The sequence below is a fragment of the Rhizobium sp. P28RR-XV genome, from assembly GCF_012641385.1.
In the GTDB taxonomy this organism is placed as follows: domain Bacteria; phylum Pseudomonadota; class Alphaproteobacteria; order Rhizobiales; family Rhizobiaceae; genus Rhizobium.
This window is the reverse complement of the sequence record NZ_JABAIG010000001.1, coordinates 571,985-628,925: the sequence shown is the minus strand read 5'-3', so window position 1 is coordinate 628,925 and position 56,941 is coordinate 571,985. Positions and strand designations below refer to the sequence as shown.

The window sequence follows — 56,941 nt, the reverse complement described above, 5'->3', positions numbered from 1 at the left end:
GCGACCTGGCGGGCGAAGCCCATTTCATGGGTCACGCAGAGCATGGTCATGCCTTCTTCGGCAAGGCCTACCATCGTGTCGAGCACTTCCTTGATCATTTCCGGGTCGAGCGCGGAGGTCGGCTCGTCGAACAGCATGATCTTCGGGTTCATGCAAAGCGAGCGGGCGATTGCCACGCGCTGCTGCTGGCCGCCGGAAAGCTGGCCGGGATATTTCTTTGCCTGTTCGGGGATCTTGACGCGCTTGAGGAAGTGCATCGCAATTTCTTCCGCCTGCTTCTTCGGCATCTTGCGCACCCAGATCGGCGCCAGCGTGCAATTTTCCAGAATGGTCAGGTGCGGGAAGAGATTGAAGTGCTGGAACACCATGCCGACTTCGCGGCGCACTTCATCGATCTTCTTCAAATCGTTCGTCAGCTCCACGCCGTCGACGATGATCTGGCCTTTCTGATGCTCTTCCAGGCGGTTGATGCAGCGGATCATCGTCGATTTGCCCGAGCCGGAAGGGCCGGCAATGACGATGCGCTCGCCGCGCATGACCTTCAGGTTGATATCGCGCAGCACGTGGAAATCGCCATACCACTTGTTCATGTTGATCATGTCGACCGCGACTTCAGTCTCGGAAATGGTCAGTTTTTTCGGTTGGGCGTCAGCCATTTTCTATTTCCCTCAATTTTTATCGCTTGTGGCCAGTGTCGAGATGGCGTTCCATGAAACCTGAATAGCGCGACATGCCGAAGCAGAACAGCCAAAATACGAATCCGGCAAATACCAAACCCGTGATTGGGGTCACTGCGCTTGCCCATGTGGCATCCGAGAAATTCTGACGGACGATGCCGAGCAGATCGAACATGCCGATGATCGCCACAAGCGACGTGTCCTTGAACATGCCGATATAAGTGTTGACGATGCCCGGGATGACCAGCTTGATCGCCTGCGGCAGTACGATCAGCCGCATCTTCTGCCAGTAGCCGAGGCCGAGCGAATCGGCCCCTTCGAACTGGCCCTTCGGTATTGCCTGGAGACCGCCGCGAATGACTTCCGCCATATAGGCCGAGGTGAAGATCGCAACGCCGACCACGGCACGCAGCAGCTTGTCCACCGTCCAGCCCTGCGGCATGAACAGCGGCAGCATGTAGCTCGCCATGAACAACACCGTGATCAGCGGCACGCCGCGGATAATTTCGATGAACATCACGCACAGCATGCGAAGGATGGGCAGTTTCGACCGGCGTCCCAGCGCAAGCAGGATGCCGAACGGAAAGGAGACCGCGATTGCGACGAAGGCAATCACCAGCGTCACCAGCAGGCCGCCCCATCTCTCCGTTTCCACGGTCTCGAGGCCGAAGCCGCCATGGAGCAGGAAGAACGAGATAATCGGCAGCACGAAGAAAGCCAGGATCGCATTCAATCCTTTCCTGGGAACCGATGGTATCAGGAGCGGCGCGAAGGCAATGATCGTCAGGATGATGACGAGTATGGGCCGCCAGCGTTCGTCCGGCGGATAGAGACCGAACATGAAGATGACGAATTTCGCGCGGATGAAGGCCCAGCAGGCTGCATTCCACCCATCCGGCTGGGTTCCGCCTTGAACGGTCGTGGCGCAGAATGTGCGGTCGGTTCCGCTCCAGACGGCATTTATGAAAAGCCAATTGACCAGATGCGGTATCGCCCAGGCAAGCAGGGCAATGGCAAGAACAGTCAGAACCACGTCCTTCGGTGAGGCAAAGAGGTTCTTTTTGATCCAATGCCATGCGCCTTTTTCGCCGGCCGGTGCGGGTTGCTGCGACAAAAGGGTCTTGCTGACGAAGCTTTGATTTGGATTCGGCATCTTATCTCTCCACCAGAGCCATCTTGGCGTTGAACCAGTTCATGAACAGCGAGGTTACGATGCTCAGGGCGAGATAGATGATCATCCATATGATGACGACTTCGACCGCGCGGCCGGACTGATTGAGGATCACGCCGCCGACGGCGACGAGATCGGCATAGCCGATGGCGATGGCGAGTGACGAGTTCTTGATCAGGTTGAGATATTGGCTCGTCAGCGGTGGAATGATGATGCGCATGGCTTGCGGGATGACCACAAGCCTGTTGATCGCCGAAGCGCGCAGGCCGAGCGCCCCCGCCGCTTCCGACTGACCTTTCGCTACGCCACGAATGCCTGCGCGCACGATCTCGGCAATATAGGTCGCGGTGTAAAGAGACAGCGCCAGAAGAAGCGCGAGGAACTCCGGTCCCACGACGAAACCGCCCGTCAGATTGAACTTGCCAGCCACGGGATAGTCGAATGAGAGCGGCAGGCCGGCCGCGAGGAAGGCCAATAGCGGCAGACCGATCAATAGGCCGATCGATACCCAGATCGTATGGAATTGCTGGCCCGTCGTCGCCTGGCGCTTATGTGCCCAGCGCGCTACGAAAAACACCACGGCGATGGCGACCAGGAAGGCGACGCCGACGGTCCACATGCCCGTGCCAAAAATCGGGCTGGGGAAGGCGAGACCGCGATTGCTGAGATAGGTGGAGAATGGCAGGTGCACGGCGTCTCGAGCCTGTGGCAGCAGAACCAGAACGCCGCTGTACCAGAAAAAGATGACGAGCAGTGGCGGTATGTTGCGGAAGAGCTCGACATAGGCCTGTGAAAGTTTTGCAATCAGCCAATTGTGCGAAAGCCTGCCAATACCGATGATAAAGCCGACGATCGTTGCGAAGACGATGCCGACGGCTGAAATAAGAAGCGTATTCAGCAGGCCGACGAGGAGCGCCTGGGTATTGGTGGAATCGCTCGAATAGGGAAGCAGCGCCTGTCCCAGATTGAAGCCGGCGCGACCTTCGAGAAAGCCGAAGCCGAAGGAGCGGTTCAATGCGTGCAGATTGTCGATCGTATTCTCAACGATGAACCAGCAGATACCCGCCAGAATGATGATCGTGATGGCCTGATAAAACGCCCCCCTGACTTTGGGGTCGTATAGCGCTGCCGATAGGGATGAGCGCTCGCCTTCAGGCGAATTGGTAGTAATTGCCATACAGAATTTTCCCCAATGTGCCTGTTTCAGGCTTGTTTTCTTGAGGTGAGAAAGGCGGCTTGCCGCCTTTCTCCGAGAGTTGGGCCGTTCGCGTGACTTAGCGAACCGGCGGTGCGTACTGGATGCCGCCCTTGTTCCACAGAGCGTTGAGACCGCGAGCGATCTTCAGCGGGCTGCCTGCGCCGATGTTGCGGTCGAAGACTTCGCCGTAATTGCCGACGCCCTTGATGACATTGTAGGCCCATTCGTTGGTGAGGCCCAGGTCGGTGCCGATCGTGGAGCCCTGTTCGACGCCGAGGAAGCGCTTGATATCAGGATTTGCCGAACCCTTCATCTCGTCGACATTCTTCTGCGTGATGCCGAATTCTTCGGCATTGACAAGCGCATAGGCGGTCCAGCTGACGATGTTGAACCACTGATCGTCACCCTGGCGAACCGCCGGGCCAAGCGGCTCCTTGGAGATGATTTCAGGCAGAACGACGTTGTCGTCCGGGTTCTTCAGCGTCAGACGCAGCGAATAGAGGCCGGACTGGTCGGTGGTGTAGACGTCGCAACGGCCGGAATCGTAGGCGGTGTTGACTTCCTCGAGCTTGTCGAAGACCACCGGATTGTACTGCAGGTTGTTGGTCTTGAAGTAGTCGGCAAGATTGAGTTCCGTCGTCGTGCCGGACTGGACGCATACGGCGGCGCCGGAGAGTTCGAGAGCCGACTTCACGTTCAGTTCCTTGCGAACCATGAAGCCCTGGCCGTCATAATAGGTGACGGGGCGGAACTTGAGACCAAGCGCGGTGTCGCGGTTGATGGTCCAGGTGGTGTTGCGCGACAGCACGTCGATTTCGCCGGACTGCAGAGCCGTGAAGCGGTCCTTGGCGCTGAGAGGGGTGTATTTAACCTTCGTCGCATCTCCGAAGACGGCCGAAGCGACGGCCTTGCAGAAGTCGACGTCGAAACCGGCCCAGTTACCGGATGCGTCAGGCTGTGCAAAGCCGAGAAGGCCGGTATTCACGCCGCATTGAACAAAGCCCTTGGCCTTCACGTCGCTCAGCGTCGAGGCCGAAGCGCCCGATGCGGTGTAGGCCAATGCTGCGACTCCGAAGAATGCGGAGAGAGCAAACTTTTTCATTTTCCCTACCTTTGTCTATTTGTCTTATAGTTAAAATGTAATCGCTTCCGAAGCAGGTTCTTGGAGAACCACGTTCCTTCCCTTCCCGGTGCGAGTGGTCCTATCACAGTCGCAAATGGTGTAACGGTCAAGAGATCGCCTCAATAATTGCGGATTTATTCGGCATTTTTGCCCTTCGAGGCTGAAAAAATGGCGTTTGACGCCAAAATAGGCGGCATTTTGCCGAAAAACTGCGCGAAATTGGAGTTTTTTCAATAGTTTCGTTATTTTAGCCTTCGAATAAAAAGCACTGCGGAAAGGATCGGGGTTGACCCCACCGGACTTGCCCGCCACAAATCCGGTTTCCTACAGCGCCAAAGGCATATCCGGACATGAAAGACAAAGACACATTCCTGCAGAACGCCGGCATCAATACGCGTTTATCCCACATCGGCAATTCGCCCTTCGATTTCCACGGATTCGTCAATCCGCCCGTCGTGCATGCCTCCACGGTGCTGTTCCCCAATGCGCACGTCATGGAGACACACGACCAGAAATACACCTATGGAACGCGCGGCACGCCGACGACGGATGCGCTGTGCGAGGCGATCGATGCGCTGGAAGGGTCGGCTGGAACAATCCTCGTGCCGTCCGGGCTTGCGGCCGTCACCGTGCCGTTTCTCGCTTATTTGTCTGCCGGCGATCACGCCCTGATCGTTGATTCGGTCTACGGTCCAACACGCTTCTTCTGCGACACCATGCTGAAGCGCCTCGGCATCGAGATCGAATACTACGATCCCATGATCGGAGCCGGCATCGAACAATTGATCAGATCGAACACCAAGCTGGTTCACACCGAGGCGCCGGGTTCCAATACTTTCGAGATGCAGGATATTCCCGTGATCTCGGCGGCGGCTCACCGGCATGGCTGCGTGGTGACAATGGACAATACCTGGGCGACGCCGCTCTATTTCAAGCCGCTCGATCACGGCGTCGACGTTTCCATTCATGCCGTCACGAAATATCCGGCCGGCCATTCCGATATTCTGATGGGAACCGTTTCCGCCAATGCGGCGCACTGGAAGCAGTTGCTGGACGCGCACGGACAGCTCGGCATCTGCGGCGCGCCTGACGACGCGTATCAGGTGCTGCGCGGCTTGCGCACCATGGGCGTGCGCCTGGAGCGGCATCAGGAGAGCGCGCTTGCGATTGCCCAGTGGCTCGAGGGCAGGGAAGAGGTCGCGCGCGTGCTGCATCCGGCACTGCCGAGCTTTCCCGGCCACGAATTATGGAAGCGCGACTTCAAGGGTGCAAGCGGGATCTTCTCTTTCGTTCTCGCGGTCGACGATGCGCGGAAATTCAAGGCGAAGGCGCATGCCTTCCTCGATGCCTTGCGCATTTTTGGTCTCGGCTACTCCTGGGGCGGTTTCGAAAGCCTCGCCCTGCGGGTCAATCTCAACGACCGTCGCGTCACCAAGGCTCCGACGGAGGGTCCGGTCATCCGCCTGCAGATCGGCCTGGAAGACGTCGCCGATATCAAGGCGGACATTGAGAAGGGCTTCGCCGCAGCCAAGGAGGCTTGATCAGCCGATGGCGCGATAGCCGTAGATCCAGTCCATGTCCGCCGCAAGGCTTTGCGGCGGACGAAGCGAGAGAACGAGGTCGCGCGCCATCCGGATCGGCCCGCGGGCGTGATAGGCAAATTGATTGAAGGCGGCGCGCTGGCGCAGGCGGGCGATGCGCGGCGCTCGATGTTTCTCGTAGAGATCGAACGCTTCCGACGGCGGACGTGTCGCCAGCATGCCCGCCAGCTCGAAGGCGTCCTCGATCGCCATGGCCGCGCCCTGAGCCGCAAACGGCATCATCGCATGCGCGGCGTCGCCGATCAGGATCGTGTCGTTGCCGTTGTGCCAGCGGCCCGCACCCATCTCGTAAAGTGGCCAGAAGCTCGCCTGTTCCTGTCTTTCCAGCATGTGCAGGATCGTGTCGTTCCAGCCGGAGAAGCCGCGCAGCATACCCTCCCGTTGAGCCTTGCTGCCGGTGGCGTTCCAGTCATGGCTGGCGCTGCTGCCGGAAACGATCGCGACGATGTTGAATGCCGCATTTTCCCGGATCGGATAGCAAACGAGATGGCTGGAGCGGCCTAGAAAGGCCGTGACGCTGGTGCGGTTCAGGATCGCCGGCGCGGATGCTTCCGGAATCGTGAAACGCCATGCGATATTTCCGGAAAAGAGCGGCAAGGGGGCGCCAGGCACAAGGGAGCGTGTCTTCGACCAGACGCCATCGGCGCCGATGATGAGATCAAAGTCGCGGCCAGCGATTCCATCCGGCATCGTTCGGTCTTCAATATCGATGCGCCGGCCAAGATGCAGCGTGCACAGCGCATTGGCGGCAACGGCATCGAGAAGCGCCTTTTGCAGCGTGGCGCGATGTGCCGTCCCGTAGGGCGCTCCCCACCGTTGCCTCGCAAAATTCCCGCATGGAACGGACGCGATTTGCCGCAGCGAGGAGCCGGATACCAGCTGAACCTCTTCAGGCTCCAGCCAGAGGGGCCGAAGCGCATCGAGCACGCCAAGCGTATCGAGGATGCGGGAAGCATTCGGGGATATCTGCAAGCCGGCGCCGACTTCGGTCAGCGCTTCGGCCTGTTCGAAAATGTCCGATTCTATGCCGTGTCTCGCCAGCGCCAGCGCTGCAGTCAATCCGGCTATTCCGGCACCGATGATGGCGGCTCTTTTGATCGGCATCGATTATGTCCGATCGGAATCGACGGTATTACGCCGCCTTGAAGTGGAAGACGCAGCCCGCAGGATTGGTCTGATCCGCCTTCAGCGACGGATTGTAGCGGTACAGCGTCGAGCAGTAGGAGCAGACCTTCTCGCTCTCGTCACCGATATCGATGAAGATATGCGGATGATCGTAGGGAATCGAGGCGCCGGTGCACATGAATTCCTTCACGCCGATTTCGATGACGCGATGTCCGCCGTCGTTCTGGAAATGGGGAATATTGTGGCCGGCCATGATGATCTCCGAATGCGTCCTGCCGTGAGCGGCATGAATGTTGCGCCAGACTTGGTAGCCCCTCTTTATAATCCTTCTTCCTGATTGTGTAGTGTGAAAGTCCGGCTTGATGCAGAGATTTTCGCACGCGCAGGGTTCATTTGATACTGCCGATAAAATATGGTCCGGCGCCAACGGAACCCAGCTTGCGAAGACGAAGCCATGAATTTGAATGCTCCTGCGATGTCCAATTTTGTCCGAGACGGACTGAAGCTCGCCTTTTTCGATGAAGGCGAGCCGAGCGGCCCGCCGGTGCTGCTGATTCATGGCTTTGCCTCGACGGCGATTGCGAACTGGGTCAATCCGGGCTGGCTGAAGACGCTGGGCGAAGCGGGTTACCGCGCGATCGCCATCGACAATCGCGGCCACGGCTTGAGCGACAAGCCTTATGACGCCGATGTCTACCACCCCTGGATCATGGCCGAGGATGCCGTCGCTCTTCTCGACCATCTCGGCATACCGGAGGCGCATGTGATGGGCTATTCCATGGGCGCGCGCGTTGCCACCTTCATGGCGATCGCCCATCCGGATCGCGTCCGCTCGCTGGTGCTGGGCGGTCTTGGTATCGGCATGGTCGAGGGGGTCGGCGATTGGGATCCGATCGCGGACGCGTTGGTTGCGCCGTCGCTCGATGATGTCACGCATGCGCGCGGGCGCATGTTCCGGGCCTTTGCGGAGCAGACGAAAAGCGACCGGCAGGCGCTGGCCGCCTGTATCCAGGGCTCGCGCGATCTGGCGGCGAGGGAAGATGTGGCAAGGATCGAAGCGCCGACTTTGATTGCCGTCGGCACCAAGGACGATATTGCCGGCTCGGGGCATGAACTGGCGGCGCTGATGCCGAACGCCGAGGCTATCGACATACCGAACCGCGATCATATGCTTGCCGTTGGAGACAAGGTCTTCAAGGCGGCGGTTCTCGAATTCTATCAGCGTCTCGACAAGCGCTAAGAGCATTCCCAGGAAAAGCGGCGGCGGGCCCGGAATGCGTCAGGAAACAAAAGGATGGAGCGGTTCCGCGATTCGAAGAAAAGCGGAAATGCTCGAGGTCACTTGCCGGTGAAATGGGGTTTCCGCCGCTCGGCAAAAGCAGCGCGGCCCTCGGCATAATCGGCGCTGTCGAAGGTCTCGGCGCCGATCACTTCCGCTTCGCGCAGCAGGTCGGGGTTCTGCTCGATGGCGGCACGGATCGCGAGCTTTGAGGCATGGAGCGCGATCGGCGCATTGGCGGCGATCGCGTGGGCGAGGGCGGAGACTTCACTGTCGAAAGCGTCCGCTTCGATTTCCTCCAGAAGAAAGCCGGCGGTAACCATTTTTTCGCTCGACATGGGCGCGCCCGTAAACAGCGTGACCTTGGCCATCTGCGCCCCAAGGGCATTGACGATATCCTGCACGGCATCGGCGGGATAGGCGATGCCGAGGCGAACGGCGGGTACGGAAAACCGGGCGCCTCGTTCGGCGATCCGCAAATCGCAGGCGGCCGCCAGCCCGAAGCCGCCGCCATAGCAGATGCCGCGGATTGCCGCGATCGTCGGCACGCGGCAATGCCGGATTGCCTCGAAAGCCTGGCTGTTCAACGCCTCGTAAGCGACTGCGGTCTCGGTGTTCTTGCGTACGCTATCGAATTCGCTGATATCGGCGCCGGCGGAAAAATCCCCGCCGCTGCCACGAAGGACGACCACATGTGCATGCGCTTCATCGGTCAGGATGCGCACGGCTTGCGGGATGGCACGCCACATGGCGGCGGTCACCGCATTCTTCCGGTCGGAGTTGCAGATGGTGATGGTGCCTATGGCATCGCTGCACGTCGCGCGGACGAGACCACCGGCAAAGTCATGCTCGAAATTCATGCGCGGCCAACCCATTTGTCTTGTGTGGCATTTAATCTATATAATGTATCCCTGACAGAAAATCGGGAGGCCGCCAATGGTCGCAGCAACGGACATTCGCCCGGTAGAGGGCTTAGGCGCGGTTAAGGTCATGGATCCCATCTGGGACAGCATGCGCGAGGAAGCTCGCGCCGCTGCCGAGCGGGATCCGCTGCTTGCCGCCTTCCTCTATTCGACGATCATCAACCATCGTTCGTTGGAGGAATGCGTCATCTATCGCATCTGCGAGCGCCTCGACCATCCGGACATGCAGGCCGTCCTCCTGCGGCAGACCTTCGAAGAGATGCTGACCGACTGGCCGGAGTGGGGATCGATCCTCCGCGTCGATATTCAGGCGGTCTACGATCGTGATCCCGCCTGCCTGCGTTTCCTCGAGCCCGTGCTCTATTTCAAGGGTTTCCACGCGCTGCAGACGCATCGTCTCGCGCACTGGCTCTACAATCACGGCCGCCGCGACTTCGCGCTCTATCTGCAGAGCCGTTCCTCCAGCGTCTTCCAGACCGATATCAATCCGGCGGCGCGCATCGGCAAGGGCATCTTCCTCGATCACGCCACCGGCCTCGTGGTGGGTGAAACCGCCGTGATCGGCGACAACGTCTCGATCCTGCACGGGGTCACACTTGGCGGAACCGGCAAGGAAGGCAGCGACCGTCATCCGAAAATCGCCCATGGCGTATTGATCGGCGCTGGCGCCAAGATTCTCGGCAATATCCAGATCGGCCACTGCTCGCGCATCGCCGCCGGCTCGGTGGTGCTGAAGGAAGTGCCGCCGAAGACCACGGTTGCCGGCGTTCCGGCCAAGGTGGTCGGCGAGGCGGGCTGTTCCGAGCCATCGCGCTCCATGGATCAGCTGCTCGCCGAACGAATGGTCGTCGACCAGATCATGGGCGCGGGCATCTAGGAAAAATTCAGCCTGACTTTCGGAGGCTTGCGCTGTCGCTGGACAGGTATGCGCGGTTCCGGTCTTTACACCGCCGCTTTTCCTATGCAAGAAGCGGCCAACCGAGATCCTCACGGAGAAGCATTGTGAAGCCTGAAGAAATCAAGAAGCTCGACGCCTATTTCAAGCGCACGTTCAACCCGCAGATGGTGGTGAAGGCCCGTCCGCGCAAGAACGATTCTGCGGAAGTCTATCTCGGCGAAGAGTTTCTGGGTGTCGTCTATATCGATGATGAAGATGGCGATCGCTCCTATAATTTCTCGATGGCGATCCTGGATGTCGATCTCTAATTTCGTCGATCTCGTATAGTGATTGAATATTCGGGCCGTATTTCATTGAAATGCGGCCTTTTTCTTTGGCAATTGCCCGTTCAATCATTCCGTAGCCGTTTTGAATCGCTGCAGCTTTTCCAGCCCAATTGCTAATATTTTGGCCAAAGCCTGTGGTTGCAAGGGCAATGATATATATTAGAAAAAACAGAATGATGCGGTGCACTCATCATCACTGACACTGCGTTGTCATCGGAAACGCAACCAAAGGGAGATATTGCGCCGCACAAGACTACTTGACTAATTGTGCGTCGCATTTAAGCTTTATCCTGTAAACCGGCCGCCGGCCGGCCAACAAGGGACGGAGAAGCATGTTTAATTTCGATGAAGCGAACAAGAAGGGCAAGGAAGCCATGGACACGGCGCTGAAGAGCTATTCCGATGTCACCAAGGGCTTTCAGGCGATTGCTGCTGAAGCCGCCGAATATTCCAAGAAGTCTTTCCAGGATGGCGTGACACACTTCGAAACGCTCGCCGGCGTCAAGAGCTTCGAAGCTGCCTTCGAATTGCAGAGCAGCTATGTGAAGTCTTCCTACGAAAACTTCGTCGCCGAAGCCACCAAGCTCGGCGAAATGTATGCCGATATCGCCAAGACCGCCTATAAGCCTTACGAAGCGCCCGTCGCGGCTGCGACGAAGGCTGCCGGTAAGGCAGCACCAACGGCAACCGCCGCTTAAAACTTTCGCCGAAAGGCAAAATTTCCGGAAAGACCGGCGACGCGGTATGCGTGGCCGGTCTTTTGCGTTTTGGCGCGCTGAACCGAAGTTGAGGATATGCAGCGACTTTTTTGGCCGCAGCCCGCTTTGTCAGCGAATTGTGATTGCAGTGTCCAGCAAGGGGCTTAAAATCACGCCAATATGAACTAAGTTAGAGGTTCGGATATCCGGCCCGACCAAGTGAAGAAAATAATCCTAGTTGCCAAGTCGGAATGCGATAGCTTGTGCCGGATGATTTGAGGAATGAATGAAATGATCGCTGAGCCGATCCGGATGCAAAACAACAGCGAAAGGAACGGGGACAACGGAAATCGCGGGACCTCGGTGATTACGCGCACCAAGCCCAAAACCAAGAAACCCAATCTATACCGCGTGCTGCTTCTGAATGATGACTATACGCCCATGGACTTCGTGATCCATATCCTGGAGCGTTTCTTTCAAAAGGATCTCGAGAGTGCCACCCGCATTATGCTTCATGTTCACAACCACGGCGTGGGCGAATGCGGGATATATACATATGAAGTAGCCGAAACGAAGGTGAGTCAGGTGATGGATTTTGCCCGGCAGCACCAGCATCCGCTGCAATGTGTTATGGAAAAGAAGTGAGGATCTGAACGTGCCAACATTTTCGCCTAGTCTTGAGAAGGCGCTGCATCAGGCACTGACCTACGCGAACGAGCGGCATCACGAGTATGCCACGCTGGAACATCTGCTTTTGGCGCTGGTAGACGACGCCGATGCCGCAGCTGTCATGGGCGCGTGCAATGTTGATCTCGACGCGCTCCGTAAGACTCTGACTGAATACGTCGATAATGAACTTTCCAACCTGGTCACGGGCTATGATGAAGACTCGAAGCCGACCTCCGGCTTCCAGCGCGTCATCCAGCGCGCCGTGATCCATGTGCAATCTTCCGGCCGCGAGGAAGTGACGGGCGCCAACGTTCTCGTCGCGATTTTCGCGGAGCGGGAAAGCCATGCTGCATTCTTCCTGCAGGAGCAGGAAATGACCCGCTACGATGCGGTCAACTATATCTCCCACGGTATCGGCAAGCGTCCGGGCTCTACCCAGACCCGCACGCCGCGCGGTGCCGAGGAAAGCGAATCCGAGAGCAAGCCGACCTCCCGCGGCGAGCAGGAGGAAGGCAACGGCAAGAAGCAGCAGGATGCGCTGAAGGCCTATTGTGTCAACCTCAATGAGAAGGCCAAGAACGGCAAGATCGATCCGCTGATCGGCCGTCACTCGGAGGTCAACCGCACCATCCAGGTGCTGTGCCGCCGTTCGAAGAACAATCCGCTCTATGTCGGTGATCCCGGCGTCGGCAAGACGGCGATCGCCGAAGGTCTTGCCAAGCGCATCGTCGAGGGCAAGGTTCCCGAGGCTCTGGCAGACGCAACGATCTTTTCGCTCGATATGGGCACGCTGCTGGCCGGCACCCGTTATCGCGGCGATTTCGAAGAACGCCTGAAGCAGGTCGTCAAGGAACTCGAAGAGTATCCGGGCGCGGTGCTGTTCATCGATGAAATCCACACCGTTATCGGTGCGGGGGCCACGTCCGGTGGCGCGATGGATGCTTCGAACCTGTTGAAGCCGGCGCTTTCCTCGGGTGCGATCCGTTGCATCGGTTCGACCACCTACAAGGAATATCGCCAGTTCTTCGAAAAGGACCGGGCACTTGTGCGCCGCTTCCAGAAGATCGACGTCAACGAGCCGAGCATTGAAGATGCCATCGAAATCATGAAGGGCCTGAAGCCCTATTTCGAAGAGTATCATCACCTGCGTTACTCGAACGACGCCATCAAGTCGGCTGTCGAACTGTCCGCTCGCTACATCTCCGACCGCAAGCTGCCGGACAAGGCGATCGACGTCATCGACGAAACCGGTGCCGCGCAAATGCTGCTGCCGCCGTCGAAGCGCCGCAAGCTGATAACCGAGCGCGAGATCGAGGTGACGATCGCCACCATGGCTCGCATCCCGCCGAAGACGGTTTCCAAGGATGACGAGATGGTTCTCGCCAATCTTGAACAGGAACTGCGTTCGGTCGTCTACGGCCAGGATACGGCTATCGAAGCGCTCTCGACCTCGATCAAGCTGGCCCGTGCGGGCTTGCGCGAACCGAACAAGCCGATCGGCTGCTACGTCTTCTCCGGCCCCACGGGCGTCGGCAAGACGGAAGTCGCCAAGCAGCTTGCCTCGTCGCTCGGCGTCGAGCTGCTGCGCTTCGACATGTCGGAATATATGGAGCGTCATACGGTTTCCCGTCTGCTCGGCGCACCTCCCGGCTATGTCGGCTTCGACCAGGGCGGCCTCTTGACCGATGGTGTCGACCAGCATCCGCACAGCGTCGTCCTGCTCGACGAAATCGAGAAGGCGCATCCGGATATCTTCAATATCCTGCTGCAGGTCATGGACCATGGCGCGCTGACCGACCACAACGGCAAGAAGATCGACTTCCGCAATGTCATCCTGATCATGACGACCAATGCGGGCGCTTCGGAAATGGCCAAGGCCGCCATCGGCTTCGGCTCGTCCAGGCGCACGGGCGAGGATGAAGAGGCTCTCAACCGCCTGTTTACGCCGGAGTTCCGCAACCGTCTGGATGCGGTCATTCCCTTCGCGCCGCTGCCGACGACTGTTATCCACAAGGTCGTGCAGAAGTTCATCATGCAGCTGGAAGCGCAGCTTTCCGAACGGAACGTTACCTTCGACCTGCACGAGGACGCGATCGCATGGCTGTCCGAGAAGGGCTATGACGACAAGATGGGCGCCCGTCCGCTGGCGCGCGTCATCCAGGAAAACATCAAGAAGCCGCTGGCGAACGAAATCCTCTTCGGCAAGCTGAAGAAGGGTGGCGTCGTCACCGTCACGGTCGGCAAAAAGGAGGACGGTTCCACCGGCATCCTGCTCGACGCGATCGCAGACACCGCTCCGATCCGGCCCAAACCGGAAGCCGAAGTCGGCGACGGGCCGGTCGAGGTGGAGGAGGATGACGGCGATACCGTCAAGACCCGGAGCCGCGTCGGCAAGGCCGGAACAGCAACCGATGCCCGCCGTTCCGCGAAGGCTTCGACATCAAGCGAAAGCGATGAGCCGGGAGGCAAGTCGCCGCGCAAGGGTGGCGGCGCGGTCCCGAAGGTTCCGCGCAAGTAATCGCCGATCGGCTGCTTGAAAAAAATAAAACGGCTGCATTAGGAATAATGCAGCCGTTTTTATATATTTATGAAGAAAACCTCAGAAATGACTTGAGGAGTTCAGCGCGTCAGGCCAAGGCCTCGATGATCTTCTTGGCATTGTCAGCCAGCACCGCGCCATCTTCCATCTTGCCCGAATGCGGCTTCAGCGCGACGCCTTCGAGGCGCGGGATGATGTGGAAATGCAAATGGAACACCGTCTGGCCGGCGGCCGGTTCGTTGAACTGGGCGATATAGACGCCGTCGGCATCGAAAGCCTCCTGAACCGCGATGGCGATCTTCTGTACCACGGTGATTGCGTGCTGCAACGCGGCCGGATCGGCATCGAGAATGTTGCGGGAAGGTGACTTCGGCATAACCAGCGTATGGCCGGGCGACTGCGGCATCACATCCATGAAGGCAACCGTGTGCTCGTCTTCATAGACGCGATAGGACGGGATATCGCCCTTCAGGATCTTCGCGAAGATATTGTTGTCGTCATAAGCGGGACTGGTCATCCAGGGTCTCCTCGTCTTCCGTTTATTGTTGTCCTGAACGGCTGGAGCAATTCCAGGAAAATTCTAGAGCGGCTTCCGTCCGGAATTGCGTAAAAACAAAAAAGATAGAGTGTTTTCGCGATTCCAGGAACGCGGAACGCTTTAGATATCCTGCCGTTCCCCTTTGCGGAAGGGGCTATGTTCGGTAAGGATTTCGCTCATTTCCTCCACTTGTTCCCGTTCGTGCTCCAGGTAGTCGGCAACGGCGCGCCGCAGGCCATGATGACCGATATAGTGCGCGGAATGCGTGATGACCGGAAGATAGCCGCGCGCCAGCTTATGCTCGCCCTGCGCGCCGGCTTCCACCCGCTTCAGCCCCTTCTCAAGCGCAAAATCGATCGCCTGATGATAGCAGACTTCGAAATGCAGAAAGGGATGATCTTCGATGCAGCCCCAATGCCGGCCAAACAACGTCTCGCCGCCGATGAAGTTGATGGCGCCGGCGATGTAGCGGCCCTCCCGCTTGGCCATGACGAGCAGGATGTCGTCGGGCATGCGCTCGCCGATCAGTGAATAGAATTTTCGGGTGAGATAGGGACGACCCCATTTGCGGCTGCCCGTATCCATGTAGAAGGCGAAGAACTGGTCCCAGATGTTTTCGGTGAGATCGCTGCCGGTCAGCCAGTCGATGGTAATGCCGTGCTCGACTGCCGTGCGCCGCTCCTTCTTCAGCGCCTTGCGTTTGCGCGACGCCAGCGTTTCCAGGAAAGCATCGTGATCCGCATAGCCTTCATTGATGAAATGAAACTGCTGGTCGGTGCGATGCAGATAGCCGTCGCCCTCGAAGACGGACGCCTCTTCTTCCGGCAGAAAGGTGATGTGCGCCGAGGATACGCCGAGTTGCCGGGTGACTTCCTTGAGGCTCTCGGCGAGCGCCGGCTGCAGCACGCTCCGATCCTGCCCCTCGGCGACAAGCAGCCGCGGCCCGGTGGCGGGCGTGAAGGGAATCGAGCATTGCAGCTTCGGATAATAGCGGCCGCCGGCGCGCTCGAAAGCATCGGCCCAGCCATGATCGAAGACATATTCACCCTGGCTGTGGCTCTTGAGATAGCCCGCGACGGCACCGAGCAATTCGCCGCCGTCGGTTTCGAGCAACAGATGATTGCCGAGCCAGCCCGTCTTGTCGGTCGCGGAGCCGGACTCCTCGAGCGACGACAGGAAGGCGTGCGAGACGAAGGGATTGTATGGCAGCAGGCTGCCGGTTCTGGACGCTCCGGCTAGCTTGGACCAGCTCTCCGGGGCGATGTTCTTGAAGGATCGTTCAACTCGAATGGATAATTCGTCTGTCATCAAGTTCTTGCGCTGAGAAGGAAGGGAGGGCTCTCACCGCTGCGCCTCCATCCGGGAGGATACGTCGCAGGCGCAGCGGTAATTTGGGTTTGCGCAAAGCCTCTCCTTCAACCGATCCCGATTTACGAGGCCAGGCGCGGGTCAAAACCTTCGAAGGTCATTTGGTCTGCATTGGCAAATGTATGTTTGCGGGCCGCCTCATCGCGCACGGTCCAGGTGATGACCGGAATACCGCGCTGGCGCTGCGCCGTGACGAAAGGGTTCGGCAGGTGGCCGTAAAAGTACGAAATGAAGTCTAGCCCAAGATGCATGGCTTCGTCATGCTGAAAAAACGTCTCGGGCTTGTTTCCTTCGGCCGTAAGCCCGACGGGGTAGGGTGCTTCCAGGCCTTTAAGGTCCTTGAGCAGCCAATGGTCGAAGCTCATCAGCGCGACATGGCCCTTATAGCCTTCCAGCACCTCGAGAACGGATTCCGCAAAGCCTTCGTCATCGTCTTCGCGTCCCTTGAGTTCCAGCACCAGCGGCACCTTGCCGTCGCAGAGCCGCAGAAGCTGCTTCAGCGTCGGGATCTTGTCCTTGGTGCCGCCGATCGAGAGCAGGCCGAGCTCGGCCGAGGTGCGCTCCCGCACTTCGCCGGGCAGGTTGCAGACGCGCTGCAGGTCATCGTCATGGAAGACGACCGGAACGCCGTCCGAGGCGTAATGCAGATCGCATTCTATCGCGAAACCTGCCTCGATGGCGCGGCTGAAGGCCGAGAGCGTGTTCTCCCATATTTCCTTGTTCATGTCATGATAGCCACGGTGAGCGACGGGATGCTCGGTCAGCCAGGCAAGCTTGCTCATTATGCGATTTCCAGAATGGCATCGATTTCAACGGCGGCATTGAGCGGCAGGGCTGCCATGCCGACAGCGGCGCGGGCATGCTTGCCGGCTTCGCCCAATACATTTGCCAGAAGATTGGAAGCGCCGTTGATCACAAGATGTTGTTCGACGAAATCCGGGGTCGAAGCGACGAAGCCGTTCAGCTTGATCAGCCGCTTGATCCGGCCGAGCTCGCCTCCGAGCGCGGCCTTCGCCTGGGCGAGAATATTGATGGCGCAGAGTTCTGCCGCGCGCTGGCCGCCGGCGACATCGACGTCCTTGCCGAGATGGCCCGTCACGCCGATCTTGCCGTTTTCCATCGGCAGCTGCCCCGACAGATAGAGAAGATTGCCGCTGATGACATAGGGAACATAGTTGGCGGCCGGTGCCGCGGCTTGCGGCAGAACGATGCCGAGTTCCTTCAGGCGACCCTCGATGGCGTCGGACATTTTCATCTCCCGTTTTGTTGTAAAAACTTCAAAAATCCGGCATCAAGACTAAATTCCGTCACTTGGGATCGGCAGTCTCGTTTTAGCCGAAAGCGTTCTTATAACATCGCATGCGAGTCCAACAGGAGATAATGAATGTTCCGCTCGAGTCTTGCTGCCACCGTCGTTTCGGGGCTGGGCATTCTGTCACTGGCGACTTCGGCAGCTCATGCAGCCGGTCCGAGCGGGCTGATCGCGCATCGCGCCGTCTATGATCTCGAGCTGAAGGATGCTTCCGATCGTTCCGGCATTTCCGGCATGGTCGGCCGCATGGTCTATGAGTTCGAAGGCTCCGATTGCGCCGGGTTCACCACCAATTTCCGCTTCGTGACAAGGATCGACACGGGCGATTCCACCCGCGTCAGCGACCAGCAGACGACGACATTCGAGGATCTCGGCAAGCGCCTGTTCCGCTTCGAGACCAAGTCCTTTACCGATAACCAGCTCGACAAGGACGTACGGGGTGCCGCAAGCGACGATCAAAAGGGTATCAAGGTCGATCTGACGCAGCCGCATAACAAGCAGGTCGAACTCATCCAGAGCCGCTTCCCGACGGAGCATATGCTCGACATCATCCATAACGCCAAGCTCGGCAGGAATTTCTTCGAGGCGCAGGTCTTCGACGGCTCCGATGACGGCGACAAGCCGCTCATCGCCACCACGGTCGTGGGGAAGGAACAGCCTCCGGCCACGGATGATCCCGATGCCGACAAGGCCGGCGCCTTCGCCAAGACGTCCTTCTGGCCGGTGACCGTGGCTTATTTCAACGAGAAGTCCACAGGCGACGCCACGCCCGTCTACCGCATGTCCTTCAAGCTCTACGAGAACGGCATAACGCGTGATCTCACCATGGATTACGGTGACTTCGTATTGACCGGCAAGCTTACCAAGCTCGAGGTTCTCGATACCAAGGCGTGCCAGTAGTCCGGCGCGCGGCGTTGGGTCGGCCGAAACATAAAATCATCGTCATAAAACTGTGATCTAAGCTTCACTATGGTGTGAAACGATTGGCACGTGTGGGTGAGTCCGTCTTTCGCTCGCGCCGATCTGGAATTGTAGTGGGGCGCGCGGGGGAATGATCGCCTTTTGGGGCGATTGAAAATTTTTGCGGTCGGCTCCGTGTTTATGGACGAGAAAGCACGACCTATGAGCAATACCGACATCTCCGCCGGTTCCACCAACAGCCTGCCGGCTGTCGCCGCCGATCCGGCGGAAATCGCCCGCATCGGCGACGGCATCGATCTGACCGATCGCGCCGGCATTTCCGTCTATGGCGATCGCGCCCAGCAGGCCGTTTCCGATTATTCCGATCGTATCCTGCGCGAAGTTCGCAATCGCGATCTTGGCGAGGTCGGCAAGCTGCTGACCGATATCATCGTCAAATCAAAGAAGCTGGACCCCGCTTCCCTGAAGGACGAGGGTTTCCTCTCGCGGATGTTTTCCTCGTTCAGGGCGAGGCTCGAGCGCTTCAAGGAACAATTCGAGGATGTCGCCGGCCAGATCGACCGCATCGGGCTCGAGCTCGATCGGCACAAGGATATCCTGCGCCGGGATATCGCCCTGCTGGACGATCTGCATGAGGAGACGAAGCAATCCATCGTGCAGCTCGATGCCTATGTGCAGGCCGGCAAGGATTTTGCCGAGCGTTTTCGGTCCACCGAACTTCCCCGCCTGAAGAACGTCGCCGATGCGGCTTCCGCTAATCCTGGCGGCGGCATGCTGGAAGCGCAGATCTACCAGGATAGCCTTCAGGCCCTCGATCGGCTGGAAAAGCGGGTTTTCTACCTGCAGCAGGCCCGTCAGCTCGGTATCCAGCAATTGCCGCAGATCCGTATCGTCCAGTCGGGCGATGAAACCCTGATCGAAAACCTGCAGGCGACTTCCGCGCTGACGGTGCCGGCCTGGAAGCAGAAGATGGTGATTCTGCTCGGCTTGACGCAGCAGAAATCCGCGCTCGACCTGCAAAAGACTGTTACCGACGCCACCAACGACATGATCCGTCAGGCATCGAAAATGATGAAGGATCAGGCGATCGCCATAGAACAGCAATCGCAGCGCGGTATCGTCGATATCGACACGCTTGCGGCTGCCAACCGCGACCTGATCGACACGATCAGTGGTGTCCTGAAGGTGCAGGAGGATGGCCGCGCCAAGCGGGCAGAGGCCGAGCAGCGGATGCAGAAAATGACCATAGAGCTCAAGAAAGCAATGATCGAGGCGCGGTAATTCGCATGACAATCCGCACATTTGTTACCGGCTTGACGCTCGCGTCAGCTCTTGCGCTGAGCGGCTGCGATGTCGGCGGCCAGGGGCCGAAGTTCTCGATCGTTTCCGGCTCGGAAAATACGGTTCTTCAGCCTGTTGTCGAGGAATTCTGCAAGGAGAAGAAGGCGACTTGCACCTTCGCCTACGAGGGCACGCTGGATATCGGCTTGGCCCTGCAGAGCGAGAAGGGTGTCGAGCAGGACGCAGTCTGGCCGGCCTCGAGCGTCTGGGTCGACATGTTCGATGCCAAGCGCCGGGTGAAGTCGCTGACATCGGTCGCGCAGATGCCCGTCATTCTCGGCCTACGCAAATCCAAGGCCGAGGTGCTCGGCTGGGTCGGCAAGCCGGTTTATATGAAGGACATTCTGGCGGCGGTGAAGAACGGCTCGCTGAAATTTCTCATGACATCGGCGACGCAATCCAATTCCGGCGCCAGCGCCTATCTCGGCATGCTTTCGAGCGCGCTCGGCAACAAGCCCGTGATCGAGCCGGGCGATCTCGACAAGCCGGAGGTTCAGGGTGCGGTCCGCTCGCTGCTTGCCGGTGTCGAGCGCTCTTCGGGTTCGTCTGGCTGGCTTGCCGATCTCTACACCGACTCGGCCGCAAAGGGCGTGCTCTACGACGCCATGTGGAATTACGAGGCGGTGCTGAAGGAAACCAACGACAAGCTCGCAGGCATGGGCAAGGAACCGCTTTATGCCATCTATCCCGCCGATGGCGTGGTCGTTGCCGATTCGCCGATCGGCTTCGTCGATCACGGACGAGGGCAGGAGGTCGAGACCTTCTTCAATCAGCTTGTCGATTATCTGCGCTCCGCTTCGGTGCAGAAGCGCATCGCCGATACCGGCCGCCGCATTCCTCTCGCCGACGTTGCCGCAAAGCCGGATCCGTCATGGAATTTCGATCCGACCCGGCTCGTGACGGCGATCCGCATGCCGGAACCTGCCGTCATCCGCCAGGCACTCGATCTCTATCAGGTCGCTCTGCGCAAGCCGTCGCTGACCGCTCTCTGTCTCGATTTCTCGGGCTCGATGGGGGGCAAGGGCGAGGAGCAGCTCCAGGCGGCCATGCGATTCCTGTTCAATCCCGGCGAAACAGGCAAAGTGCTGGCGCAATGGACGCCGGCCGATCGTATCATGGTCATTCCGTTCGACGCCGATGTGCGCACGACTTTCGAGGGCACGGGAGATCCGGCTCAGCAGAAAATGCTTGTCGACAAGGTTTCGCGCCAGCACGCAGACGGCGGCACGGATATGTATGCCTGCGCAAGCAGGGCGCTTGACTGGATAAGTGCGACGCGGGATCTGTCATCCTATCTGCCGGCGGTCGTCATCATGACCGATGGGAGATCCGATGATGCCAACGGTGATTTCATGAGCCGCTGGGCATCGGTGAACCCGCATGTGCCGGTGTTCGGTATCACCTTCGGCGATGCGGACAAGCGGCAGCTCGATGCTATCGCAAAGGAGACCTCGGCACGCGTGTTCGACGGTCGCGGCGATCTGGTCAGCGCGTTCCGGGCAGTGCGCGGTTATAACTAGAGCATTTCTGTTTTAAATGAAGCCACAGAAATGCTCTATCCCTTTGTTTTCTCGCAATTCCGGACGCAAAACCGCTTCGCACGTTTGCTGGAATTGCTTTAGGACGATAATGCGCAATTGGTTCGGCAATGACTGGAATTGGATCGTGGCGGGGCTTGCCGCCGCGATCGTCGTTCCTTTGCTTAGCTTTTTTGCCGGCATGCCGATATGGATCGCGGCGCTGATCGGTCTCTTGGTGTTCGTCGGCCTGATCTTCGTGCTCGCGCCCACGCGCCTGTTTGAAGGGCTGGATGCGAAGGCAATCGGCAGGGGACGCCTGGACTTTGCCCGTGACCTGTTGAGTGCGGCGACACCGGCCGCACAAAGGCTGGAGGCATCGGCAGGTCAGATCGCCAGCAAGGAAACGGCAGAACGGGTGCGGCATCTGGCTGACATTGCCGCCGACGTCTTCGCCAAGGTGGAGGCCAATCCGGAAAGTGCCGGCACGGTCCGGCGGTTCCTCAGCTATTATCTGCCGCGGGCGGCGGAGGTGGCGGAAGGATTTGCCGTGATCGAGGCGAAACGCCAGCCGGACGCCGCGCGCCTGCAGGAGGTGGGTCTCGTCCTGACCAAGCTGGAAGACGCTTTCGTGCACTATTCCGACAGCCTGCTCGAAGACAGGCTCGATACGCTTGATACCGAGCTGCGCCTCATACAGGCTTCGCTCAAAGAGGATATAAGACGCTGATGGCCATTTCCCGCCGCGCTTTTGGAGTAGGGCTTCTTGCCGCCGGTGTCGCGGGGACTGGAGGCTATTTCGCGATCAAGGACCGTCCGGAGCTGCAGGGGCTGCTTGGCAACCGCACCAAGCTCTTCGGCTTTATCGGCGGCGAGAAGGAAGCCTTCCTGGCCGATAGCGACGTGATCTCGGCACTTCACGGTTACGGATTGGAGATCAACAGCCGCGTAGCCGGTTCGGTGGAGATGGTGCGCGAGCAGGCGCTTCTCTCGCAGGACCCCGCGTTCCTGTGGCCGTCTTCGTCGATCATGGTCGATATCGCCCGTCAGGGCGGCGTCAAGATCCGCAATGATCGCGTCATCCTCAATACGCCCGTCGTCATCTATTCGTGGCAGCCCGTCGTCGACGGATTGACGAAGGCCGGGCTCGTCACTACGACCCCGGCGGGGCAGCACCAGCTCGACCTCAAGGCGCTGCTGGACGCAATGCTTGCCGGAACGAACTGGTCGAAGCTCGGCGTCAACTCGCTCTATGGCCAGGCCCGAATCGTCTCGACGGATCCCAACCGTTCCAACTCCGGCTTCATGTTCTCCGGCCTCGTGCTCAGCCTTCTGAGCGGCAATGTCGCGAGCGCTGAAAGCCTCGCGCAGTTCGGCGACAAGGCGCAGACGATCTTCCGCAACATGGGCTTCAAGTCGTCGTCATCAGGCAAGCTGTTCGAGCAGTATCTCGCCGGCGGCATCGGCGGCGAGCCGATGATCGTCGGCTACGAGAATCAGCTGGTGGAATGGATTATCGCCGACCCGAAGCGCTGGCAGAGGATACAGGCCGGCAACGGCGCCAAGCCCGTGGTGCTCTATCCGCATCCGACAGTCTATTCCGCGCACCCGCTGATCGCCATCGATGAACAGGTCGATCGCATGATCGAGGCCCTGGTCAGCCCGCGGCTGCAGGAGCTTGCCTGGACCAAGCACGGTTTCCGGGGGCCGCTGGGAACAATGACCGGCGATGCCGACAGCGCGATTGCCGGCCTGCTGCCGGCTGAAATCGATGCCGTATTGCCGCTGCCGGACGCCAATGTCATGCTGGCGCTGCTCGATAAACTGGCGGCTTGAGGGCAGGGTAGGGTTATTTTTCGACCCAAAGCCTTGCATTCCAAGTGAATCGAATGTATGGGCACCGGCATTCCACACGTAAGGCATGGGATTGTCCGGGAGAAATCCGGATTGTTCCGCCCGGTGGCATTCTCGAAGAGGGTGCTGTTCGCCTTGCGGAGGTTCAACCGGAAAAGGATACAAAGGCATGGCATTGCCCGATTTTTCTATGCGCCAGCTTCTCGAAGCAGGTGTTCACTTCGGCCACCAGACGCATCGCTGGAACCCGAAGATGAAGCCGTACATTTTTGGCGATCGTAACAACATCCACATCATCGACCTCGCCCAGACGGTTCCGATGCTGAGCCGCGCCCTGCAGGTTGTCAGCGACACCGTTGCTCGCGGCGGCCGCGTCCTGTTCGTCGGCACCAAGCGTCAGGCGTCCGAACTGATCGCCGACAGCGCAAAGCGTTCGGCTCAGTACTACGTCAACGCCCGCTGGCTCGGCGGCATGATGACCAACTGGAAGACGATCTCCAATTCGATCCAGCGTCTGCGCAAGCTCGACGAAATCCTCTCCGGCGAAGCCCAGGGCTTCACCAAGAAGGAGCGTCTGAACCTTGAGCGCGAGCGCGAAAAGCTCGACAAGGCCCTCGGCGGTATCAAGGACATGGGCGGCACGCCGGACCTGATGTTCATCATCGACACCAACAAGGAAAAGATCGCGATCGACGAAGCCAAGCGCCTCGGCATCCCGGTCGTCGCCATCATCGACTCGAACTGCGATCCGGACCTGATCGACTATCCGATCCCGGGCAACGACGACGCTTCGCGCGCCATCGCTCTCTACTGCGACCTGATCGCGCGCGCTGCCATCGACGGCATCGCCCGTCAGCAGGGTGCATCCGGTCGTGACCTCGGCGCTTCCGAGGAAGCTCCGATCGAGCCGACCCTGGCGGACGGCACCGAAGCCTGATCGCGCCCAGAGGCGGGCAGAAGATTGCCCGCCCACGCGCATTGACATCCGGGATAAGGCCGTTTGCGACTTCAAGAAGTTCGAGCGGCCTTATCGCGTTTTGCAAAGGCCTTGCCTACTGCATAATTCCTTAAATCGGAATCGATTTAAGGGTAAAATTATGCAGCGGATTTAAGTGCTACAGCGACCTTTGCGCGTCACTTGTGACGCACGGCGCTGTAGGCGGTAAATCCAGGCATGTTCCAATCAAGAATTCCACAGTATGACGCGGCTTCATAACGCTGTCATACTTACGGGTACATTTCGTCCCTCAAATCGGTGCCGCTTCGGCTCAAAACCGCATGCCGCACCGTATGAACCGACAAGAGGAAGCTTATGACCGAGATTACGGCTGCACTGGTGAAGGAACTGCGCGAAAAGTCTGGCGCAGGCATGATGGACTGCAAGAAGGCGCTGACCGAAACCAACGGCGATATCGAAGCTGCGATCGACTGGCTGCGCGCCAAGGGCATCTCCAAGGCCGACAAGAAGTCCGGCCGTACCGCCGCTGAAGGCTTGGTCGCCATTGCCGGCGCCGGTCACAAGGCCGTTGTCGTCGAGCTCAATTCCGAAACCGACTTCGTTGCCCGTAACGATGCCTTCCAGGACCTCGCTCGCGGCATCGCCGAAGTTGCGCTGTCCACCAACGGCACGGTCGAAGCCATTTCGGCTGCGACCTATCCGGCATCCGGCAAGCCGGTCGCCGACACCATCAAGGATGCGATTGCAACCATCGGCGAGAACATGACGCTTCGTCGTGCGGCCAAGCTGGAAGTCGAGCACGGCGTCGTGGCGACCTACATCCACAACGCTGCCGGCGACGGTATCGGCAAGCTCGGCGTTCTGGTCGCCCTGAAGTCGGTCGGTGACAAGGCCGTTCTGACGTCGATCGGCCGCCAGGTCGCCATGCACATTGCTGCCACCAACCCGCTGGCTATCCGCGCCGAAGAAGTCGATGCCGCGGTCGCCGAGCGCGAACGCAACGTCTTCATCGAGCAGTCCCGCGAATCCGGCAAGCCCGAAGCCATCATCGAAAAGATGGTGGAAGGCCGCATGCGCAAGTTCTTCGAGGAAGTCGCTCTTCTCTCGCAGGCTTTCGTCATCAACCCGGACCTGACTGTCGCTGCTGCCATCAAGGAAGCCGAAAAGACCGCCGGCGCCCCGATCGAAATCACCGGCATGGCCCGTCTGCTCCTCGGCGAAGGCGTCGAGAAGGAAGAGACCGACTTCGCTGCCGAAGTTGCGGCTGTCGCCAAGGGCTGATCGGCAAAAAGAAATCATATCCCGGATTGGTGAAACCATATCAGGGAAAACATCAGGGCATCGCGTGACAACGCGGTGCCCTTCGTGTATCCGGCTTGCACAATCATTCCCCCGGTGATCACTTCAAGGAGCTACGATGTCCCAGCCGATCTACAAGCGCGTGTTGCTCAAGGCCTCTGGTGAAGCTCTGATGGGCAGTCAGGGCTTCGGTATCGACGTGACCGTCTCCGACCGGATTGCATCCGACATCGCGGAAGCGCGTGCAATGGGCGTTGAAGTCGGCGTCGTCGTCGGTGGTGGCAATATCTTCCGCGGCGTCGCCGTGGCTTCCAAGGGTGGCGACCGCGTGACCGGCGACCACATGGGCATGCTCGGCACCATTATCAACGCGCTGGCTCTGGCGACCTCGCTGCGCAAGCTCGATATCGACACCGTCGTGCTCTCGGCCATCTCCATGCCGGAAATCTGCGAAAGCTTCTCGCAGCGCGCCACGCTTTATCATCTCTCGCTCGGTCGCGTGGTGATCTTTGCCGGCGGCACCGGCAATCCATTCTTTACGACAGATTCCGCGGCCGCGCTGCGAGCGGCCGAGATGGGCGCGGAAGCGATCTTCAAGGGCACGCAGGTCGACGGCATCTATTCCGCCGATCCGAAGAAATTCCCCGATGCCGAGCGCTTCGACCATCTGACGCACAGCCAGGTGCTCGAAAAAGGACTGGCCGTCATGGATGTGGCCGCCGTGGCGCTTGCTCGCGAAAACTCCATTCCGATCGTCGTCTTCTCCATTCACGAGAAGGGCGGTTTCGCTGAAATCTTGACCGGCGGCGGCCGCAAGACCATCGTATCAGATAATTGACGTTCCTGTGACGCCGGGCATGCCCGGTGTCGCCATATCAGACGGGAGTATAAACATGAGTGAAGGCAACGACCTCAAGGAATTGAAGCGCCGCATGGACGGCGCCATCGCGGCATTCAAGAGCGATATCGCCTCTCTGCGGACCGGACGTGCATCCGCCAACATCCTGGATCCGGTTGTGATCGAAGCCTATGGTTCGCGCATGCCGCTGAACCAGGTTGCCAACATTACCGTGCCGGAATCGCGCATGCTGACGGTTTCGGTGTGGGACAAGTCGATGGTCGGTGCCGTGGAGCGCGCCATCCGTGAATCCAATCTTGGCCTCAACCCCATCGTCGACGGCCAGAACCTGCGCATCCCGCTGCCGGAGCTCAACGAAGAGCGGCGCCGGTCGCTGGTAAAGGTCGCCCATGAATACGCGGAAAAGGCGAAGGTGGCGATTCGCCATGTCCGCCGCGACGGCATGGATGGTCTCAAAAAGGCCGAAAAAGATGGTGTACTCGGCCAGGACGAGAGCCGTTCTCTCTCCGAACGTGTGCAGAAAATGACGGATGAGACGATTTCGGAAGTCGACCGCTTGCTAGCCGACAAAGAAAAGGAAATCATGCAGGTCTGATCGCACGCTGGGGAGATGTCGCGCTTTTGATTTGGCAATATTGAAAGCGGTGGCCGCGCCCTAGATTACGAGACCAGAGCGTATTTCCGCCGAACGAAACCGGATCCATATGTCAGCTCCCACGTTCTCTGTCGTACCCGAACACGTTGCCATTATCATGGATGGCAACGGTCGCTGGGCCAATGCGCGCGGTCTGCCGCGCACCATGGGCCACCGCAAGGGCGTGGAGGCGGTCAGGGAAACGGTTCGGGCCGCCGGCGATATCGGCATCAAATACCTGACGCTGTTTGCCTTTTCCTCGGAGAACTGGCGCCGCCCCGAGACTGAGGTGAGCGATTTGCTGGGCCTGCTCAAGGCCTTCATCCGAAGGGACCTCGCCGAGCTTCATCGGCAGAACGTCCGGATTCGCGTCATCGGCGATCGCAGTAACCTGCGCGGCGACATTCTGCCCCTGTTGATCGAGGCGGAGGAAACCACCAGGAACAATACGGCCCTGACGCTGGTGATCGCCTTCAATTATGGCTCGCGCGATGAAATCACGCGCGCCTTCGCGAGCCTTGCAAAAGATGTCGAGGCTGGGCGGCTGCGCCCCCAGGACATCAGCCCTGAACTGGTCGATGCCCGCCTCGACACCGCCGGAATTCCAGATCCCGACCTCATTATCCGCACGAGCGGCGAGGAACGGCTTTCGAATTTCCTGCTGTGGCAGGCCGCCTATTCCGAATTCATGTTCGTGCCGGACTATTGGCCCGATTTCAGCCGCGATCTCTTCTTCTCCGCGCTGGAAAGATATGCAGCGCGCGACCGGCGCTTTGGCGGCCTTTCCGCCAAGCCGGCGGCCGCCGTGGGGTCCTGATGAGCCGCGAACTCAGGCTGCGCATTATTTCAGGCATCCTTCTCGCCGTCATCGTCCTTGCCGCCACTTGGTATGGCGGCTTGAGCTTTCGTCTTCTGGCGGCCGCGATCGGTCTGCTCGTCTACTATGAATGGTCGACGATAGCGGATCTGCATGGCCGAGATCCCCAGGGAAATGCGCTGGGCTGGCTTGGTCTCGTGCTGATGGCCGGCGCGACGATCCTGGGCGAATCCGTCTACTCCATCGAAGTTCTGGCGGTCTTCGTCATCGTCACGGCGATCATGGTCGGGATTCGCGCCAGAAGCTGGTGGCTGCCTGGCGGCATATTCTATTCCGGACTGACGACGATTGCGCTTTCGGAGATTCGCGATGACGATCTGCGCGGCTTCGTCGTAATGCTGTTCATTTTCGCCACCGTGTGGGCAACGGATATCCTCGCCTATTTCGTCGGGCGCGCCATCGGTGGGTCGAAACTGGCCCCGCGGATATCGCCGGGCAAGACATGGTCGGGCGCGATCGGCGGTGCCATTGCGGCCGTCGTGGCTGGAACTGCGGTCGTCTGGAGCTTCTTTTCCGCCGATGAGCTGCGGATTCCCATCCTTGCCCTGGTGCTTTCCGTATGCAGCCAGATCGGCGATTTGTTCGAGTCGTTCGTCAAGCGCAAGTTTGGTGTGAAAGACTCCAGCCATCTGATTCCCGGCCATGGCGGCGTCATGGATCGGGTCGATGGACTAATTTTTGCTTGTTTTGCGGCGTTTTTGTTGGCTATCGTAATGTCGCTGACAATGAGCGGCGAGACCTTTTCGTTGGGCGGCGTTCTGCTCGGGGTCTGAAATTAACACGAACAGGATCGTTGCATGGGTAGCGCGGCTAGCTTCATTGGTTTCTTGACGAACAACGTCATCACGTTTGTTTTCGTCCTGTCGCTGCTCGTCTTCGTGCATGAGATGGGCCACTATCTGATCGGCCGCTGGTCCGGTATCCGCATCATGGCCTTCTCGATCGGCTTTGGCCCGGAGATCGCCGGATTTACCGATCGGCACGGCACGCGCTGGAAACTTTCGCTCATCCCGCTCGGCGGCTACGTGCGCTTCTTCGGCGACGAGGACGCCTCCAGCAAGGTCGACGTGGATCAGCTTTCAGCCATGACGGAGGAGGAGCGGGCACAGTCCTTTGCCGGTGCCAAGCTCTGGAAGCGGGCGGCCACGGTTGCGGCCGGCCCGATTGCCAATTTCCTTCTCGCCATTGCGATCTTCGCCGTCCTTTTCGGTATCTATGGCCGTACGGTCGCCGATCCGGTGGTTGCCATGGTGACGCGTGACGGAGCTGCCGCCGAGGCAGGCATCGAGCCAGGCGACCGCCTTGTTGCCATCGACGGCAACAAGGTGGCGACCTTCGATGAAGTGCAACGCTATGTCGGTCTTCGCCCGGGCCGTACCATCGTTCTGACGGTCGAGCGCGACGGCCAGAATCGCGATTTCCGGATCGTGCCTAAGCTCGTGGAAGATACGGATCAGTTCGGCAACAAGATGGAAATGGGCCGCATCGGCATTGCGCTCGTCGATCCGGTGGTGACGGCGGTTGAGCCGGTAGGTCCGGCCGCCAGGGCTGGCTTGCAGGCCGGCGATCGGCTGATTGCGGTCGACGGCCACAACGTCGCGACCTATTACGATATCGGTCGCTACGTGGCCGACCGTCCCGGCAAGAGCATCGTGCTGACCACACAGCGCAACGGTGCAATCCGCGATATCCCGATCATGCCCGAAACGCTTGTCGATACCGATGCGTCTGGCAACAAGAAGGATATCGGCAGCATCGGAATCGCACCGATCGATCCGATCGTTGCCTCGATCGGTTCCGACAGCCCCGCCCAGATGGCCGGCCTGGAACCAGGCGATCGCATTCTTTCTGTGGATGGACGGGACATCGGCTCCGTCGGCGAAGTGCAGCGTTATGCAGCGGCTCATGCCGACAAGCCCATGGCGCTGACGGTCAAGCGCGACGGTCAGACACGCGATCTGACGGTGACGCCCAGGAAGTCGGAAGAGACCGATGCCTTTGGCGCCCGGACGGAGATCGCCACCATCGGCATCACCGACGGCCAAAAGCCGATCAAGCTGCGCTATGAGGCCTATGGGCCACTCCAGGCGCTTGCCGAGGGTGTGAAGCAGACCGGCAGCATCGTTTCCGGCACTTTCGAATATATCGGCAATGTCATTGGCGGCTATATGAAGGCCGATCAGCTTGGAGGCCCGATCAGGGTTGCGCAACTTTCGGGGCAAATGGCAACTTTAGGCTTTGCTGCGGTGCTCCAATTCGCCGCCATACTTTCTGTTTCAATAGGGTTATTAAATTTGATGCCGGTGCCGGTACTTGATGGCGGCCATCTGATGTTCTATGCGATTGAAGCCGTAAGGGGAAAACCCCTGGGTGCAAGGGCGCAGGATATCGCTTTCCGGATCGGATTTGCGATGGTGCTCTCACTCATGGTGTTTGCGACCTGGAACGACATCAGTTCCAGAATAGGCTAGCGGAGCTGCGACGAGAGGAAATTACGATTTATTTACGATGTTTCAAAGCTGTAGTGGCGAATGAGCCACGCTTTGAAATGAAGTAAACAGAAATTAACGTGCTCCCTTGCTTGTATGTCAAAAGCGGGTAAAACGACACACGTGGCCGGAATCGGGTTCGCTCGAGGCTGGGGACGATTGAAAAAAGGTAAGAAGTGAAAATGAAGGCTGGTTCAAAATTTTTGAACGCAGTGTCGGCGGTAGCGCTGTCTGCTGGTGTTGTTGCGTCTGGTGCTGGTGTTCTCACACTTGCCTCTGCCTCGGTCGCGGAAGCGGCTGTCATTCAGCGCGTTGACGTTCGCGGTGCGGAACGTGTTGGCGCGACGGCAGTTCGCGACAATATCACGATCAAGCCCGGAAAGAGCTTCTCCCCCGGCGACATCGACACTTCGGTGAAGCAGCTCTATGCCACCGGATATTTTTCGGATGTCCACGTCACGGTTTCGGGCAGCACCCTGATCGTAACGGTCCAGGAAAACAAGCTCATCAACGCCGTGGTCTTCAACGGTAACCGCAAGATCAAGGACGACAAGCTTCAGGGCGTCATTCAGACCCATTCGGCTGGTCCGTACAACGAGGCTAGCGTTCAGGCTGACATCAAGACCATCAAGGACGCCTACGCTGCGATCGGTCGTAACGATGTCCAGGTGACGACGCAGACCGCGGAAGTCTCGCCGGGCCGCCTCAACGTCGCCTTCGTCATCAACGAAGGTGATCGCACCAAGATCGACAAGATCAATTTCTCGGGCAATCAGGCCTATGGCAGCGGCCGTCTGGCTTCGGTGATCAGCACCAAGAAGAGCAACTTCCTGTCATTCCTGACCCGTAAGGATGTCTACAGCCCTGAGCGCCAGCAGGCAGACCAGGATACGCTGCGTCAGTTCTACTACAATCACGGCTATGCCGATTTCCGCATCGTCAGCGCCGACGCGACGCTGAACGAGCAGAACAACGAATACACGCTGAACTTCAATGTGGACGAAGGTCCGCGTTACACCTATGGCGACATCAACGTGGTCTCGACGGTCGACGGCGTCAATGCCGACGAGCTGAAGGGTCTCATCATCACCCACAAGGGCGATGTCTATAGCGCCAAGGATATCCAGACCTCGATCGAGAACATTTCCAAGCGCGTGGCCTCCGCGGGCTATCCGTTCGCCCGCATCACGCCGCGTGGCAATCGCGATCTGTCCGGTCACACCATCGGTATCGAATATCTGGTCGACCAGGGCGAGCGCGCCTATGTCGAGCGGATCGAAATCCGCGGCAACACCCGTACGCGCGATTACGTCATCCGCCGCGAGTTCGACCTCAATGAAGGCGATGCCTTCAATCAGGAAATGATCACGCGCGCCAAGCGTCGCCTTGATGCGCTCGGCTATTTCACCAAGGTCGATATCTCGACGGCGCAGGGCAGTGCCCCGGATCGCGTGGTCGTTATCGTCAACGTCGAAGACCAGCCGACCGGCTCCTTTGGTATCGGCGCCGGTTACGCTGTCGGTAACAATGGCGGCCTGCTGCTCGAAGCTTCGGTCGAAGAAAAGAACTTCCTTGGTCGCGGCCAGTACATCCGTATTGCCGCAGGTGCCGGCACGGAAGGTAACCGTACCTATAACATCTCGTTCACCGAGCCTTACTTCCTCGGTTATCGTCTTGCCGCCGGCTTCGATATTTTCAAGAACCAGACGTCGAGCGATGATTATTACGATTACTCGGAAGAAGGCTTCTCGCTGCGCGTCACCGCGCCGATCACCGAGAACTTCGCGACGACCCTGCGCTATAACTATAAGCGCTTGACCTACGACGGCACGAATAATTGGCAGGACAATCTTTCTGCTCCGTATGTCAACCTCGTCGAGAACGGCCCTTGGACGCAGTCGACTATTTCGCAGACCTTCACCTACAATACGCTCGATGACCAAAACCTGCCGCGCGAAGGCATCATCGCCAAGTTCACGCATGAATATGCCGGTCTCGGTGGCGACTCCGACTTCTACAAGCTGAGCGGTAAGGCTCGTTACTACAAGATGATCAGCGACGAAGCCGATATCATCGGCTCGCTGACGGTCGGTGCCGGTTACGTGATGCCGACGGACGGCAAGCTGAACGTCTTCGATCAGTTCACGCTTGGTGGCCGTGAAATCCGCGGCTTCGAGAATGCCGGTATCGGCCCGCGTTCGTCGCATGGCGATCCGCTCGGTGGCACGACCTACTTCACGGCTTCGGCGGAAGCTAGCATGCCGATGCCGGGCGTACCGCAGGATATCGGTCTGCGTATTGCGGCCTTTGCCGATGCAGGTTCGCTCTACGGCAACAAGGCGAATCTCTTCGGCGATACGCTTCACAACGACAGCTCGATCCGCGCATCGCTCGGTGCCGGTTTGATCTGGTCGTCGCCGTTCGGTGTCATCCGCGTCGACTATGCCGTACCTGTTCTCAAGGAAGATTACGACAAGGTCGAGAATTTCCGGTTTGGCATCGCCAACCAGTTCTGATATCGGCAGTCCAGAACTTCGGGCTTAAACACCGTTCTGGAGCCGGTGCTTATGGAACATACTGGTTTTTTCCCGCCCCATGGTGGCGTCAGCTTAAAGCAACTGGCTGAGCATCTTGGGGCGGAACTTGCTGATGCGGCCTCTTCGGAGGTCGTCATCAGGTCGATCGCCCCCGTCTATCGGGCAGGCGAGGGTGATATTTGCTATATCCTTTCCCGAAAGAATCGCGCTGAGCTGGAGACCTGCAAGGCTTCCGCCATCATTTGCTTGCCGGCGCTGAAATCTTTCGTTCCCGATCATATTCCCGTGCTTCTGTCCAGGAAGCCGCATACGGATTTTGCGATCGTCGGAGGTTTGCTGCATCCGCAAGCCATGCGGCCGATCGCATTCGCGGCGAATCAGGGAACGATTTCACCGGCCGCTACTATCGATGCGACGGCGAAGCTGGAGGCCAATATTGGCGTCGAGCCGGGTGCTGTCATCGGGGCTGGCGCCGAGATCGGCGAGGGCACGTATATCGGTGCCAACGCCCTTATCGGGCCAGGCGTGAAAATCGGACGCAATTGTAGCATTGGCGGCGGTGCGAGCGTGCTCTGTGCCTACCTCGGCAATGGCGTCATCGTCCACAATGGTACGCGCATCGGCCAAGATGGTTTCGGTTATGCGCCAGGGCCTCGCGGCATGGTCAAGATCGTTCAGATCGGCCGCGTCATCATCCAGGACAATGTCGAGATCGGCGCCAATACGACGATCGACCGCGGCACCATGGATGACACCGTGATCGGCGAAGGCACCAAGATCGACAATCAGGTTCAGATCGGACATAACGTCCGCATTGGTCGGCATTGTGCTATCGTCAGCCAGGTCGGTATCGCCGGCAGCACGGTGATTGGAGATGGTGTCCAGATCGGCGGCCAGGCTGGCCTCAATGGCCACATCCACATCGGCGATGGCGTGCAGATCGGTGCCAAGAGCGGCGTGATGAACAGTATTCCGGCGGGAGAGCGTTATGCGGGCCTTCCAGCGCGGCCTCTATGGGATTTTCTAAGGGAATCGGCGGAGATCGCAAAGCGGTCAGGGGCCAGGGAAAAGAAAGACGGGAGTGCGGAGCATGACTGAGGAAGCCAAGGCGTCGTTGTCGTCGGCTGACGTTCTGGAAATTATGAAGCTGTTGCCGCATCGTTATCCCTTCCTGATGGTCGATAAGATCATCGAGATCGATAGCGACAATTCCGCGATCGGCATCAAGAACGTCACGGCCAACGAACCGCAGTTCACGGGGCATTTTCCCGGTTCTCCGATCATGCCGGGCGTGCTGCTCATCGAGGGCATGGCGCAGACAGCTGGCGCGATCTGCGCACGCAAGGACGGCATTGGCGGTAACCTCGTTTATTTCATGACGATCGATAACGCACGTTTCCGCAAGCCGGTCGTTCCCGGTGACCGCGTCGAGTTTCACGTCGTCAAGCAGAAGCAGCGCGGCACCATCTGGAAATTCCATTGCGACGCGAAGGTCGATGGCTCTCTGGTCGCCGAAGCCGATATCGGCGCGATGATTGTGAGGAAGGATCAGGACGAGGCATGAGCAGCATCGCTAAAAGCGCTCGCATTCACAAGCAGGCGGTCGTCGAAGATGGCGCAGTCATCGGCGAGAATGTAGTGGTCGGCCCGTTCTGCTATGTCGGTCCGAAAGTCGTACTCCATGATAATATTCACTTGCTCAACAATGCGGTCGTGACCGGCCGCACGACGATCGGTAAGGGAACGAAGATATTTCCGATGGCCGTTGTTGGCGGGGATCCGCAAAGCGTCCATCACGGCGGCGAAGAAACAACGCTCGATGTCGGCGAGAACTGCACGATCCGCGAGGGCGTGACGATCAATACCGGCACGGCCGATTACGGCGGCAAGACGATCATCGGCAACAACAATCTGTTCCTTGCCAATTCCCATGTCGCGCATGATTGCCGCGTCGGCAACAATGTCATCATGTCGAATAATGTCATGTTGGCGGGGCATGTGACCGTCGAGGATCGCGCCATCCTGGGTGGCGGCTGTGCCGTCCACCAGTTCACCCGCATCGGCCGGCAGGCCTTTATCGGGGGGCTTTCGGCTGCGAGTTACGACGTCATTCCCTACGGCATGTTGAATGGCAATCCGGGCGTTCTCTCGGGCCTTAATATTGTTGGCATGTCGCGTGCGGGTATAGAGCGCGCGGTCATTCACAGGGTTCGGCGCGCCTACAAGACCATCTTCGAGAATGAAGGCTCGATCCGCGACAACGCGGCTGCGATCCGCGACGAATATGCCGACTGCAAGGAAGTGGTCGAAATCCTCGATTTCATCGCAGCCGATAGCGACCGCGCTCTGTCGTCGCCCAATCGCGGCAAGAGCTGACGTGGTTTCGGCCGGCCAAAACGGCAAAGGCAGGCTGGCGATTATCGCAGGCAGCGGGCTTTTGCCGGTTTACGTCGCCGACGCCGCTCGCCAGGCCGGTGAAAATCCCGTCATTATTGCGTTGACGGACGAGGCGGATCGGGATTGGTCCGCCTTTGACCATGCCAATCTCGGTGTCGGCAATTTCGCGGGGCTGGAGGCGATGTTTCGTCGTCATGGCGTGGACCGCGTCGTCATGTCTGGCGGTGTCGCGCGCCGTCCGCCCTGGCGCGAGATCCATCCGACCTGGCGTGTGATCAAAGAATTGCCTCTGACTATCCGCACGCTTCTTTCCGGCGGCGACAATGCCGTGCTGCAAATGGTCATCCGCTTGATCGAAGCCGGCGGCGTTCAAGTCGTTGGAGCGCATGAGATCGCGCCCGATCTGCTGGCGACCACCGGACCGCTCGGCCGGCACTCGCCGTCCCCAGAGGATTTGCGCGATATCGCGCAAGGGGCGAAGGCCGCCGATGCGCTGGGGTTGCTGGATGTCGGCCAGGGTGCCGTCAGCGTGGGTGGGCGTGTCGTCGCGCTGGAAGGTGCCGAGGGCACGGACAAGATGATCGAGCGGGTTGCCGAACTGCGCGCGGCGGGGCGCATCTCGACGCGTCGGCGCGGCGTGCTCGTCAAACTCTGCAAGCCACAACAGGATGTCCGGGCCGACCTGCCGTCCATTGGGGTATCTACGGTGTCGAACGCCAAGAAGGCCGGTCTTGCCGGCGTTGCCATCGAAGCCGGCAGGGCGCTGATCCTCGACCGGCAGGCTGTCATCGCCGCCGCGGACGAGGCCGGTATTTTCGTCTGCGGCATCGACCGGGGCTTGAGCGCGGAGGGCTTCATGTGAGCAGTGCGCCTTTGAAGCTTGCCGTCGTCGCCGGCGAGGTTTCCGGCGATCTGCTGGGGGGCGATCTCGTTGCCGCACTGAAGCGGCGCTACGACGGCCCTGTCGAACTGGTGGGCGTCGGCGGCGAGGCATTGGAAGCGCAGGGCCTCCGCTCGCTCTTCGACTATTCCGAACTCTCGATCATGGGATTCATTCAGGTCATCAAGCGGTTGCCGAAGCTGCTTGCCCGCATCCGGCAAACGGCCGACGCCATTATTGCCGAAAAGCCCGATGTGCTTCTGATCATCGATAGCCCCGATTTCACCCATCGTGTCGCGAAGAGGGTGCGCAAGGCTCTGCCTGGTCTTCCGATCGTTAATTATGTGTGCCCCAGCGTCTGGGCGTGGAAGGAATATCGCGCGCAGAAGATGCTCGCCTACGTCGACCATGTGCTGGCCGTGCTGCCGTTCGAGCCCGCCGCAATGCAGCGTCTGGGCGGTCCGGCCACGACCTATGTCGGCCACCGCTTGACCGTGGACGCCGATTTGTTGGAGACGCGCCGCCAGCGTGCATTGCGCGGTCTTGCCGGCGCCGATGCGCAGAAAACAATCCTGTTGCTGCCCGGATCGCGTGCATCGGAGATCCGGCAGCTGCTTCCGGTTTTTGAGCGGGCTACCGAAGAACTTAGCCGGCGAAACGATAATATTCGTTTTCTGCTGCCAACCGTACCGCGGCAGGAGGCATTGGTGCGTTCTCTTGTCGGAAACTGGCAGGTAAAGCCAGATATTGTCGTTGGCCAGAATGCCAAATGGAGCGCTTTTGCTGAGGCTGATGCCGCCATGGCAGCCTCCGGCACCGTGATCCTCGAACTCGGGCTCGCCGGCGTCCCCGTGGTCTCGACCTACAAGACGGAATGGCTGGCGAAGTTCGTGCTGTCACGCATCAAGATATGGACGGCCGCCTTGCCGAACCTGATTGCCGATTACGCCGTTCTGCCCGAGCTTATCAACGATGTTCTGCGGCCAGGAATGCTCGCTCGCTATATGGAGCGCCTGGCGAACGACACGCCGGAACGTGCAGCCATGCTCGCGGGTTACGATCTCGTCTGGGAGCGAATGCAGACGGAGGAACCGCCCGGCGACAAGGCGGCGCAGGTTGTTCTGGACGTTCTAGCCCATAAAAAAACCGGTCATCCCTGACCGGTTTTTTCGTTTCAGTACCGAAGCTTAGCGCTTGGAAACAGGCACATATTCGCGCAGCGGAGCGCCGGTGTAGAGCTGGCGCGGACGGCCGATGCGCTGATGCGGATCCTCGATCATTTCGTTCCACTGAGCGATCCAGCCGACGGTGCGGGCGAGAGCGAACAAAACGGTGAACATGGTCGTGGGGAAGCCGAGAGCCTTCAGCGTGATGCCGGAGTAGAAGTCGACGTTCGGATAGAGCTTCTTCTCGATGAAGTACTCATCCGTCAGAGCGATGCGCTCCAGCTCGATTGCGATGTCGAGCAGCGGATCGTCCTTGATGCCGAGTTCGCCCAGAACCTCATGCGCCGTCTTCTGCATGATCTTGGCGCGTGGATCGTAGTTCTTGTAGACGCGGTGACCGAAGCCCATCAGGCGGAACGGATCGTTCTTGTCCTTGGCGCGGGCGATGAATTCCGGGATGCGATCGACCGTGCCGATCTCATTCAGCATGTTCAGCGCCGCTTCGTTGGCGCCGCCGTGAGCCGGACCCCAGAGGCAGGCAATGCCTGCGGCAATACAGGCGAACGGATTGGCACCCGAGGAGCCTGCGAGGCGGACCGTCGAGGTCGACGCATTCTGCTCATGGTCGGCATGCAGGATGAAGATGCGGTCCATGGCGCGGGCGAGCACCGGATTGACGACATAGTCTTCGCACGGAACAGCAAAGCACATGCGCAGGAAGTTAGACGCATAGTCGAGATCGTTCTTCGGGTAAACGAAGGGCTGGCCGATATGGTACTTGTAGGCCATGGCGGCGAGCGTCGGCATCTTGGCGATCATGCGAAGGCTTGCGACCATGCGCTGATGCGGATCGGTGATGTCGGTCGAGTCGTGATAGAAAGCGGAGAGCGCGCCGACGCAGCCGCACATGACGGCCATCGGATGCGCGTCGCGGCGGAAGCCGGTGAAGAAGCGCGACATCTGCTCGTGCACCATCGTGTGATGGGTCACGCGATAGTCGAAATCCTTCTTCTGTGCTGTCGTCGGCAGTTCGCCGTAAAGAAGAAGATAGCATACTTCGAGGAAGTCGCCGTGTTCGGCCAGCTGATCGATTGGATAGCCGCGATGCAGCAGAACGCCTTCGTCGCCATCGATATAGGTGATGCTGGACTCGCACGATGCGGTCGAGGTGAAGCCAGGATCGTAAGTGAAAGTGGAGGTGTTCTTATAAAGGGCACCAATATCAATGACACTTGGGCCGATGGTTCCGGTCATGACCGGCAGGTCCACCGTCTTTTCACCCCAAGTTAGTTTCGCGCTTTGTTCCGTCATGCTGATCCTCCAAGATTTGGCGGGATTGACGCCATAAAAAGCGCCAAAAGGTTAAGCGACTACCGACTAGCTATATGATCCAGAGCCTAATGCCAAGTTATCCGATTGCTGAATTGTGCATCGCGGTATCAACTTTTGGGCACTGCGGTAGCGCCACTAATCGTGCTGTACCGAGAAACCGGCTCAATTTCATCCCTATCATGCCGATTTCGGTTGAAATCACCTGATGGTGACGGCAAAAATCGCGCCAAAGCTGTGGTTTTGCGTGGGGGTGGCGGCGAGTGCCTAATTTGGAGGCAACGGAGCAGCGGGACGATGGCCGGGAAGTCGCTGCGCCTTCGCAGCTTCGTCCTGCCGTCGCGACGAATGTGCTTCGTGCCAAGGCACGACAAGGGGAGCGGACGCAGCATCTGGCGCCGCTGACCTCGCGTTTCCTCCTGATCGCGGGCCGCATTCGAGGCGGCATTGCCCGGCTGGTCGAGGAGGAAGCCGCACACGGCCGCGCCATCCTTTTCGCGCCGATCTATATGGGTCTCGGTGCGATCTTCTGGTTCGAAGCTGGCAGCGATCCGCCTCCGCAAGCCGTGCTGGCGGGCCTGTTTGTCTTTACCGCTAGCTTTGCGCTCCGGCGGGAAACGGGCAGGCTGTTTCGGCATCTGCTTTTCGCCGCCATGCTGATCTGCCTCGGCATGGCGCTGGCTCAATGGGAAAGCTGGCGGGCTTCCACTGTCATGCTCGACTCGGCCGTGACGACGACCGTCACGGGGAGGGTCGAGCGACGTGAATCCTATGACAATGGCGGCTGGCGCTATGTCGTCCGGGTCGCGGCAACGGAAAAGCCCACGATTCGCCGTTCGCCGGAACGGATCACGATCTTCGTACGCAAGCAGCTGAAGCCGTTTGACCTCGGCGATCGCATCCAGGGCAGGGCGCGCCTGACACCGCCGTCCGGGCCGGCTTTGCCTGACCTCAACGATTTCGCCTTCAGCTCTTACTTCAATGGCATTGGTGCGAACGGTTTCGCCTATGGCAGCCCGAACCTATTGCCTCCATCCGGTGATAACACCGCAAATTCGCTGCTGGATAAGGCCGATATCTGGCTTGCCGGCCTGCGCAACGGCATCGGCGACAGGATCAGGGAAACCCTGCCGGGAGATACGGGCGCCTTCGCTGCGGCGCTCGTCACCGATGAGAGACGTGCGATCTCCAAGGATACGACCGAGTCGCTGCGAATTGCCGGTCTTACCCATATTATTGCAATTTCGGGGCTGAACATGGCGCTATCGGCCGGCATCTTCTATGTCGGCCTGCGCTATCTGTTCAGCTTGTTTCCGGGAGTTGCGCAGGCCTGGCCGACCAAGAAATTCGCGGCTTTCGGCGCGCTTTTGACGGTAACGGCCTATTACCTCATTTCCGGCTTCGGCGTATCCGCCGAGCGTGCTTTCATCATGATGGCGATCATGCTGGTGGCCGTACTTTTCGATCGGCCCTCGCTCAGCCTTCGCAATGTCGCGCTATCCGCCATCGTCATCCTTGTTCTGTCGCCGTCGCAGGTGCTAGGCCCAAGCTTCCAGATGTCCTATGCCGCAACGCTGGCGCTGGTGTCGGGCTATTCGTTATGGAAACGACGGCGGCACCGCGAAAACATCCTCTCGCGGATCCGCCTGTTAAGCCCGCTGCTCTTCGTCTCGCGCTTCTTCGGCGGCGTATTGTCGACCTCGTTCATCGGCGGCGCATCGACGGCCATCTTCTCGATCGAGCATTTTCACCGGCTGGCGACATATGGTCTCGCCGCCAACCTCGCGGCCATGCCGGTGGTCTCCTTCATTGTCATGCCGTTCGGCATGGTGGCAATGCTGCTCATGCCCTTCGGCCTGGACGGGCCGTTTTGGAAGGTCACCGGCGAGGGACTGGAACTCGTCATCGTAATCGCCAAAACGGTGGCCGGTTGGGGAGGCGACATCACCTTCGGCCGCCAACCCGGCTGGCTAATGCCGACCTTCATTGCCGGCTTCCTGATCATGACCGTGTTGCGGACCCGGCTTCGCCATTTGGGGCTGCTGTTGGTGCTTTCATCCACCGGCGTGGCGGCATTCGACTCCGGCGTGCCGAAGCCGGATCTGATGATTTCGGAAGATGGGGTCCTGGTTGCGCTGCGACAGGACGATATACTCGCCACAAATCGCGAAAGGCCGCAGGCCTTCATTTTCGAACAATGGCAGAAGGCACTGGTCGCAACCGAACACCAGCCGCCCACTATTCTCCCCAGCGATAGCCGGCTTCCGCAGATCAGCAAGACCGATCGCCACAAGCGACTGAGCAGCGAAGAACATAAGGCAGTCCGTAAGGCAATGGAGGAAGCGCTGGACCGGACGATGCAGGGAAGTTTCGCCTGCCAGAAAGGCGCATGGTGCGCAGCCATGCTTGATAATGGCGCTATCCTGATCACCATAGAAAACGCAGCCTATTTGCCGTCCGCCTGCGACACGGCAAATATCGTCGTGACCCCGATCCGACTGCGGCTCGATCATTGCCGCTCCGGAGCGATACTCATAACCGGTGCGACATTGCGCAAAACCGGGTCCATCGAAATGGCGCTCACCGCCGATAAGCCCGTTATCTCTGCCGCTTTCGAAAACCCGCAGCGACCATGGACCAGACACCGAACCTATGATTGGCGCACCGGCAAATTCGGTACACCACCTGCGCAGGTATCACCCGTCAACGGTAATCCAACTGTTAGTGATAACTCATCCGTCAATGATAACGACGAATAAGCCCTACCAGCTTGCCTTGAACCTTGACGCGGTCTGGCCCGAAGATGCGGGTTTCATAGGCCGGATTGGCGGCTTCCAGCGCGATCGAGGCGCCCTTGCGGCGGAAGCGCTTCAGCGTTGCCTCTTCGTCGTCAACGAGCGCAACGACGATATCGCCGGGATTGGCTGTCGTCGAATTTCGGATGATGACCGTATCGCCATCGAAAATTCCGGCGTCGATCATCGAATCGCCCCTCACCTCCAGCGCATAATGCTCGCCGGAGCCGAGCATGTCGGCGGGAACGGTAATGTCATGTGTATTGTTCTGAATGGCGGAAATCGGAACGCCGGCAGCGATGCGCCCCATGACCGGTACCGATACCGAACTGTTGTGGTCGTCGTTTGCAACCTTTGCCGGGGCTGGCGGCGCGACCGGCTGGGGTTTGCCGAGACTGCCTTCGATAACACTCGGCGAAAAGCCGCGGCGTGGCTGCAGGCTCGAATTATAGGCGTCCGGCAGCTTGATGACTTCGAGCGCCCGCGCCCGATTCGGCAGGCGGCGGATGAAGCCACGTTCCTCGAGCGCCGTGATCAGACGGTGAATGCCGGATTTGGATGCCAGATCCAATGCGTCCTTCATCTCGTCGAAAGATGGCGGGACACCGGACTCCTTCATCCGCTCGTGAATGAAGAGAAGCAGTTCCTGCTGCTTGCGCGTCAACATCGTCTTGGAACCCCAAATCAAGAAAAATCGTGAAACAAATCCAGAACGGACACTATATGTTCCATATGTGTTCTGCAAGTGCTTAAATTTCAGTAAAGCTTCGCCGGGTCTGTCAAATAATTGCCGCTATCGCACGGATCGCTTGAAATTCCTCGGGAATTATATCCGCGCTAATTCATCGATAAATATGAGAAATGCCGCTTTGTTCGCTTTATGGACGCTTCACGTCAATCCCGCTCGGCGCATGTGCGGATGGAGACGACGACTGTCGCATAAGCCGGCTACAGTTGAGAATTAGTGCGCCCGCGTTCTTCTGCGCGTTCACGGCTTTGGCTTTGGTCTTGAATTGAGCATTGTATGGGCGCAAATCTGTTCTTGCGGGCAAACAAGGGAGGACCATGACTTTGTCACCGCATCCGTTGGATCATCTCGTGCTGCCGACCGTCAACATCGCTCTGGCGCGCGAGCGCCTGGGCAAGCTCGGCTTCACGGTGGCTCCGGATGCCCGCCATCCTTTCGGCACTGAAAATGCCTGTGTCTTCCTTGCCGATAAGACCTATCTCGAGCCTTTGGGCGTGGCATCGCAGGAGCAATGCGAGACGAGTATTGCCGATGGCAACGTCTTCGTCGCGCGTGACCAGGCTTATCGATTCCGCGTCGCCGAGGATGGATTTTCGGCCGTGGTTTTCGGCACCGACGATGCCGTCGACGACGACGAGCGTTTCAAGGCGGCCGCGATCTCGGCCGGGCGCATGCTTGATTTCTCGCGGCCGATGAAGATGCCGGACGGAACGGAAACCACGGCCGGCTTTCGTCTCGCATTTGCGGCGGATCTGCGCGCGCCGGATTTCCTGGCCTTCTGCTGTCAGCGTATCAATCCGCTGCCGGCCGATCGTGGCGCGCTCGAACGTCACGAAAACGGCGTGACCGGCATCGCGCGGGTGGCGCTTTCCGCGCTGACACCAGCGGTGTATCGCGGCTTTTTCGAAGAGATCGTTGGTGGTCCGCGAGTCCTCGAGCACTCCTTCGGCTTGACGATCAAGACGGCCAATGTCGATCTCGAACTTTTGTCGCCGGAAGGAATGGAGGCATTCTACGATTTGCCGGTTCATACCAGCGATCCCGGGCTGAGGGCGCGCGCAATCCTTTTCAAAACGCGCGATCTTTCCGTGACATCGTCGCATTTCGCTGCTAACGGCGTCACCTACACGCGTAAGAACAATCGTATACTGGCAAGGCTGGCGCCCGGACAGGGCGCATTGTTCGCCTTCGAGGAGATAGCATGAGCACGAATTCCGAAGTCACCGTCGGCGAGGGTGCCTCCAAGGTCCTCTTTTCCAACACCGCCAAGCTGTCGCTGATTGCCGGCCCCTGTCAGATGGAGAGCCGCGACCATGCATTCATGGTCGCCGGAGTCCTGAAGGAGCTCTGCGGCAAGCTCGGCATCGGCCTTGTCTACAAGTCCTCCTATGACAAGGCGAACCGGACCTCTCTGTCAGGCAAGCGCGGCATCGGTCTGGAAAAATCCATGGAAGTCTTTGCCGACCTCAAGAAGGAATACGGCTTTCCGGTTCTGACCGACATCCACACGGAAGAGCAATGCGCCGTCGTTGCCAAGACGGTCGATATCCTGCAGATCCCGGCTTTCCTGTCGCGCCAGACCGATCTGCTGGTTGCGGCCGCCAAGACCGGCCGTATTGTCAACGTCAAGAAGGGTCAGTTCCTCGCGCCCTGGGATATGAAGAACGTGCTTGCCAAGCTCAATGAAAGCGGCAATCCGAACATTCTTCTGTGCGAGCGCGGCGCCTCCTTCGGCTACAATACGCTGGTCTCCGACATGCGCTCGCTGCCGATCATGGCGGCTATGGGCGCGCCAGTGATCTTCGATGCGACCCATTCCGTGCAGCAACCCGGCGGGCAGGGCGGCTCTACCGGCGGTGACCGCCGATTCGTCGAGACGCTGGCGCGCGCCGCCGTTGCCGTCGGCGTGGCAGGTGTTTTTGTCGAGACGCATGAAGACCCGGACAATGCGCCCTCGGATGGCCCGAACATGGTTTATCTGAAGGACATGCCGCGGCTTCTGGAGAAGCTGCTGGCTTTTGATGCCGTGGCCAAGGCTTAAGAAATATCAGGCATTCAACAGGCTGACATGAATTTGCTTTACGCGGCCTGCAGGAGTGCCAAATCGGGGCGCGGATCGGCATTGAAATTTCCGTGCCTTCGATTAAGACGATTTAAATCGATTTATAAACCAGCGAGCAGGAAGCTATCATGACCGCAATCACCGACATTATCGCCCGCGAGATTCTCGACAGCCGTGGCAATCCGACCGTCGAAGTCGATGTCTACCTCGAAGACGGCAGCATGGGCCGCGCGGCGGTTCCGTCGGGTGCGTCGACCGGCGCGCATGAAGCCGTCGAGCTTCGCGATGGCGGCAAGCGCTACCATGGCAAGGGCGTCGAGAAGGCTGTCGAAGCCGTCAACTCGGAAATCTTCGATGCGATCGGCGGCATGGACGCTGAAAACCAGATCCAGCTCGACAACATCATGATCGAACTCGACGGCACGCCGAACAAGTCGCGCCTCGGCGCCAATGCTATCCTCGGCGTCTCGCTTGCCGTTGCCAAGGCCGCTGCCCAGAGCGCCAACCTGCCGCTCTACCGCTATGTCGGCGGCGCTCATGCCCGTCTCCTGCCGGTTCCGATGATGAACATCATCAACGGCGGCGCCCATGCCGATAACCCCATCGACTTCCAGGAATTCATGATCCTGCCGGTCGGCGCAGAATCCATCCGCGATGCCGTGCGCATGGGCTCGGAAATCTTCCACGTCCTCAAGAAGGAACTGGCATCGCAGGGGCACAACACCAATGTCGGCGACGAAGGCGGCTTCGCACCGGGCCTCTCCAGCGCTCCGGCAGCCCTCGACTTCATCATGAAGTCCATCGAAAAGGCCGGCTACAAGCCGGGCGAAGAAATCGCTCTTGGCCTCGATTGCGCCTCGACCGAATTCTTCAAGGACGGCAAGTACGTGCTTGAAGGCGAGGGCCGCACGCTGGAATCCGGCGCGATGGCCGAATACCTGGCGGAACTTGCCGCAAAGTACCCGATCGCTTCGATCGAAGACGGCATGGCTGAAGACGACTGGGAAGGCTGGAAGACGCTCACCGACCTGATCGGCAAGAAGACCCAGCTGGTCGGCGACGATCTGTTCGTCACCAACTCCGCTCGCCTGCGCGACGGTATCCGCATGGGCGTTGCCAACTCGATCCTCGTCAAGGTCAACCAGATCGGCTCGCTGACCGAGACCCTTGATGCCGTCGAAACCGCACACAAGGCCAACTATACCGCCGTCATGTCGCATCGCTCGGGCGAAACGGAAGATTCCACCATTGCCGATCTCGCCGTTGCCACCAACTGCGGTCAGATCAAGACCGGCTCGCTGTCGCGCTCCGACCGCCTCGCCAAGTACAACCAGCTCATCCGCATCGAAGAAGCTCTCGGCCCGCAGGCAAAGTATGCCGGCCGCTCCATTCTGCGTGGCTGATGCCTGATCCGCGGGATCTCCGGATCCGCGCGCCATTCCTATCTGAAATCGAACCACCGCGCCTTCGGGCGCGGTTTTTTGTTGGCCTGCGCAGTTAGAGTCAACGGACGGTTAATCTCTGCCGGGTAAATTAGCTCTAGGTGTTTGATTTGATGTGATCTTGTCCGAAGCGACATTGGCTCTGGAGTAAGATTGCTTAAAGCCAGAGCGTTTCGAGCGAGTATGTGGACAAAGTATCATAAGAAGAGAAAGTTCGGGCGTTTCATCCTTCCCGCCATCACCGTCGCCTTTGTGAGCTATTTCGGTTATCATTGCATCCATGGCGACTACGGCCTGAAGGCGACCGAAGTATTCGAGCAGCGCCGCGTCGATCGCGCCAAGGAATTGGCGGATCTGGTCGCCAAGCGCGAACACCTTGAAAAGGAGGTCACGCTCTTGAGTGACGGCTCCCTGGACAAGGACATGCTCGATCAATATGCGCGTTATCAGCTGACCTATTCTAAGGCGAACGAGATCGTCATCTTCAACAAATAGCCGTAATTAACCGAATTCCGGTTAATCGACTTTTCGCGAGTTATATCAATAACTTGCGGAGAATATGAGCCATGCAATTATAGCATTGCTGTGGCGGACAATCTTCCCTATGTTACGCCTCACCAAAAAACGAGGCTACTCACACAGGGAGGGTTGAATGGCGCCGCGAAAAAACGCGACCGTTTCCAGCCGTAAGACAGCATCAAGGCCTGCCAAGGAAACCAATGGCGGCCCGATCGCGGAGTTCGATCGTGATGCGGAGCTCAAGGCTTATCGTGAGATGCTCCTGATCCGCCGCTTCGAAGAGAAGGCCGGCCAGCTTTACGGCATGGGCTTCATTGGCGGTTTCTGTCACCTTTATATTGGTCAGGAAGCTGTCGTCGTCGGCATGCAGCTGGCGCTGAAGGATGGCGACCAGGTCATTACCGGCTATCGCGACCATGGGCATATGCTGGCAACCGGCATGAGCGCACGTGGCGTCATGGCTGAGCTGACCGGACGTCAGGGCGGCTATTCCCGAGGGAAGGGCGGCTCCATGCATATGTTCTCCAAGGAAAAGAATTTCTACGGCGGCCATGGCATCGTTGGCGCCCAGGTCTCGCTCGGCACCGGCCTCGGTTTTGCCAACTGGTATCGCGGCAATGACAATGTCAGCGTTGCCTATTTTGGCGATGGCGCCGCCAACCAGGGCCAGGTCTACGAAAGCTTCAACATGGCGCAGCTCTGGAAGCTGCCTGTCATTTTCGTGATCGAGAACAACCGCTACGCCATGGGCACCTCGACCGCTCGCGCCACCGCGCAGGCCGATTTCTCCAAGCGCGGTGCATCCTTCGGCATTCCCGGCATCCAGGTCGACGGCATGGACGTACGCGCCGTCAAGGCTGCGGCTGACGAAGCTGTCGCGCATTGCCGTTCCGGCAAAGGCCCGATCATCCTGGAAATGCTGACCTACCGTTATCGCGGTCACTCCATGTCCGATCCGGCCAAGTACCGTTCGAAGGATGAAGTGCAGAAGATGCGCTCCGAGCATGACCCGATCGAACAGGTCCGTATTCGCCTTCTCGAAAAGGGTTGGGCGAGCGAAGACGATCTGAAGGATATCGACAAGGATGTCCGGGACATCGTCGCAGACAGCGCCGATTTCGCCCAGAACGATCCGGAGCCGGATGCATCCGAGCTCTATACCGACATTCTGCTCTAAATCGGGGAGGGACACTATGCCCATCGACATTCTCATGCCCGCCCTTTCTCCGACAATGGAAGAGGGTACCCTTTCGAAATGGCTCAAGAAGGAAGGCGACAAGGTCGTTTCCGGTGATGTCATTGCCGAAATCGAAACCGACAAGGCCACCATGGAAGTGGAAGCCGTCGACGAAGGCACGATCGGCAAGCTGCTGATCGATGCCGGCACCGAAGGCGTCAAGGTCAACACCAAGATCGCCATCCTGTTGCAGGACGGTGAATCCGCCGACGCTATCTCTTCCGCCAAGGCCGCACCCGCAGCCGAGCCGGCAAAGACCGAAGCTCCTGCCGCCGCTCCGGCGCCTGCTGCTGCACCCGTTCCGGCCCAGCCGAAGGTTGCCGCAGCCGCTGACCCCGAAATTCCGGCCGGCACGGAAATGGTGTCGATGACGGTGCGTGAAGCACTGCGCGATGCAATGGCCGAAGAAATGCGCGCCAACCAGGACGTTTTCGTCATGGGTGAAGAAGTCGCGGAATACCAGGGCGCCTACAAGGTGACCCAGGGCCTGCTGCAGGAATTCGGCGCTCGCCGCGTAATCGACACTCCGATCACCGAGCACGGCTTTGCCGGTATCGGCGTCGGTGCTGCGATGGCCGGCCTTCGCCCGATCGTCGAGTTCATGACCTTCAACTTCGCCATGCAGGCGATCGACCAGATCATCAACTCCGCCGCCAAGACGCTCTATATGTCGGGCGGCCAGATGGGTGCTCCGATGGTGTTCCGCGGCCCGAACGGCGCGGCAGCCCGCGTCGGCGCTCAGCACAGTCAGGATTACGCGGCCTGGTACAGCCAGATTCCGGGCCTCAAGGTTGTCATGCCCTATACGGCAGCCGACGCCAAGGGCCTGCTGAAGGCTGCCATCCGCGATCCGAACCCGGTCATCTTCCTTGAAAACGAAATTCTCTACGGCCAGCACTTCGATGTGCCGAAGCTCGATAATTTCGTTCTGCCGATCGGCAAGGCCCGCATCCATCGTCCGGGCAAGGACGTCACGGTCGTCTCCTTCGGCATCGGCATGACCTACGCCACGAAGGCAGTCGCCGAGCTGGAAGCCCAGGGCATCGATGTCGAACTCATCGACCTGCGCACCATCCGCCCGATGGACCTGCCGACGATCATCGAATCGGTCAAGAAGACCGGCCGTCTGGTCACCGTCGAGGAAGGCTATCCTCAGTCCTCCGTCGGCACGGAAATCGCCACTCGCGTGATGCAGCAGGCCTTCGACTATCTCGATGCGCCGATCCTGACGATCGCTGGCAAGGACGTACCCATGCCATACGCCGCCAACCTCGAAAAGCTGGCGCTTCCGAGCGTCGCCGAAGTGGTCGATGCGGTGAAGGCCGTTTGCTACAAATAAGGGGAGGGCTCATCGATGCCTATCAACATCACCATGCCTGCCCTCTCGCCGACCATGGAAGAGGGCAACCTCGCCAAGTGGCTGGTCAAGGAAGGCGATAAGATCAAGTCTGGCGACGTGATCGCCGAGATCGAGACTGACAAGGCAACGATGGAAGTCGAGGCTGTCGATGAAGGCACCGTCGCGAAGATCGTCGTTCCGGCCGGCACCGAAGGCGTGAAGGTCAATGCCCTGATTGCCGTCATCGCCGCCGATGGCGAAGATGTTGCCGCTGCAGCATCCGGCGCTGGTGCCGCTGCTGCTCCGGCAGCCAAGGAAGCTCCGAAGGCGGAAGCCGCACCTGCGGCAGCTCCGGCTCCGGCAAGCGTTTCGGCTCCTGCGGCTGCACCTGCACCCGTTGCATCGGCTCCGACTGCAAACGACGGTCATCGCACCTTCGCGTCTCCGCTCGCACGCCGTCTTGCCAAGGAAGCCGGCATCGATGTGACAGCGGTTTCCGGCACCGGCCCGCATGGCCGCGTGGTCAAGAAGGATATCGAAGCTGCCGTTTCCGGCGGCACCGCCAAGGCTGCTCCTGTAACAGCACCGGCAGCACAGCCGGCCGCCGCCGCTGCTGCTCCGGCCGCTGCGAAGGGCATGTCCGACGACGCCGTGCTCAAGCTGTTCGAGCAGGGTTCCTACGAGCTCGTGCCGCATGACGGCATGCGCAAGACGATCGCCAAGCGCCTGCAGGAATCCAAGCAGACGATCCCGCACTTCTACGTCTCGGTCGATTGCGAACTCGACGCGCTGCTGGCTCTCCGCACGCAGCTCAACGATTCCGCTCCGAAGTCCAAGGATGGCGTGCCGGCCTACAAGCTCTCGGTCAATGACATGGTCATCAAGGCTCTGGCGCTGGCATTGCGCGATGTTCCGGATGCCAACGTGTCCTGGACCGACAGCAATATGGTCAAGCACAAGCATGCCGATGTCGGCGTTGCCGTGTCCATCCCGGGCGGCCTGATCACGCCGATCATCCGCAGCGCCGAGCAGAAGACGCTCTCGACCATCTCCAACGAGATGAAGGACTACGGCAAGCGCGCCAAGGAGCGCAAGCTGAAGCCTGAGGAGTATCAGGGCGGTACGACCGCGGTGTCTAACATGGGCATGATGGGCGTCAAGAATTTCGCCGCCGTCGTCAACCCGCCGCATGCGACCATCCTGGCCGTCGGCGCGGGCGAACAGCGCGTCATCGTCAAGAAGGGCGAAATGGCGATTGCCACCGTGATGACCGTCACGCTGTCGACCGACCATCGCGCCGTTGACGGTGCGCTCGGTGCTGAGCTCCTGGCAGCCTTCAAGGGCTACATCGAAAATCCGATGGGGATGCTCGTCTGAGCCTTGTCGCGACACGGAGGCGTGAATGACCAAGACTGTTCTGTGTTACGGCGACTCGCTGACATGGGGCTACAGCGCCGAGACGATCGGCCGTCATGCCTTTGAAGATCGGTGGCCGAGCGCGCTGCAAAAGGCGCTCGGCAGCCAGGTGCGCGTCATCCCGGAAGGGTTGAACGGTCGCACGACGGCTTTCGACGATCACCTCGCCGATTGCGATCGCAACGGCGCGAGAATCCTGCCGACGATCCTGCAGAGCCACAATCCGCTCGATCTCGTGATCCTCATGCTCGGCACCAACGATATGAAACCGGTTGTGGCCGGCTCGGCGTTCGCCGCTTTGCAGGGCATCAGCCGGCTGGTCCAGCTCGTGCGCAATCACGCCTGGGGGTTCGACTACGAGGTGCCCGATATCCTTATCGTTGCCCCGCCGGCAATCACCGAAACGGCCAATCCGGCCTTTGCGGCGAGCTATCTCGGCGCGGTCAAGGAATCGAACAAGCTGCCGACGCTCTACAGAGATCTGGCCGACGAGCTCGGCTGCGGCTTCTTCGACGCTAATACGGTCGCTGTGACCACGCCGCTCGATGGCGTTCATCTCGATGCGGAAAACACCCGGGCGCTCGGTCGCGGCCTCGAGCCGATCGTGCGGATGATGCTCGGTCTCTGATAGATTCAAGGCGCCGGCTCCGATCCGCCGCCAGCAATAAGGCAGGAAACACATGGCTGAGAATTACGACGTCATTATCATCGGCTCTGGTCCCGGCGGTTATGTCGCCGCCGTGCGCGCCGCCCAGCTTGGCCTGAAGACCGCGATCGTCGAGCGCGAGCACCTGGGCGGCATCTGCCTCAACTGGGGCTGCATACCCACAAAGGCGCTGCTTCGCTCGGCCGAAATTCTCGATCATTCCAACCATCTGAAGGATTACGGCCTCGTTCTCGAAGGCAAGGTCAGCGCGGATGTGAAGGCCGTCGTTGCCCGCTCGCGCGGTGTCTCCGCCCGTTTGAATGCCGGCGTCGGCTTCCTGATGAAGAAGAACAAGGTCGACGTCATCTGGGGCGAAGCCAAGATCACCAAGGCTTCGACCGGCGCTCAGCCCGGCGAGATCGTCGTCGGCAAGTCGACCAAGCCGGTTGTCGAGCCGCAGCACCCGCTGCCGAAGAACGTCAAGGGTGAGGGCACCTACACTGCCAAGCATATCATCGTCGCCACCGGCGCCCGCCCGCGCGCGCTGCCCGGCATCGAGCCGGACGGCAAGCTGATCTGGACCTATTTCGAAGCACTGAAGCCGGACTTCCTGCCGAAGTCGTTGCTCGTCATGGGCTCGGGCGCGATCGGCATCGAATTCGCAAGCTTCTATCGCTCCATGGGTGTCGACGTCACAGTCGTCGAAGTCATGCCGACCGTCATGCCGGTGGAAGATGCCGAAATCTCCGGCATCGCCCGCAAGCAGCTCGAAAAGCGCGGCCTGAAGATCTTCACCAAGGCGAAGGTCACGAAGGTCGATAAGGCCGCCAACAGCGTCACCGCCCATGTCGAAACCGAAGACGGCAAGGTTCAGCAGATCGTTGCCGACCGCATGATCTCGGCCGTCGGCGTGCAGGGCAACATCGAAAATCTCGGACTTGAAGCGCTCGGCGTGAAGACCGACCGCGGCTGCGTCGTCATCGACGGCTACGGCAACACCAACGTTCCCGGCATTTATGCCATCGGCGATGTTGCCGGTCCTCCGATGCTGGCGCACAAGGCCGAGCACGAGGGCGTCGTCTGCATCGAGAAGATCGCCGGCCTGCCGAACGTTCATCCGACGGACAAGAGCAAGGTTCCGGGCTGCACCTATTGCCAGCCGCAAGTCGCCTCCGTCGGCCTGACCGAAGCCAAGGCAAAGGAACTCGGCCGCGATATCCGCGTCGGCCGCTTCTCCTTCGCCGCCAACGGCAAGGCAATTGCTCTCGGCGAGGACCAGGGACTCTGCAAGGTCATCTTCGACAAGAAGACCGGCGAACTGCTCGGCGCGCATATGGTCGGCGCAGAGGTTACCGAACTCATCCAGGGCTTCGTCGTCGCCATGAACCTGGAGACGACGGAAGAAGAGCTGATGCACACGATCTTCCCGCATCCGACCGTTTCGGAAACGATGAAGGAAGCGGTGCTGGACGCCTACGGCCGGGCGCTGAACGCTTGATAATTTCCTGCCATGCCCTTTATCCAAAGGGTGGAAATCAGGAAAGGAAATCAACATGTCTATAGCGGCTCAAGGTTGGATCGTCTTTCTTCTCATCGGGCTGGTCGCGGGGTTTCTCGCGAGCCTGATCGTCGGAGGCGGCGGGCTCATCGGTTGCCTGGTGAGCGGCGTGATCGGAGCGTTCGTTGGCGGCTTCCTGTTTCACTATTTCGGGATTTCGCTCGGCATTGAAAATGCGCTTGTGGTGGAGATCATCCATGCCACCGTCGGTGCGATCATCGTGGTGCTTTTGGCGAGATTGATCGTCTAGGGCACCCTAGCAATACGCCTGGAACGAGGGTTTGATGGAAAGTGTCGGTTGGCTGGGTCTGATCATCATCGGCGGTCTCGCGGGTTGGCTCGCGGGCAAGCTGATGGATGCGCGCTACGGTATCATCCTGAACATCATCCTCGGTATCGCCGGCTCGGTGGTCGCGGCGGGACTTCTGGTCGCCCTGCATGTCGGCGTGCCCGGCGGTCGGCTCGGCTTTTTCATCACCGGTTTCATTGGTGCATGCATTCTGATATTCCTCGCCAAATTCGCCCGGCGATGAAGGGCCGCAGGTAGCGGCGGAAAGTAGACGTTTCATGGTCACGATTCTCGACACGATCAACCCGGATGCAAAGCGCATCAGGCATCCGGAGAAGGCGCACAAGCCGGATACGGAAGTCCTGCGCAAGCCGGACTGGATCCGCGTCAAGGCGCCGACATCCAAGGGCTATGCCGAGACCCGTTCGATCGTGAAGGAGCATAAGCTGGTCACGGTCTGCGAGGAGGCAGGTTGCCCGAATATCGGTGAATGCTGGGACAAGAAGCACGCCACCTTCATGATCATGGGCGAGATCTGTACCCGCGCCTGTGCCTTCTGCAATGTCGCGACCGGCAAACCGAATGCGCTCGACATGGCCGAGCCCGAAAATGTCGCCAAGGCCGTCAAGGAAATGGGCCTCAGCCACGTCGTCATCACGTCCGTCGACCGCGACGATCTGGCGGACGGCGGCGCCGAGCATTTCGAGAAGGTGATCTGGGCGATCCGGGCCGCGTCGCCGACGACCACGATCGAAATCCTGACACCGGACTTCCTGAAGAAGCCGGGTGCGCTGGAGCGCGTCGTCGCCGCCAAGCCCGATGTCTTCAACCACAACATGGAAACCGTCGCGGGTAATTATCTGACCGTGCGTCCCGGCGCGCGCTACTTCCATTCGATCCGCCTGCTGCAGCGGGTCAAGGAACTGGATCCGACCATGTTCACGAAGTCAGGCATCATGGTCGGCCTCGGCGAAGAGCGCAACGAAGTGCTGCAGCTGATGGACGACCTGCGCACCGCCGATGTCGATTTCCTCACGATCGGCCAGTATCTGCAGCCGACGCGCAAGCATCATCAGGTGATGAGCTTCGTGACGCCGGAAGAGTTCAAATCCTATGAGACGGTCGCCTATACCAAGGGCTTCCTGATGGTAGCTTCCAGCCCGCTCACCCGCTCGTCGCATCATGCCGGCGACGATTTCGAGCGGCTGCGTGCCGCCCGCGAAAAGAAGCTGCTGCTCGCTGCCGAGTAAGCGCGCCAAGATTACATCTTGCCATTCGAACGAACCGCGGCGATTGTGCCGCGGTTTTTGTTCGCGCCGTCATCTCTTTGTCATCGACGCGGCCTAGGGAACACGCCGCCGTTTGTTACCGGTTTCGGCGCTTTAGATGAGACAATGGAGCTGGACCGTGGAGCAGATCGTCGCGCCGCAGGTGCTGTCTTGCACCGTTGACATGAATGAAGGGGCTGCCCTTCTCAAAAAGGCGAATCGCATTCTCGTCATGGGTTGCTCCGGTGGCGGCAAGTCGACGCTGTCGCAGAAGATTGCTGCCCGTTTCGACCTCACCTATATCTCGGTTGATCGGGACATATTGTGGCTGCCGGGCTGGGTTCAGCGCGACAAGACCGAGCAGCGTTCCCTCATCCTCTCCATGATTGAAGGCGAGCGATGGGTCATGGACGGCACGAATCCCTCGACGTTCGATATTCGTCTGCCGCGCACCGATTTCGTCATCTGGGTGCGGATGCCGCGATTGCTTTGCATTTGGGGTGCCGTCTCGCGATGGCTCAAATGGATCGGGCGCACGCGGCCTGAGATGGCGCCCGGATGCAAAGAGAAGATCGATTGGGAGTTCCTGCGTTTCATCTGGACGTTCGAGGAGAAATTTACGCCCCGCGTCGTCGCCGCCCTTGTCGAGCACGGCCCCGATGTGCCTGTTTTACAGCTGAAATCCCGCGGCGAAATGCGTCAGCTTCTTGATCTTCTTGGCCGTCCTGCTTAATTGCGGCTCATGCCTCAATTCGAAACTCATCGCCCCGTTCCGCATTCGCCCGACCAGATGTTCGACCTCGTCGCCGACGTGGAACGCTATCCCGAATTCTTGCCGCTTTGCGAGGCGCTGACGATCCGGAGCCGCAAGGAGCGGGACGGCAAGACCTTGCTCGTTGCCGATATGACCGTCGGTTATAAGGCGATCCGCGAGACCTTCACGACACAGGTGCTGCTGAACAAGGCGGAGCGCGCGATCGACGTGAAATACATCGACGGCCCGTTCAAATATCTCGATAATCGCTGGCGCTTCACGCCGTCGGAAAATGGCGGCTGCAGCATCGATTTCTTCATCGATTATGAGTTCAAGAGCCGCATCCTCGGCGCCTTGATGGGATCGATGTTCGATCGCGCCTTCCGCATGTTTACGGATGCCTTCGAGACGCGGGCAAACAAGATCTACGCTTGAGGCGCGATCTCGGCGCTATTTGCCGAGCGCGACCAGCATCTCCAGCGCCGTATGCAACGTGGCGAGCCGAACCTTGTCGCGGCCGATATCGCCATAGCGCATTTCACGATGGATGAGCGCGCCGCTGCGCGCCTTGGCTGCGAGATGGACGAGCCCGACGGGCTTTTCCGCGGAGCCGCCGCCCGGACCGGCAATACCGGTCACCGCCACGGCAAAGTCTGCACGGGAGCGGAAGAGGGCGCCATGCACCATCTGCAGCGCCGTTTCCTTCGAAACAGCGCCGAACTGCGCAAGCGTCTGTTCCTGGACGCCAAGCATCTCCATCTTGGCGGTATTGGTGTAGGTCACGAAGCCGCGATCGACGACGGCAGAGGAGCCGGGGATTTCCGTCAGCGCTCCGGCGATCAGTCCACCGGTGCAGGATTCGGCCGTGGCGACCATCCAGCCCTTTGCCGCGAAATCCGTGACGATCTCTTTTGCGAGCGCGAGAATCTCATCCGGAAAATGCGTCATGCCTTGCCTCCGCGATAGACGACGGTTGCGGTCGCGATGGCTGCGATGCCTTCGCGACGGCCGACGAAGCCGATCTTCTCGTTCGTCGTTGCCTTGACGGAGCAGCGATCGATGCTGATGCCCAGAAATTCCGAAAGTTTGGCGCGCATTGCGTCGCGATGCGGCCCGACTTTCGGCGCTTCGGCGATCAGCGAGACGTCCGCATTCATGATGGTGCCGCCGCGCTCGCGAACGATCTTTGCCGCGTGCTCGATGAATATGCGGGACGGGGCGCCTTTCCACTGCGGATCGGAAGGTGGGAAATGGTCGCCGATATCGCCGGCGCCGCATGTGGCGAGCAACGCGTCCGTCAGGGCGTGCAGGGCCACATCGGCATCCGAGTGCCCCTTCAGCTTCTGGTCATGCGGAATGAAGACGCCGCAAAGCGTCACGCCGTCGCCGGGTTCCAGCTGGTGCACGTCATAGCCATTGCCGGTGCGTACGTCGGGCAGCAGGCCGGCACTCAGCTTTTCATCGGCCATGGCAATATCCCTCTTGATGGTCAGTTTCACATTGTCGGCGCTGCCGGTCACGAGCGTTACCGGCAGATTGCACCATTCCGCGATTGCCGCATCGTCGGTGAAATCTGTTCTGCCGTCGGCCTCCGCCTTTTCGTGCGCGGCAAGAATATCGGCAAAGCGAAATGATTGCGGCGTCTGCGCGGCGTGAAGCCCGTCGCGGGGGACGGTTTCGACGACCAGCCTGTTTGCGTCGCCGCGCTTCAGTGTATCGGTGACAGGCATGGCAGGCAGCACGGCCGGCGCGCCCTCTACAAGCGCCGTGGCGACGCGATCCAGCAGATCGTGGTCGAAGAAGGGGCGCACGGCATCATGGATCATGACATGAGTCACGCCGCTGCCCTTCAGCTGCCGAAGTCCCGCAAGCACGGATTGCTGGCGTGTCGTGCCGCCGAAGGCTATCTCGACCTCGGGCAGGCCGGCGACCTGCTCCAGTGCCGCCTGAAGCAGATTTTCGTCGTCGCGATGGATGACGACGACGGTCTTCGCTGTCTGCGGCCATGTCACGAATCTTTCAAGCGTATGCGCAATAACCGCTCTGCCGCCGATCGGGCGATATTGCTTGGGGCCTTCTTCAGGAGAGCCCGCCCGTTCGCCGCGCCCGGCGGCAACGATCACGATTCCCACCGACAGCGGTTGCGTTGAATGCATTTGCGTCATAACCCCCGAAAAATAAAGGCTCGTCTCCGGAATGGCTTTGAAAAGCGCGGAGCTTTCTTTTGAACAAGCACATGCTAAATAGATCGCCAAACGGGATCTTGCTGAAGCAGGGTCTATCGCCTCGACTGAGTATTTTCCAGCATCTGCCCAAAAAATATCGGGAATCTCCAAACCCCCTTGGCAAACTTTCAAAGCGTGTC

Annotated in this window: 55 protein-coding genes (1 of these 55 only partly in view); 40 read left to right on the top strand and 15 right to left on the bottom strand. The window is 59.5% G+C overall.

Features of this window, described 5'->3' with window-relative positions; genetic code table 11:
• The 4 genes from HGP12_RS03030 to HGP12_RS03015 all read right to left on the bottom strand — a co-directional run.
• Nucleotides 1–656: the 5' portion of an amino acid ABC transporter ATP-binding protein gene (locus HGP12_RS03030; protein ID WP_168839056.1), read on the bottom strand. 118 nt of this gene lie to the left of the window's left edge; the window shows 656 of its 774 coding nt (coding positions 1–656); it begins with the start codon at nt 654–656; its stop codon lies off the left edge, out of view.
• A gap of 19 nt (nt 657–675) precedes the next feature.
• Nucleotides 676–1,830: an amino acid ABC transporter permease gene (locus HGP12_RS03025; RefSeq protein ID WP_168839055.1), complete on the bottom strand. Its 1,155-nt coding sequence runs from the start codon at nt 1,828–1,830 to the stop codon at nt 676–678.
• A gap of 1 nt (nt 1,831) precedes the next feature.
• Complete coding sequence (locus HGP12_RS03020) at nt 1,832–3,025, bottom strand: amino acid ABC transporter permease (protein WP_168839054.1); 1,194 nt, start codon at nt 3,023–3,025, stop codon at nt 1,832–1,834.
• Nucleotides 3,026–3,122: 97 nt separating this feature from the next.
• The gene (locus tag HGP12_RS03015) at nt 3,123–4,148 is read right to left on the bottom strand and encodes an amino acid ABC transporter substrate-binding protein (protein ID WP_168839053.1); all 1,026 of its coding nucleotides are present in this window, start codon (nt 4,146–4,148) and stop codon (nt 3,123–3,125) included.
• A gap of 371 nt (nt 4,149–4,519) precedes the next feature.
• On the opposite strand from HGP12_RS03015, the gene HGP12_RS03010 reads away from it, so the two are divergent.
• Entirely contained in the window at nt 4,520–5,710 is a 1,191-nt protein-coding gene (locus HGP12_RS03010; RefSeq protein ID WP_168878673.1) for a cystathionine beta-lyase, read from the top strand.
• Here the strand turns inward: HGP12_RS03010 and HGP12_RS03005 are convergent, their stop codons facing one another.
• Together HGP12_RS03005 and HGP12_RS03000 are read right to left on the bottom strand one after the other, a co-directional pair.
• Nucleotides 5,711–6,874 carry an FAD-dependent monooxygenase gene (locus tag HGP12_RS03005; RefSeq protein ID WP_168839051.1) on the bottom strand — a complete coding sequence of 388 codons (1,164 nt, stop codon included), beginning with the start codon at nt 6,872–6,874 and terminating at the stop codon, nt 5,711–5,713.
• Nucleotides 6,875–6,902: 28 nt separating this feature from the next.
• Nucleotides 6,903–7,148, bottom strand: a complete 246-nt coding sequence (locus HGP12_RS03000; RefSeq protein WP_168839050.1) for a zinc-finger domain-containing protein — start codon at nt 7,146–7,148, stop codon at nt 6,903–6,905.
• A gap of 201 nt (nt 7,149–7,349) precedes the next feature.
• Between HGP12_RS03000 and HGP12_RS02995 the strand changes: the two genes are divergently transcribed.
• Complete coding sequence (locus HGP12_RS02995; protein WP_168839049.1) at nt 7,350–8,135, top strand: alpha/beta fold hydrolase; 786 nt, start codon at nt 7,350–7,352, stop codon at nt 8,133–8,135.
• Between the two features lie 98 nt (nt 8,136–8,233).
• On the opposite strand, the gene HGP12_RS02990 is transcribed toward HGP12_RS02995, so the two are convergent.
• Complete coding sequence (locus HGP12_RS02990) at nt 8,234–9,034, bottom strand: enoyl-CoA hydratase-related protein (protein ID WP_168839048.1); 801 nt, start codon at nt 9,032–9,034, stop codon at nt 8,234–8,236.
• 76 nt (nt 9,035–9,110) lie between these two features.
• Here HGP12_RS02990 and cysE point away from each other — a divergent pair, with 76 nt between their 5' ends.
• The 5 genes from cysE (at nt 9,111) to clpA (ending at nt 14,206) form a co-directional block, all read left to right on the top strand.
• Nucleotides 9,111–9,974: a serine O-acetyltransferase gene (gene cysE, locus HGP12_RS02985; RefSeq protein ID WP_168839047.1), complete on the top strand. Its 864-nt coding sequence runs from the start codon at nt 9,111–9,113 to the stop codon at nt 9,972–9,974.
• Nucleotides 9,975–10,099: 125 nt separating this feature from the next.
• Nucleotides 10,100–10,303 carry a DUF3126 family protein gene (locus tag HGP12_RS02980; protein ID WP_112340852.1) on the top strand — a complete coding sequence of 68 codons (204 nt, stop codon included), beginning with the start codon at nt 10,100–10,102 and terminating at the stop codon, nt 10,301–10,303.
• A 350-nt stretch (nt 10,304–10,653) separates the two neighbouring features.
• Entirely contained in the window at nt 10,654–11,019 is a 366-nt protein-coding gene (locus tag HGP12_RS02975; protein ID WP_168839046.1) for a phasin family protein, read from the top strand.
• Nucleotides 11,020–11,310: 291 nt separating this feature from the next.
• Nucleotides 11,311–11,664 carry an ATP-dependent Clp protease adapter ClpS gene (gene clpS, locus HGP12_RS02970; protein WP_069612294.1) on the top strand — a complete coding sequence of 118 codons (354 nt, stop codon included), beginning with the start codon at nt 11,311–11,313 and terminating at the stop codon, nt 11,662–11,664.
• Nucleotides 11,665–11,674: 10 nt separating this feature from the next.
• Nucleotides 11,675–14,206 carry an ATP-dependent Clp protease ATP-binding subunit ClpA gene (gene clpA, locus HGP12_RS02965; protein WP_168839045.1) on the top strand — a complete coding sequence of 844 codons (2,532 nt, stop codon included), beginning with the start codon at nt 11,675–11,677 and terminating at the stop codon, nt 14,204–14,206.
• Nucleotides 14,207–14,315: 109 nt separating this feature from the next.
• On the opposite strand, the gene HGP12_RS02960 is transcribed toward clpA, so the two are convergent.
• The 4 genes from HGP12_RS02960 to HGP12_RS02945 form a co-directional block, all read right to left on the bottom strand.
• On the bottom strand, nt 14,316–14,744 hold the full coding sequence (locus HGP12_RS02960) for an HIT family protein (protein WP_168839044.1): 429 nt from the start codon (nt 14,742–14,744) through the stop codon (nt 14,316–14,318).
• 141 nt (nt 14,745–14,885) lie between these two features.
• Nucleotides 14,886–16,073: a GNAT family N-acetyltransferase gene (locus tag HGP12_RS02955; RefSeq protein WP_168839043.1), complete on the bottom strand. Its 1,188-nt coding sequence runs from the start codon at nt 16,071–16,073 to the stop codon at nt 14,886–14,888.
• 122 nt (nt 16,074–16,195) lie between these two features.
• Nucleotides 16,196–16,915: a glycerophosphodiester phosphodiesterase gene (locus HGP12_RS02950; RefSeq protein WP_168839042.1), complete on the bottom strand. Its 720-nt coding sequence runs from the start codon at nt 16,913–16,915 to the stop codon at nt 16,196–16,198.
• Nucleotides 16,915–17,382 (bottom strand): RidA family protein, encoded by a 468-nt coding sequence (locus HGP12_RS02945; RefSeq protein WP_168839041.1) that lies wholly within the window; start codon nt 17,380–17,382, stop codon nt 16,915–16,917. Before HGP12_RS02945 ends, HGP12_RS02950 begins: the two co-directional genes overlap by 1 nt.
• Before the next feature lie 135 nt (nt 17,383–17,517).
• Here HGP12_RS02945 and HGP12_RS02940 point away from each other — a divergent pair, with 135 nt between their 5' ends.
• From HGP12_RS02940 to lpxB, 18 genes are all read left to right on the top strand, one after another.
• Nucleotides 17,518–18,345: a cell envelope integrity EipB family protein gene (locus tag HGP12_RS02940; RefSeq protein WP_168839040.1), complete on the top strand. Its 828-nt coding sequence runs from the start codon at nt 17,518–17,520 to the stop codon at nt 18,343–18,345.
• 222 nt (nt 18,346–18,567) lie between these two features.
• A complete protein-coding gene (locus HGP12_RS02935; protein ID WP_168839039.1) occupies nt 18,568–19,647 on the top strand; it encodes a toxic anion resistance protein in 1,080 nt (359 codons plus the stop codon).
• Nucleotides 19,648–19,652: 5 nt separating this feature from the next.
• Nucleotides 19,653–21,227, top strand: coding sequence for a VWA domain-containing protein (locus HGP12_RS02930; RefSeq protein WP_168839038.1), 1,575 nt, complete (start codon nt 19,653–19,655; stop codon nt 21,225–21,227).
• 109 nt (nt 21,228–21,336) lie between these two features.
• Entirely contained in the window at nt 21,337–21,954 is a 618-nt protein-coding gene (locus HGP12_RS02925) for a 5-bromo-4-chloroindolyl phosphate hydrolysis family protein (RefSeq protein WP_168878672.1), read from the top strand.
• Nucleotides 21,954–23,060: a substrate-binding domain-containing protein gene (locus HGP12_RS02920; protein ID WP_168839036.1), complete on the top strand. Its 1,107-nt coding sequence runs from the start codon at nt 21,954–21,956 to the stop codon at nt 23,058–23,060. Before HGP12_RS02925 ends, HGP12_RS02920 begins: the two co-directional genes overlap by 1 nt.
• 187 nt (nt 23,061–23,247) lie before the next feature.
• Complete coding sequence (rpsB, locus tag HGP12_RS02915; RefSeq protein WP_168839035.1) at nt 23,248–24,015, top strand: 30S ribosomal protein S2; 768 nt, start codon at nt 23,248–23,250, stop codon at nt 24,013–24,015.
• Nucleotides 24,016–24,390: 375 nt separating this feature from the next.
• Nucleotides 24,391–25,317, top strand: a complete 927-nt coding sequence (gene tsf / locus HGP12_RS02910) for a translation elongation factor Ts (RefSeq protein WP_168839034.1) — start codon at nt 24,391–24,393, stop codon at nt 25,315–25,317.
• A 136-nt stretch (nt 25,318–25,453) separates the two neighbouring features.
• The gene (gene pyrH / locus HGP12_RS02905; protein ID WP_168839033.1) at nt 25,454–26,173 is read left to right on the top strand and encodes a UMP kinase; all 720 of its coding nucleotides are present in this window, start codon (nt 25,454–25,456) and stop codon (nt 26,171–26,173) included.
• Between the two features lie 55 nt (nt 26,174–26,228).
• Entirely contained in the window at nt 26,229–26,789 is a 561-nt protein-coding gene (frr, locus tag HGP12_RS02900) for a ribosome recycling factor (protein WP_168839032.1), read from the top strand.
• Nucleotides 26,790–26,898: 109 nt separating this feature from the next.
• Complete coding sequence (locus HGP12_RS02895) at nt 26,899–27,645, top strand: isoprenyl transferase (protein WP_168839031.1); 747 nt, start codon at nt 26,899–26,901, stop codon at nt 27,643–27,645.
• On the top strand, nt 27,645–28,478 hold the full coding sequence (locus HGP12_RS02890; protein ID WP_168839030.1) for a phosphatidate cytidylyltransferase: 834 nt from the start codon (nt 27,645–27,647) through the stop codon (nt 28,476–28,478). Before HGP12_RS02895 ends, HGP12_RS02890 begins: the two co-directional genes overlap by 1 nt.
• A gap of 24 nt (nt 28,479–28,502) precedes the next feature.
• Nucleotides 28,503–30,176 (top strand): RIP metalloprotease RseP, encoded by a 1,674-nt coding sequence (gene rseP, locus HGP12_RS34730; protein ID WP_168839029.1) that lies wholly within the window; start codon nt 28,503–28,505, stop codon nt 30,174–30,176.
• A 200-nt stretch (nt 30,177–30,376) separates the two neighbouring features.
• Entirely contained in the window at nt 30,377–32,710 is a 2,334-nt protein-coding gene (gene bamA / locus HGP12_RS02880; RefSeq protein WP_168839028.1) for an outer membrane protein assembly factor BamA, read from the top strand.
• 51 nt (nt 32,711–32,761) lie between these two features.
• Nucleotides 32,762–33,829 carry a UDP-3-O-(3-hydroxymyristoyl)glucosamine N-acyltransferase gene (gene lpxD / locus HGP12_RS02875; protein WP_168839027.1) on the top strand — a complete coding sequence of 356 codons (1,068 nt, stop codon included), beginning with the start codon at nt 32,762–32,764 and terminating at the stop codon, nt 33,827–33,829.
• A complete protein-coding gene (gene fabZ / locus HGP12_RS02870) occupies nt 33,822–34,295 on the top strand; it encodes a 3-hydroxyacyl-ACP dehydratase FabZ (RefSeq protein WP_149637607.1) in 474 nt (157 codons plus the stop codon). Before lpxD ends, fabZ begins: the two co-directional genes overlap by 8 nt.
• Nucleotides 34,292–35,107, top strand: a complete 816-nt coding sequence (gene lpxA, locus HGP12_RS02865; protein WP_168839026.1) for an acyl-ACP--UDP-N-acetylglucosamine O-acyltransferase — start codon at nt 34,292–34,294, stop codon at nt 35,105–35,107. The genes fabZ and lpxA overlap by 4 nt, the downstream gene beginning before the upstream one ends.
• A 1-nt stretch (nt 35,108) precedes the next feature.
• Nucleotides 35,109–35,990: an LpxI family protein gene (locus HGP12_RS02860; RefSeq protein ID WP_168839025.1), complete on the top strand. Its 882-nt coding sequence runs from the start codon at nt 35,109–35,111 to the stop codon at nt 35,988–35,990.
• The gene (lpxB, locus tag HGP12_RS02855) at nt 35,987–37,168 is read left to right on the top strand and encodes a lipid-A-disaccharide synthase (RefSeq protein WP_168839024.1); all 1,182 of its coding nucleotides are present in this window, start codon (nt 35,987–35,989) and stop codon (nt 37,166–37,168) included. Before HGP12_RS02860 ends, lpxB begins: the two co-directional genes overlap by 4 nt.
• A gap of 27 nt (nt 37,169–37,195) precedes the next feature.
• Here lpxB and gltA read toward each other — a convergent pair whose 3' ends face one another.
• Entirely contained in the window at nt 37,196–38,485 is a 1,290-nt protein-coding gene (gene gltA / locus HGP12_RS02850; protein WP_168839023.1) for a citrate synthase, read from the bottom strand.
• Nucleotides 38,486–38,766: 281 nt separating this feature from the next.
• On the opposite strand from gltA, the gene HGP12_RS02845 reads away from it, so the two are divergent.
• Entirely contained in the window at nt 38,767–41,262 is a 2,496-nt protein-coding gene (locus HGP12_RS02845) for a ComEC/Rec2 family competence protein (protein WP_409526810.1), read from the top strand.
• On the opposite strand, the gene lexA is transcribed toward HGP12_RS02845, so the two are convergent.
• Nucleotides 41,243–41,965: a transcriptional repressor LexA gene (lexA, locus tag HGP12_RS02840; protein WP_168839022.1), complete on the bottom strand. Its 723-nt coding sequence runs from the start codon at nt 41,963–41,965 to the stop codon at nt 41,243–41,245. The two genes, HGP12_RS02845 and lexA, sit on opposite strands and share 20 nt — an antisense overlap.
• 398 nt (nt 41,966–42,363) lie before the next feature.
• On the opposite strand from lexA, the gene HGP12_RS02835 reads away from it, so the two are divergent.
• The 14 genes from HGP12_RS02835 (at nt 42,364) to HGP12_RS02770 (ending at nt 55,011) form a co-directional block, all read left to right on the top strand.
• Complete coding sequence (locus HGP12_RS02835; RefSeq protein ID WP_168839021.1) at nt 42,364–43,251, top strand: VOC family protein; 888 nt, start codon at nt 42,364–42,366, stop codon at nt 43,249–43,251.
• Nucleotides 43,248–44,087: a 3-deoxy-8-phosphooctulonate synthase gene (kdsA, locus tag HGP12_RS02830; RefSeq protein ID WP_168839020.1), complete on the top strand. Its 840-nt coding sequence runs from the start codon at nt 43,248–43,250 to the stop codon at nt 44,085–44,087. Before HGP12_RS02835 ends, kdsA begins: the two co-directional genes overlap by 4 nt.
• Before the next feature lie 149 nt (nt 44,088–44,236).
• Nucleotides 44,237–45,511: a phosphopyruvate hydratase gene (gene eno / locus HGP12_RS02825; protein ID WP_168839019.1), complete on the top strand. Its 1,275-nt coding sequence runs from the start codon at nt 44,237–44,239 to the stop codon at nt 45,509–45,511.
• A gap of 222 nt (nt 45,512–45,733) precedes the next feature.
• A complete protein-coding gene (locus tag HGP12_RS02820) occupies nt 45,734–46,045 on the top strand; it encodes a septum formation initiator family protein (RefSeq protein ID WP_168839018.1) in 312 nt (103 codons plus the stop codon).
• A 157-nt stretch (nt 46,046–46,202) separates the two neighbouring features.
• Nucleotides 46,203–47,246 (top strand): pyruvate dehydrogenase (acetyl-transferring) E1 component subunit alpha, encoded by a 1,044-nt coding sequence (pdhA, locus tag HGP12_RS02815; protein ID WP_168839017.1) that lies wholly within the window; start codon nt 46,203–46,205, stop codon nt 47,244–47,246.
• 16 nt (nt 47,247–47,262) lie between these two features.
• Nucleotides 47,263–48,645, top strand: a complete 1,383-nt coding sequence (locus HGP12_RS02810; protein WP_168839016.1) for a pyruvate dehydrogenase complex E1 component subunit beta — start codon at nt 47,263–47,265, stop codon at nt 48,643–48,645.
• A gap of 15 nt (nt 48,646–48,660) precedes the next feature.
• On the top strand, nt 48,661–50,022 hold the full coding sequence (locus HGP12_RS02805) for a pyruvate dehydrogenase complex dihydrolipoamide acetyltransferase (protein WP_168839015.1): 1,362 nt from the start codon (nt 48,661–48,663) through the stop codon (nt 50,020–50,022).
• A 25-nt stretch (nt 50,023–50,047) separates the two neighbouring features.
• Nucleotides 50,048–50,689, top strand: coding sequence for an SGNH/GDSL hydrolase family protein (locus HGP12_RS02800; RefSeq protein WP_168839014.1), 642 nt, complete (start codon nt 50,048–50,050; stop codon nt 50,687–50,689).
• A 52-nt stretch (nt 50,690–50,741) separates the two neighbouring features.
• Nucleotides 50,742–52,205, top strand: coding sequence for a dihydrolipoyl dehydrogenase (gene lpdA / locus HGP12_RS02795; RefSeq protein WP_168839013.1), 1,464 nt, complete (start codon nt 50,742–50,744; stop codon nt 52,203–52,205).
• A 55-nt stretch (nt 52,206–52,260) separates the two neighbouring features.
• Nucleotides 52,261–52,515 (top strand): GlsB/YeaQ/YmgE family stress response membrane protein, encoded by a 255-nt coding sequence (locus HGP12_RS02790; RefSeq protein ID WP_168839012.1) that lies wholly within the window; start codon nt 52,261–52,263, stop codon nt 52,513–52,515.
• 34 nt (nt 52,516–52,549) lie between these two features.
• A complete protein-coding gene (locus tag HGP12_RS02785) occupies nt 52,550–52,798 on the top strand; it encodes a GlsB/YeaQ/YmgE family stress response membrane protein (protein WP_092715509.1) in 249 nt (82 codons plus the stop codon).
• 34 nt (nt 52,799–52,832) lie between these two features.
• Nucleotides 52,833–53,804, top strand: a complete 972-nt coding sequence (lipA, locus tag HGP12_RS02780) for a lipoyl synthase (RefSeq protein ID WP_168839011.1) — start codon at nt 52,833–52,835, stop codon at nt 53,802–53,804.
• Nucleotides 53,805–54,006: 202 nt separating this feature from the next.
• Nucleotides 54,007–54,555, top strand: a complete 549-nt coding sequence (locus tag HGP12_RS02775) for an AAA family ATPase (protein ID WP_205926325.1) — start codon at nt 54,007–54,009, stop codon at nt 54,553–54,555.
• Nucleotides 54,556–54,564: 9 nt separating this feature from the next.
• Nucleotides 54,565–55,011: a type II toxin-antitoxin system RatA family toxin gene (locus HGP12_RS02770; protein ID WP_168839010.1), complete on the top strand. Its 447-nt coding sequence runs from the start codon at nt 54,565–54,567 to the stop codon at nt 55,009–55,011.
• Between the two features lie 15 nt (nt 55,012–55,026).
• On the opposite strand, the gene HGP12_RS02765 is transcribed toward HGP12_RS02770, so the two are convergent.
• Nucleotides 55,027–55,524, bottom strand: coding sequence for a CinA family protein (locus HGP12_RS02765; protein WP_168839009.1), 498 nt, complete (start codon nt 55,522–55,524; stop codon nt 55,027–55,029).
• Nucleotides 55,521–56,741, bottom strand: a complete 1,221-nt coding sequence (locus HGP12_RS02760) for a bifunctional 2-C-methyl-D-erythritol 4-phosphate cytidylyltransferase/2-C-methyl-D-erythritol 2,4-cyclodiphosphate synthase (protein ID WP_168839008.1) — start codon at nt 56,739–56,741, stop codon at nt 55,521–55,523. Before HGP12_RS02760 ends, HGP12_RS02765 begins: the two co-directional genes overlap by 4 nt.
• Between the last annotated feature and the right edge of the window lie 200 nt (nt 56,742–56,941).

Excerpts from the sequence above, each read along its gene's own strand:
- HGP12_RS03025 (WP_168839055.1), bottom strand. The coding sequence starts at position 1,830 with ATGCCGAATCCAAATCAAAGCTTCGTCAGCAAGACCCTTTTGTCGCAG.
- HGP12_RS03020 (WP_168839054.1), bottom strand. The coding sequence starts at position 3,025 with ATGGCAATTACTACCAATTCGCCTGAAGGCGAGCGCTCATCCCTATCG.
- HGP12_RS03015 (WP_168839053.1), bottom strand. The coding sequence starts at position 4,148 with ATGAAAAAGTTTGCTCTCTCCGCATTCTTCGGAGTCGCAGCATTGGCC.
- HGP12_RS03010 (WP_168878673.1), top strand. The coding sequence starts at position 4,520 with ATGAAAGACAAAGACACATTCCTGCAGAACGCCGGCATCAATACGCGT.
- HGP12_RS03005 (WP_168839051.1), bottom strand. The coding sequence starts at position 6,874 with ATGCCGATCAAAAGAGCCGCCATCATCGGTGCCGGAATAGCCGGATTG.
- HGP12_RS03000 (WP_168839050.1), bottom strand. The coding sequence starts at position 7,148 with ATGGCCGGCCACAATATTCCCCATTTCCAGAACGACGGCGGACATCGC.
- HGP12_RS02995 (WP_168839049.1), top strand. The coding sequence starts at position 7,350 with ATGAATTTGAATGCTCCTGCGATGTCCAATTTTGTCCGAGACGGACTG.
- HGP12_RS02990 (WP_168839048.1), bottom strand. The coding sequence starts at position 9,034 with ATGAATTTCGAGCATGACTTTGCCGGTGGTCTCGTCCGCGCGACGTGC.
- cysE (WP_168839047.1), top strand. The coding sequence starts at position 9,111 with ATGGTCGCAGCAACGGACATTCGCCCGGTAGAGGGCTTAGGCGCGGTT.
- HGP12_RS02975 (WP_168839046.1), top strand. The coding sequence starts at position 10,654 with ATGTTTAATTTCGATGAAGCGAACAAGAAGGGCAAGGAAGCCATGGAC.
- clpS (WP_069612294.1), top strand. The coding sequence starts at position 11,311 with ATGATCGCTGAGCCGATCCGGATGCAAAACAACAGCGAAAGGAACGGG.
- HGP12_RS02960 (WP_168839044.1), bottom strand. The coding sequence starts at position 14,744 with ATGACCAGTCCCGCTTATGACGACAACAATATCTTCGCGAAGATCCTG.
- HGP12_RS02955 (WP_168839043.1), bottom strand. The coding sequence starts at position 16,073 with ATGACAGACGAATTATCCATTCGAGTTGAACGATCCTTCAAGAACATC.
- HGP12_RS02950 (WP_168839042.1), bottom strand. The coding sequence starts at position 16,915 with ATGAGCAAGCTTGCCTGGCTGACCGAGCATCCCGTCGCTCACCGTGGC.
- HGP12_RS02945 (WP_168839041.1), bottom strand. The coding sequence starts at position 17,382 with ATGTCCGACGCCATCGAGGGTCGCCTGAAGGAACTCGGCATCGTTCTG.
- HGP12_RS02940 (WP_168839040.1), top strand. The coding sequence starts at position 17,518 with ATGTTCCGCTCGAGTCTTGCTGCCACCGTCGTTTCGGGGCTGGGCATT.
- HGP12_RS02935 (WP_168839039.1), top strand. The coding sequence starts at position 18,568 with ATGAGCAATACCGACATCTCCGCCGGTTCCACCAACAGCCTGCCGGCT.
- HGP12_RS02930 (WP_168839038.1), top strand. The coding sequence starts at position 19,653 with ATGACAATCCGCACATTTGTTACCGGCTTGACGCTCGCGTCAGCTCTT.
- HGP12_RS02925 (WP_168878672.1), top strand. The coding sequence starts at position 21,337 with ATGCGCAATTGGTTCGGCAATGACTGGAATTGGATCGTGGCGGGGCTT.
- HGP12_RS02920 (WP_168839036.1), top strand. The coding sequence starts at position 21,954 with ATGGCCATTTCCCGCCGCGCTTTTGGAGTAGGGCTTCTTGCCGCCGGT.
- rpsB (WP_168839035.1), top strand. The coding sequence starts at position 23,248 with ATGGCATTGCCCGATTTTTCTATGCGCCAGCTTCTCGAAGCAGGTGTT.
- tsf (WP_168839034.1), top strand. The coding sequence starts at position 24,391 with ATGACCGAGATTACGGCTGCACTGGTGAAGGAACTGCGCGAAAAGTCT.
- pyrH (WP_168839033.1), top strand. The coding sequence starts at position 25,454 with ATGTCCCAGCCGATCTACAAGCGCGTGTTGCTCAAGGCCTCTGGTGAA.
- frr (WP_168839032.1), top strand. The coding sequence starts at position 26,229 with ATGAGTGAAGGCAACGACCTCAAGGAATTGAAGCGCCGCATGGACGGC.
- HGP12_RS02895 (WP_168839031.1), top strand. The coding sequence starts at position 26,899 with ATGTCAGCTCCCACGTTCTCTGTCGTACCCGAACACGTTGCCATTATC.
- HGP12_RS02890 (WP_168839030.1), top strand. The coding sequence starts at position 27,645 with ATGAGCCGCGAACTCAGGCTGCGCATTATTTCAGGCATCCTTCTCGCC.
- rseP (WP_168839029.1), top strand. The coding sequence starts at position 28,503 with ATGGGTAGCGCGGCTAGCTTCATTGGTTTCTTGACGAACAACGTCATC.
- bamA (WP_168839028.1), top strand. The coding sequence starts at position 30,377 with ATGAAGGCTGGTTCAAAATTTTTGAACGCAGTGTCGGCGGTAGCGCTG.
- lpxD (WP_168839027.1), top strand. The coding sequence starts at position 32,762 with ATGGAACATACTGGTTTTTTCCCGCCCCATGGTGGCGTCAGCTTAAAG.
- fabZ (WP_149637607.1), top strand. The coding sequence starts at position 33,822 with ATGACTGAGGAAGCCAAGGCGTCGTTGTCGTCGGCTGACGTTCTGGAA.
- lpxA (WP_168839026.1), top strand. The coding sequence starts at position 34,292 with ATGAGCAGCATCGCTAAAAGCGCTCGCATTCACAAGCAGGCGGTCGTC.
- gltA (WP_168839023.1), bottom strand. The coding sequence starts at position 38,485 with ATGACGGAACAAAGCGCGAAACTAACTTGGGGTGAAAAGACGGTGGAC.
- lexA (WP_168839022.1), bottom strand. The coding sequence starts at position 41,965 with ATGTTGACGCGCAAGCAGCAGGAACTGCTTCTCTTCATTCACGAGCGG.
- HGP12_RS02835 (WP_168839021.1), top strand. The coding sequence starts at position 42,364 with ATGACTTTGTCACCGCATCCGTTGGATCATCTCGTGCTGCCGACCGTC.
- kdsA (WP_168839020.1), top strand. The coding sequence starts at position 43,248 with ATGAGCACGAATTCCGAAGTCACCGTCGGCGAGGGTGCCTCCAAGGTC.
- eno (WP_168839019.1), top strand. The coding sequence starts at position 44,237 with ATGACCGCAATCACCGACATTATCGCCCGCGAGATTCTCGACAGCCGT.
- HGP12_RS02820 (WP_168839018.1), top strand. The coding sequence starts at position 45,734 with ATGTGGACAAAGTATCATAAGAAGAGAAAGTTCGGGCGTTTCATCCTT.
- pdhA (WP_168839017.1), top strand. The coding sequence starts at position 46,203 with ATGGCGCCGCGAAAAAACGCGACCGTTTCCAGCCGTAAGACAGCATCA.
- HGP12_RS02810 (WP_168839016.1), top strand. The coding sequence starts at position 47,263 with ATGCCCATCGACATTCTCATGCCCGCCCTTTCTCCGACAATGGAAGAG.
- HGP12_RS02805 (WP_168839015.1), top strand. The coding sequence starts at position 48,661 with ATGCCTATCAACATCACCATGCCTGCCCTCTCGCCGACCATGGAAGAG.
- HGP12_RS02800 (WP_168839014.1), top strand. The coding sequence starts at position 50,048 with ATGACCAAGACTGTTCTGTGTTACGGCGACTCGCTGACATGGGGCTAC.
- lpdA (WP_168839013.1), top strand. The coding sequence starts at position 50,742 with ATGGCTGAGAATTACGACGTCATTATCATCGGCTCTGGTCCCGGCGGT.
- HGP12_RS02790 (WP_168839012.1), top strand. The coding sequence starts at position 52,261 with ATGTCTATAGCGGCTCAAGGTTGGATCGTCTTTCTTCTCATCGGGCTG.
- HGP12_RS02785 (WP_092715509.1), top strand. The coding sequence starts at position 52,550 with ATGGAAAGTGTCGGTTGGCTGGGTCTGATCATCATCGGCGGTCTCGCG.
- lipA (WP_168839011.1), top strand. The coding sequence starts at position 52,833 with ATGGTCACGATTCTCGACACGATCAACCCGGATGCAAAGCGCATCAGG.
- HGP12_RS02775 (WP_205926325.1), top strand. The coding sequence starts at position 54,007 with ATGAATGAAGGGGCTGCCCTTCTCAAAAAGGCGAATCGCATTCTCGTC.
- HGP12_RS02770 (WP_168839010.1), top strand. The coding sequence starts at position 54,565 with ATGCCTCAATTCGAAACTCATCGCCCCGTTCCGCATTCGCCCGACCAG.
- HGP12_RS02765 (WP_168839009.1), bottom strand. The coding sequence starts at position 55,524 with ATGACGCATTTTCCGGATGAGATTCTCGCGCTCGCAAAAGAGATCGTC.
- HGP12_RS02760 (WP_168839008.1), bottom strand. The coding sequence starts at position 56,741 with ATGACGCAAATGCATTCAACGCAACCGCTGTCGGTGGGAATCGTGATC.